Source organism: Phyllobacterium sp. 22229 (assembly GCF_052056495.1).
In the GTDB taxonomy this organism is placed as follows: Bacteria; Pseudomonadota; Alphaproteobacteria; order Rhizobiales; family Rhizobiaceae; genus Phyllobacterium; species Phyllobacterium myrsinacearum.
In genome coordinates this window covers 55,391-102,735 of sequence record NZ_JBQEPA010000021.1, presented here as the reverse complement: position 1 = coordinate 102,735, position 47,345 = coordinate 55,391, and the positions used below count along the sequence as shown (strand labels likewise).

The 47,345-nt window shown below is 58.5% G+C and carries 51 protein-coding genes, 3 tRNA genes, 1 pseudogene and 1 riboswitch (1 of these 56 cut by a window edge); of the genes and pseudogenes, 37 read left to right on the top strand and 18 right to left on the bottom strand.

Going from position 1 to position 47,345, the window contains the following annotated elements:
• Both lysK and ACTJJ7_RS22460 read right to left on the bottom strand, forming a co-directional pair.
• Positions 1–431 (bottom strand): annotated as a pseudogene (lysK, locus tag ACTJJ7_RS22465) (lysine--tRNA ligase); the annotation flags it as partial.
• Between the two features lie 108 nt (positions 432–539).
• Positions 540–1,379 (bottom strand): transporter substrate-binding domain-containing protein, encoded by an 840-nt coding sequence (locus ACTJJ7_RS22460; protein WP_440968868.1) that lies wholly within the window; start codon positions 1,377–1,379, stop codon positions 540–542.
• 314 nt (positions 1,380–1,693) lie between these two features.
• Between ACTJJ7_RS22460 and ACTJJ7_RS22455 the strand changes: the two genes are divergently transcribed.
• A complete protein-coding gene (locus tag ACTJJ7_RS22455) occupies positions 1,694–3,538 on the top strand; it encodes a glycosyltransferase (protein ID WP_440968867.1) in 1,845 nt (614 codons plus the stop codon).
• Here the strand turns inward: ACTJJ7_RS22455 and ppk2 are convergent.
• On the bottom strand, positions 3,507–4,415 hold the full coding sequence (ppk2, locus tag ACTJJ7_RS22450; RefSeq protein WP_440968866.1) for a polyphosphate kinase 2: 909 nt from the start codon (positions 4,413–4,415) through the stop codon (positions 3,507–3,509). The genes ACTJJ7_RS22455 and ppk2 overlap by 32 nt on opposite strands.
• Positions 4,416–4,511: 96 nt before the next feature.
• Here ppk2 and phoR point away from each other — a divergent pair, with 96 nt between their 5' ends.
• A complete protein-coding gene (phoR, locus tag ACTJJ7_RS22445; RefSeq protein WP_130268662.1) occupies positions 4,512–5,789 on the top strand; it encodes a phosphate regulon sensor histidine kinase PhoR in 1,278 nt (425 codons plus the stop codon).
• Positions 5,790–5,844: 55 nt separating this feature from the next.
• On the opposite strand, the gene ACTJJ7_RS22440 is transcribed toward phoR, so the two are convergent.
• On the bottom strand, positions 5,845–6,372 hold the full coding sequence (locus ACTJJ7_RS22440; protein WP_105736498.1) for a GcrA family cell cycle regulator: 528 nt from the start codon (positions 6,370–6,372) through the stop codon (positions 5,845–5,847).
• A 483-nt stretch (positions 6,373–6,855) separates the two neighbouring features.
• On the opposite strand from ACTJJ7_RS22440, the gene ACTJJ7_RS22435 reads away from it, so the two are divergent.
• The 4 genes from ACTJJ7_RS22435 to ACTJJ7_RS22420 are packed head-to-tail and all read left to right on the top strand — an operon-like array spanning position 6,856 to position 10,247.
• Complete coding sequence (locus tag ACTJJ7_RS22435) at positions 6,856–8,061, top strand: aspartate aminotransferase family protein (protein ID WP_130268663.1); 1,206 nt, start codon at positions 6,856–6,858, stop codon at positions 8,059–8,061.
• A gap of 9 nt (positions 8,062–8,070) precedes the next feature.
• On the top strand, positions 8,071–9,009 hold the full coding sequence (gene argF / locus ACTJJ7_RS22430; RefSeq protein WP_105736494.1) for an ornithine carbamoyltransferase: 939 nt from the start codon (positions 8,071–8,073) through the stop codon (positions 9,007–9,009).
• Position 9,010: 1 nt separating this feature from the next.
• A complete protein-coding gene (locus ACTJJ7_RS22425) occupies positions 9,011–10,012 on the top strand; it encodes an Hsp33 family molecular chaperone (RefSeq protein WP_440968870.1) in 1,002 nt (333 codons plus the stop codon).
• Between the two features lie 22 nt (positions 10,013–10,034).
• Positions 10,035–10,247 (top strand): alkylphosphonate utilization protein, encoded by a 213-nt coding sequence (locus ACTJJ7_RS22420; RefSeq protein WP_162800123.1) that lies wholly within the window; start codon positions 10,035–10,037, stop codon positions 10,245–10,247.
• Between the two features lie 30 nt (positions 10,248–10,277).
• Here ACTJJ7_RS22420 and ACTJJ7_RS22415 read toward each other — a convergent pair whose 3' ends face one another.
• From ACTJJ7_RS22415 to ACTJJ7_RS22405, 3 genes are all read right to left on the bottom strand, one after another.
• Positions 10,278–10,586, bottom strand: coding sequence for a hypothetical protein (locus ACTJJ7_RS22415; RefSeq protein WP_440968865.1), 309 nt, complete (start codon positions 10,584–10,586; stop codon positions 10,278–10,280).
• 79 nt (positions 10,587–10,665) lie between these two features.
• Positions 10,666–11,058: a Co2+/Mg2+ efflux protein ApaG gene (gene apaG, locus ACTJJ7_RS22410; protein ID WP_105736766.1), complete on the bottom strand. Its 393-nt coding sequence runs from the start codon at positions 11,056–11,058 to the stop codon at positions 10,666–10,668.
• A 169-nt stretch (positions 11,059–11,227) separates the two neighbouring features.
• Positions 11,228–12,415 (bottom strand): O-succinylhomoserine sulfhydrylase, encoded by a 1,188-nt coding sequence (locus ACTJJ7_RS22405; RefSeq protein ID WP_440968864.1) that lies wholly within the window; start codon positions 12,413–12,415, stop codon positions 11,228–11,230.
• 62 nt (positions 12,416–12,477) lie between these two features.
• A riboswitch (SAM riboswitch) is annotated at positions 12,478–12,557 on the bottom strand.
• 83 nt (positions 12,558–12,640) lie between these two features.
• On the opposite strand from ACTJJ7_RS22405, the gene ACTJJ7_RS22400 reads away from it, so the two are divergent.
• The 3 genes from ACTJJ7_RS22400 to ACTJJ7_RS22390 all read left to right on the top strand — a co-directional run bounded on the left by ACTJJ7_RS22400 (position 12,641) and on the right by ACTJJ7_RS22390 (position 14,298).
• Positions 12,641–13,735: a 2'-deoxycytidine 5'-triphosphate deaminase gene (locus ACTJJ7_RS22400; RefSeq protein WP_440968863.1), complete on the top strand. Its 1,095-nt coding sequence runs from the start codon at positions 12,641–12,643 to the stop codon at positions 13,733–13,735.
• A gap of 79 nt (positions 13,736–13,814) precedes the next feature.
• Positions 13,815–14,123 (top strand): hypothetical protein, encoded by a 309-nt coding sequence (locus tag ACTJJ7_RS22395; RefSeq protein WP_440968862.1) that lies wholly within the window; start codon positions 13,815–13,817, stop codon positions 14,121–14,123.
• Positions 14,124–14,224: 101 nt separating this feature from the next.
• Positions 14,225–14,298, top strand: a tRNA-Gly gene (locus ACTJJ7_RS22390).
• 61 nt (positions 14,299–14,359) lie between these two features.
• On the opposite strand, the gene ACTJJ7_RS22385 is transcribed toward ACTJJ7_RS22390, so the two are convergent.
• Positions 14,360–15,217 (bottom strand): haloalkane dehalogenase, encoded by an 858-nt coding sequence (locus tag ACTJJ7_RS22385; protein WP_440968861.1) that lies wholly within the window; start codon positions 15,215–15,217, stop codon positions 14,360–14,362.
• 107 nt (positions 15,218–15,324) lie between these two features.
• Between ACTJJ7_RS22385 and ACTJJ7_RS22380 the strand changes: the two genes are divergently transcribed.
• On the top strand, positions 15,325–15,762 hold the full coding sequence (locus tag ACTJJ7_RS22380) for a MarR family winged helix-turn-helix transcriptional regulator (protein WP_440968860.1): 438 nt from the start codon (positions 15,325–15,327) through the stop codon (positions 15,760–15,762).
• Between the two features lie 52 nt (positions 15,763–15,814).
• Here the strand turns inward: ACTJJ7_RS22380 and ACTJJ7_RS22375 are convergent, their stop codons facing one another.
• Positions 15,815–16,384, bottom strand: a complete 570-nt coding sequence (locus ACTJJ7_RS22375; RefSeq protein ID WP_105736762.1) for a manganese efflux pump MntP — start codon at positions 16,382–16,384, stop codon at positions 15,815–15,817.
• A 526-nt stretch (positions 16,385–16,910) separates the two neighbouring features.
• Between ACTJJ7_RS22375 and ACTJJ7_RS22370 the strand changes: the two genes are divergently transcribed.
• The 7 genes from ACTJJ7_RS22370 to ACTJJ7_RS22340 all read left to right on the top strand — a co-directional run bounded on the left by ACTJJ7_RS22370 (position 16,911) and on the right by ACTJJ7_RS22340 (position 21,178).
• Entirely contained in the window at positions 16,911–17,201 is a 291-nt protein-coding gene (locus tag ACTJJ7_RS22370) for a hypothetical protein (protein ID WP_130268668.1), read from the top strand.
• Positions 17,202–17,278: 77 nt separating this feature from the next.
• On the top strand, positions 17,279–17,779 hold the full coding sequence (locus ACTJJ7_RS22365; protein WP_440968859.1) for a Holotricin-3 precursor: 501 nt from the start codon (positions 17,279–17,281) through the stop codon (positions 17,777–17,779).
• A gap of 189 nt (positions 17,780–17,968) precedes the next feature.
• A complete protein-coding gene (locus ACTJJ7_RS22360) occupies positions 17,969–18,388 on the top strand; it encodes a hypothetical protein (RefSeq protein WP_440968858.1) in 420 nt (139 codons plus the stop codon).
• Between the two features lie 13 nt (positions 18,389–18,401).
• Positions 18,402–18,728: a DUF982 domain-containing protein gene (locus ACTJJ7_RS22355; RefSeq protein WP_105736473.1), complete on the top strand. Its 327-nt coding sequence runs from the start codon at positions 18,402–18,404 to the stop codon at positions 18,726–18,728.
• A gap of 159 nt (positions 18,729–18,887) precedes the next feature.
• Complete coding sequence (locus ACTJJ7_RS22350) at positions 18,888–19,154, top strand: DUF6460 domain-containing protein (RefSeq protein WP_105736471.1); 267 nt, start codon at positions 18,888–18,890, stop codon at positions 19,152–19,154.
• A gap of 76 nt (positions 19,155–19,230) precedes the next feature.
• A complete protein-coding gene (locus ACTJJ7_RS22345) occupies positions 19,231–19,728 on the top strand; it encodes a CAP domain-containing protein (RefSeq protein WP_105736760.1) in 498 nt (165 codons plus the stop codon).
• 94 nt (positions 19,729–19,822) lie between these two features.
• On the top strand, positions 19,823–21,178 hold the full coding sequence (locus ACTJJ7_RS22340; RefSeq protein ID WP_440968856.1) for an MATE family efflux transporter: 1,356 nt from the start codon (positions 19,823–19,825) through the stop codon (positions 21,176–21,178).
• On the opposite strand, the gene ACTJJ7_RS22335 is transcribed toward ACTJJ7_RS22340, so the two are convergent.
• The 3 genes from ACTJJ7_RS22335 to ACTJJ7_RS22325 all read right to left on the bottom strand — a co-directional run bounded on the left by ACTJJ7_RS22335 (position 21,175) and on the right by ACTJJ7_RS22325 (position 23,780).
• Entirely contained in the window at positions 21,175–22,260 is a 1,086-nt protein-coding gene (locus ACTJJ7_RS22335; RefSeq protein ID WP_440968855.1) for a D-alanine--D-alanine ligase family protein, read from the bottom strand. The two genes, ACTJJ7_RS22340 and ACTJJ7_RS22335, sit on opposite strands and share 4 nt — an antisense overlap.
• 78 nt (positions 22,261–22,338) lie before the next feature.
• Entirely contained in the window at positions 22,339–23,436 is a 1,098-nt protein-coding gene (locus ACTJJ7_RS22330; protein WP_440968854.1) for a quinone-dependent dihydroorotate dehydrogenase, read from the bottom strand.
• Complete coding sequence (locus tag ACTJJ7_RS22325) at positions 23,433–23,780, bottom strand: DUF952 domain-containing protein (RefSeq protein ID WP_440968853.1); 348 nt, start codon at positions 23,778–23,780, stop codon at positions 23,433–23,435. Before ACTJJ7_RS22325 ends, ACTJJ7_RS22330 begins: the two co-directional genes overlap by 4 nt.
• Before the next feature lie 132 nt (positions 23,781–23,912).
• On the opposite strand from ACTJJ7_RS22325, the gene ACTJJ7_RS22320 reads away from it, so the two are divergent.
• The gene (locus ACTJJ7_RS22320) at positions 23,913–24,365 is read left to right on the top strand and encodes a hypothetical protein (RefSeq protein WP_245421192.1); all 453 of its coding nucleotides are present in this window, start codon (positions 23,913–23,915) and stop codon (positions 24,363–24,365) included.
• A gap of 144 nt (positions 24,366–24,509) precedes the next feature.
• Positions 24,510–24,953 carry a VOC family protein gene (locus ACTJJ7_RS22315; protein ID WP_105736461.1) on the top strand — a complete coding sequence of 148 codons (444 nt, stop codon included), beginning with the start codon at positions 24,510–24,512 and terminating at the stop codon, positions 24,951–24,953.
• Between the two features lie 42 nt (positions 24,954–24,995).
• On the opposite strand, the gene pip is transcribed toward ACTJJ7_RS22315, so the two are convergent.
• Complete coding sequence (gene pip, locus ACTJJ7_RS22310) at positions 24,996–25,946, bottom strand: prolyl aminopeptidase (RefSeq protein ID WP_105736459.1); 951 nt, start codon at positions 25,944–25,946, stop codon at positions 24,996–24,998.
• Between the two features lie 228 nt (positions 25,947–26,174).
• Between pip and ACTJJ7_RS22305 the strand changes: the two genes are divergently transcribed.
• Positions 26,175–26,846 (top strand): response regulator, encoded by a 672-nt coding sequence (locus ACTJJ7_RS22305; protein ID WP_105736457.1) that lies wholly within the window; start codon positions 26,175–26,177, stop codon positions 26,844–26,846.
• Between the two features lie 27 nt (positions 26,847–26,873).
• Here the strand turns inward: ACTJJ7_RS22305 and ACTJJ7_RS22300 are convergent, their stop codons facing one another.
• A complete protein-coding gene (locus ACTJJ7_RS22300; protein ID WP_440968852.1) occupies positions 26,874–30,344 on the bottom strand; it encodes a hybrid sensor histidine kinase/response regulator in 3,471 nt (1,156 codons plus the stop codon).
• Between the two features lie 229 nt (positions 30,345–30,573).
• Here ACTJJ7_RS22300 and mscL point away from each other — a divergent pair, with 229 nt between their 5' ends.
• From mscL to ACTJJ7_RS22285, 3 genes are all read left to right on the top strand, one after another.
• Complete coding sequence (gene mscL / locus ACTJJ7_RS22295) at positions 30,574–30,987, top strand: large conductance mechanosensitive channel protein MscL (RefSeq protein ID WP_105736454.1); 414 nt, start codon at positions 30,574–30,576, stop codon at positions 30,985–30,987.
• Between the two features lie 185 nt (positions 30,988–31,172).
• Positions 31,173–32,339: a pyridoxal phosphate-dependent aminotransferase gene (locus ACTJJ7_RS22290; protein WP_440968851.1), complete on the top strand. Its 1,167-nt coding sequence runs from the start codon at positions 31,173–31,175 to the stop codon at positions 32,337–32,339.
• A complete protein-coding gene (locus tag ACTJJ7_RS22285; RefSeq protein WP_440968850.1) occupies positions 32,336–33,388 on the top strand; it encodes an AbrB family transcriptional regulator in 1,053 nt (350 codons plus the stop codon). Before ACTJJ7_RS22290 ends, ACTJJ7_RS22285 begins: the two co-directional genes overlap by 4 nt.
• Before the next feature lie 52 nt (positions 33,389–33,440).
• Here the strand turns inward: ACTJJ7_RS22285 and hemA are convergent, their stop codons facing one another.
• Positions 33,441–34,718: a 5-aminolevulinate synthase gene (gene hemA / locus ACTJJ7_RS22280; protein WP_440968849.1), complete on the bottom strand. Its 1,278-nt coding sequence runs from the start codon at positions 34,716–34,718 to the stop codon at positions 33,441–33,443.
• A 305-nt stretch (positions 34,719–35,023) separates the two neighbouring features.
• Here hemA and galE point away from each other — a divergent pair, with 305 nt between their 5' ends.
• Together galE and ACTJJ7_RS22270 are read left to right on the top strand one after the other, a co-directional pair.
• Complete coding sequence (gene galE, locus ACTJJ7_RS22275) at positions 35,024–36,016, top strand: UDP-glucose 4-epimerase GalE (protein WP_105736446.1); 993 nt, start codon at positions 35,024–35,026, stop codon at positions 36,014–36,016.
• Positions 36,017–36,185: 169 nt separating this feature from the next.
• Entirely contained in the window at positions 36,186–36,371 is a 186-nt protein-coding gene (locus ACTJJ7_RS22270) for a hypothetical protein (protein WP_105736444.1), read from the top strand.
• Positions 36,372–36,476: 105 nt separating this feature from the next.
• Here the strand turns inward: ACTJJ7_RS22270 and ACTJJ7_RS22265 are convergent, their stop codons facing one another.
• Entirely contained in the window at positions 36,477–37,094 is a 618-nt protein-coding gene (locus ACTJJ7_RS22265) for an FMN-dependent NADH-azoreductase (RefSeq protein ID WP_105736442.1), read from the bottom strand.
• 113 nt (positions 37,095–37,207) lie between these two features.
• Here ACTJJ7_RS22265 and ACTJJ7_RS22260 point away from each other — a divergent pair, with 113 nt between their 5' ends.
• The 3 genes from ACTJJ7_RS22260 to ACTJJ7_RS22250 all read left to right on the top strand — a co-directional run bounded on the left by ACTJJ7_RS22260 (position 37,208) and on the right by ACTJJ7_RS22250 (position 40,008).
• The gene (locus tag ACTJJ7_RS22260; protein WP_130268677.1) at positions 37,208–38,113 is read left to right on the top strand and encodes a LysR family transcriptional regulator; all 906 of its coding nucleotides are present in this window, start codon (positions 37,208–37,210) and stop codon (positions 38,111–38,113) included.
• A 192-nt stretch (positions 38,114–38,305) separates the two neighbouring features.
• Positions 38,306–39,007: a polysaccharide deacetylase family protein gene (locus ACTJJ7_RS22255; RefSeq protein WP_440968848.1), complete on the top strand. Its 702-nt coding sequence runs from the start codon at positions 38,306–38,308 to the stop codon at positions 39,005–39,007.
• 14 nt (positions 39,008–39,021) lie between these two features.
• The gene (locus tag ACTJJ7_RS22250) at positions 39,022–40,008 is read left to right on the top strand and encodes a glycosyltransferase (RefSeq protein ID WP_440968847.1); all 987 of its coding nucleotides are present in this window, start codon (positions 39,022–39,024) and stop codon (positions 40,006–40,008) included.
• Positions 40,009–40,094: 86 nt separating this feature from the next.
• Here ACTJJ7_RS22250 and ACTJJ7_RS22245 read toward each other — a convergent pair.
• Positions 40,095–40,169: transfer RNA gene (locus ACTJJ7_RS22245), tRNA-Thr, on the bottom strand.
• A gap of 469 nt (positions 40,170–40,638) precedes the next feature.
• Between ACTJJ7_RS22245 and murA the strand changes: the two genes are divergently transcribed.
• From murA to yacG, 8 genes are all read left to right on the top strand, one after another.
• Positions 40,639–41,928 (top strand): UDP-N-acetylglucosamine 1-carboxyvinyltransferase, encoded by a 1,290-nt coding sequence (gene murA, locus ACTJJ7_RS22240; RefSeq protein ID WP_105736432.1) that lies wholly within the window; start codon positions 40,639–40,641, stop codon positions 41,926–41,928.
• A gap of 135 nt (positions 41,929–42,063) precedes the next feature.
• On the top strand, positions 42,064–42,501 hold the full coding sequence (locus tag ACTJJ7_RS22235; RefSeq protein WP_440968846.1) for a DUF2948 family protein: 438 nt from the start codon (positions 42,064–42,066) through the stop codon (positions 42,499–42,501).
• A gap of 21 nt (positions 42,502–42,522) precedes the next feature.
• Positions 42,523–43,815, top strand: a complete 1,293-nt coding sequence (hisD, locus tag ACTJJ7_RS22230; protein ID WP_105736428.1) for a histidinol dehydrogenase — start codon at positions 42,523–42,525, stop codon at positions 43,813–43,815.
• A gap of 7 nt (positions 43,816–43,822) precedes the next feature.
• Positions 43,823–44,308, top strand: a complete 486-nt coding sequence (locus ACTJJ7_RS22225) for a UPF0262 family protein (RefSeq protein ID WP_105736426.1) — start codon at positions 43,823–43,825, stop codon at positions 44,306–44,308.
• A gap of 62 nt (positions 44,309–44,370) precedes the next feature.
• Entirely contained in the window at positions 44,371–44,784 is a 414-nt protein-coding gene (locus ACTJJ7_RS22220; protein WP_425350504.1) for a low molecular weight phosphatase family protein, read from the top strand.
• Positions 44,785–44,920: 136 nt separating this feature from the next.
• On the top strand, positions 44,921–45,139 hold the full coding sequence (gene infA / locus ACTJJ7_RS22215) for a translation initiation factor IF-1 (protein WP_008122731.1): 219 nt from the start codon (positions 44,921–44,923) through the stop codon (positions 45,137–45,139).
• A gap of 59 nt (positions 45,140–45,198) precedes the next feature.
• Positions 45,199–45,825 (top strand): Maf-like protein, encoded by a 627-nt coding sequence (locus ACTJJ7_RS22210; protein ID WP_105736422.1) that lies wholly within the window; start codon positions 45,199–45,201, stop codon positions 45,823–45,825.
• 10 nt (positions 45,826–45,835) lie between these two features.
• A complete protein-coding gene (yacG, locus tag ACTJJ7_RS22205; RefSeq protein ID WP_105736420.1) occupies positions 45,836–46,042 on the top strand; it encodes a DNA gyrase inhibitor YacG in 207 nt (68 codons plus the stop codon).
• A 20-nt stretch (positions 46,043–46,062) separates the two neighbouring features.
• Here the strand turns inward: yacG and ACTJJ7_RS22200 are convergent, their stop codons facing one another.
• Complete coding sequence (locus tag ACTJJ7_RS22200; protein ID WP_440968845.1) at positions 46,063–47,148, bottom strand: Gfo/Idh/MocA family protein; 1,086 nt, start codon at positions 47,146–47,148, stop codon at positions 46,063–46,065.
• A 191-nt stretch (positions 47,149–47,339) separates the two neighbouring features.
• Here ACTJJ7_RS22200 and ACTJJ7_RS22195 point away from each other — a divergent pair.
• Positions 47,340–47,345 (top strand) — tRNA-Phe (locus ACTJJ7_RS22195) (it continues 70 nt past the right edge of the window).

The following is a 47,345-nucleotide window of genomic DNA, read 5'->3' as shown; positions in this document are numbered from 1 at the left end:
AACGCCCGCAGCCGCGCATTGTTGGCCGCGCCAAACGATGGATATTCGTTGGAGAACGGGTCGGGAATGCGGCTGAGCGGCTTGCCCAGATGCGAAGCCATCATCTCCCGGTTCGGCACATTGTCCGGAACCTTGCGCAATCCGTCCATATCGTCCGAGAAACAAAGGATCTTTGTCTTGACGCTGTCCTTCGTGAGGACGCGAAAGGCATGGCGGACCATTGAGGTCCGCGCGACTTCGCCGAAGGTGCCGATATGCGGCAGGCCGGACGGACCATATCCTGTCTCGAACAGGATCGTGTCGGGATAGCCGGACTTTTCATAGCGTTTGATGATCTTCTGCGCCTCCTCGAAGGGCCATGCTTTGGCCTCGGCTGCCGCCGCGATCAGCTCGGGGGTCAGTTCGATTGGGGTATTGGGGCGCGAAGTCATTCTTGGTTTCCTGTTTTCCTGTCATGGAGGTGAAGCGCGCGGACACTATGGCGGCAGCTTCGCCGCGTCAATTGCCACGGCGTCACACGAGGCTTGTGCCATGCGGTTTCAGTAGAAATCGACGGGGAAATACCGCAGATAGAGTTCGGAGGTCGTGCCCTTTTCCTCCATGGATTTCAATGCAAAGTTGAAAGCATCGACGAGATCGGTGTTTTTTGCGGTCGTGGCGATCATCATGCCGTCACCGAGAAACTGCGGCGCGATATAGGGCCCGCCGGAAAATGCGCAGCAATTCTGCGCTTCCGGGCTGCCGATCCAGAATGACAGGTCTGACCCGTCGCCGAAGACCGCATCGATTTTCTTGTCGCGCAAATCCTTCAGCATCAATGCGCGCGTGGGATAGCCGACCCATCGGCCTTTCGGAAAGTAGTCGGTGAAAATCGCCTGATGCACCGACCCGTCCACGACGCCGACCACCTTCTTGTCGAGCTTGTCCGCCAGGGGTTCCTCCAGCGTCGTTTCCTTCAGGGTGACGAAACGGGCCGGCAGCCGCATGTAGGGGGCGGTGAATGCAAACTTTTCACGCAATTGCGCCGTGGGCTTCAAACCGGCGATGATGGCCTCAGCCTCGCCATTTTCCACGGTCTGCTGGAGTTCATTCCACGGGCGCGCTTCGATCTGGCAAATCGCTGTCACGTTCAATTCGGCGCAGATGGCTCGTACGAGATCAATGTTGAAGCCGGAAATCCGTCCGCTCGCGTCAATGAAATTGAACGGAGGATAATCCACCGTGGTCACAAACCGGATGCGCTCGACCGTCGAAAGGTTCGGCTTGGCAACGTGCTCCCGGCCATCCCAATAATGTGGAAAATCCGATGCTGCACTGATGGAAGACAGTTCTGCCAGAAGGAAACCTGCAGTGCAAAAAGCGATTGTCCGGATATGCATTCGATTTGAGAAACCCATGTGATTTGCCCGAAGAGTAGCATGGGCGCTCCCGACATGACAGGTCGATGGTTGTCCTGCGCCCCGTCACGTCATGCGCAGGCTGAAAAGCACGCCTTCTGCGACTTATGAAGAATTGCCATTCATCTGAATGGGCCTAACAATATCGGTCTTCACGTATCACACTGCGAATTGTTCCAAATTTCATTTTCAATTTTGAATTGTGGGTTGAGTTCATGTTGCTTGTGCCGCCTCCGCCGGGAATATTCACGTTAACTGTCGATACACTCAAAGATCCGGCGCGCAGCAGAGGATAAATGCGCGACCGCGACATTGAAGTGGCGCTGGCGGCGCGTCTTTACCGCGCCGGACTGGCAAAAATCCTGATCCTGCGTGCTTTCAGCGATTCAATCGCCGGCAAGACGTCCTTCATTGACGAGCTCTATGCCAGTGCGCGGGGTGAAGATGCGGTGATCGGGCAGTGTATTGCCGATGTGGCCGGTGTGGTTTTTGAATACGCACCGCAAACGACGGGCATTTTTCTGCGATCGGGGCCTGACATCACTGTTCTCCCGCATGCGCGCATTGCGACGACACTCACCACCGACAGCAACGCGCTGATTTATATTGCGCCGACAATTGAGGATATCGCCTTTGTCAAATGCCGTCTGTCGGGCCGCAAGGATGTGGCTGCCCGATTGAGAGTGACCACGCCTTCAGGGGTGCGTGACCTTCTAAGAACCGGGCACCAGGAGCTGCTCGCCGACAAGGCTGCGCGGATGATCGAAGATTTCCGCTGCGAATACTCGGCGAAAACGGTCCTGACGGGTCAGCAGGGCATTCTGATCGGCATGCTGATAACCTGTCTTCTTTTGGATGCCCTTGAAAAGCAGCAGCTCGGCTGGAGGGGGCTGCATGTCTTTTTCTCGCTGTTTTTTCTTGCCTGCGTCCTGCTGCGCCTGGTGGCATGCAAACGTGCGAGCGGTGACGATCCGCCGCCTTTGCCGGCAATAAGTCCTGCAGAACTGCCCGTCTACACGGTCATGATTGCGCTGTATCAGGAAGCAGACGTTGTTCCGCAGCTTGTCAAAGCCATGCTGGCGCTCAACTGGCCGCGATCAAAGCTCCAGGTCCTCTTCCTTTGCGAAGCGGATGACGCGGCGACACTCACCGCATTAAGGTGTCAGGTTCTGCCTCAGGCTTTCGACATCATTCCCATCGCCGGATATGGCCCGCGGACGAAGCCAAAGGCTCTCAATTATGGGCTGCTGCTGTCGAAGGGGGCGTTTGTCGTGGTGTACGATGCCGAGGATCGCCCGCATCCAGACCAGTTGCTGGAAGCCTTTCAACACTTCCAGCGAGCCGATGAAAAGCTCGGCTGTCTCCAGGCCCCGTTGAAGATCGCCAATGCCCATGAAAGTCTCGTTGCCCGTATGTTTGCCTTCGAATATGCGGCACATTTCCAGAGCTTCCTGCCCTGGCTTGCGCATCGCGGGCTGGTATTGCCCCTTGGCGGCAGTTCCAACCATTTTCGTTACGATTGCCTGATTGCCATCGGAGGCTGGGATCCGCACAACGTAACGGAGGATGCGGAGCTTGGGACCCGTCTGGCCCGCCTGGGATATCGGGCCGACATGATTGCCCGGGCGACCCTCGAAGATGCGCCGGCTGAAGCCGGTGTCTGGTTTCGCCAGAGAACACGCTGGTTCAAGGGCTGGATACAGACGTGGCTGGTGCAGATGCGTAAGCCGTTCACCGTTCTCGCGCAGTTGGGTTTCCGGCGCTTCATCGTCTATCAGCTTCTCGCCGCAGGGATGATCGTTTCATCCCTGCTTTATCCGCTCACGCTGCTGTTTATGCTCTCGGTCAGCTTCTGCTGGCTATCCGGCAGCGATGTCTTTGCCCGGCATCAGGATATTCTCTGCATCGACCTCATCAACATTGTGATGGGATATCTGTCGTTCCACAGGCTGGGGCAGCGCGCGCTGGCGGGCGCAATGATGCCCGGCAGAATCCTGCCGTGGATACCGCTCTACTGGCTGCTCATGTCCCTGGCGGCATGGCGCGCTTTGGGACAATTGAACACGCGGCCTTTCCTATGGGAAAAGACGCCGCACCGGCCAGCGCGATCTACTCAAGAAACCCCGGACCGGAACCAATGATCAGAGCGTCTTCATTGCCGATCACCCCGACATCCCGGTCCTTGTAGGGCAAGCTCAACAAAACCCGGCGGATAACGGCGATGCGGGCACGGCGCTTGTCATTGGAGCGCACCACCGTCCACGGGGCGTGGGCCGTATGGGTTCGGGCCATCATCTCGTTCCGGGCGTCGGTATAGTCGTCCCACTTTTCGGCACCGGCAATATCCATCGGCGAGAACTTCCAGTTCTTCAACGGGCTATGGCGACGGTCGTGAAAACGTTTCAACTGCATGATCTGGCCGATATTGAGCCAGAATTTGAAGAAGAAAATGCCATCGGCGACGATCATGCGTTCGAAGCCGGGCGTCTCCTCCAGGAAGGATTCGTGCTGTTCCGGCGAACAGAAACCCATGACGGGCTCCACACCGCCGCGATTGTACCAGGAACGGTCAAACGTGACGAATTCGCCCTTTGTCGGAAAGTGCGAGACGTAGCGCTGAAAATACCATTGCCCGCTTTCGGTTTCCGTGGGTTTGGGCAGGGCAACGTTGCGCGCATTGCGCGGGTTCATGTACTGACGCAGTGTGAAGATGGTGCCGCCCTTGCCGGCCGCATCGCGCCCTTCGAAAACCGATATCACGCGGCCGCCCGTTTCCTGCAGCCAGCTCTGCATTTTGACCAGTTCGATCTGCAACTGCTCGAGTGTTTTTTCGTATTCGTCCCTGTTCATTTTGTCTGTGTAGGGAAAATCGCCTGACGCAAGGGCGCCGTCGTCAATCCAGTCCGGCAGTTTCGCATCGTCGATGTTGAAACTCCGCTTCTTCCCATCGATCTTGAGTTTAAGCGTTGTCTTACCGACAGACGGCTGGTCGGATTTCTCTTTCGATTTTTTGGCCAAGACAGTCTCCCTCAATTGACATGAAGCCATGTTATTGGGACAGCGTTGTGGCGTCCAGTGTCGATGACAAGCATGGCAGGGCAGGGAGTTGAACGCATGAGCATATTCGGTTCGGGGCGGGAGAGCCGCGGGTTGCGGCAAAGGGCGATGCAGCGGATCATCCGTGCACGCTATATTCTCGGTGCCGCTGCCTTTCTCACCGCGCTCGTTCTGAATTCAGGCGCATCCTGGTGGCTGAGTTTTGCCATTCTGATGCTGCTGCTTCTGGGGGTGGTCGCCCTGTCGGCAAGCATTCCGCGCACCGATGACACCAATCCTGCGCTGCCGGTCAGCGATCCGGCGATCTTCCGCCTGTCCGGCCAGCAGCTTGCGGCGCAATTGCCCGATCCCCTGATCATCTTTGATCATGAAGGGACAATTCTTTACGTCAATCCGGCCGCCAACGGCGCATTCGGGCCTCTGGCGCGGGGCGGCACCCTGCTTCTGCATTTTCGCGCACCTGAGATGCAGACGCTGGTCCAGTCGGTCATGTCGGATGCACAGGCGGGATCGATCGATTATTCCGAACGCGTTCCGGTTGAACGCTGGTATCGCGCCACCGTGCTGCGCCTGGATCAGGGCGGTTCCGACCGCCAGTACCTCCTGTCGTTCCGCGATCTGACCGAGGCGCACCGCCTGGAGCGCATGCGCTCGGACTTCATCGCCAATGCCAGCCATGAACTGCGCACGCCGCTGGCGTCACTCAGCGGTTTCATTGAAACGTTGCGCGGCCCTGCGCGCAACGACGCCGTTGCCCGCGACAATTTTCTGGAGATCATGCAGAAGCAGGCTGAGCGCATGGCGCGGCTCATCGATGATCTTCTCTCCCTGTCGCGCATCGAAATGAAAGCCCATATTGCGGTGAAGGATCAGGTGGACCTGACAACCGTTCTCAATCATGTGGTGGATACTCTCCGCCCGCTCGCCACCCATCTCGACATTGAAATTGAACGTCATATCGATCCGGGACCGGTCATGGTCCTCGGCGACCGGGATGAACTGACGCAGGTCTTCCAGAATCTTCTGGAAAATGCCTGCAAATACGGCCAGTCCGGCAAGAAGGTGGTTGTCGAGCTCAAGAACAATGGCGAGGGGATCAAGGCCACCGTTCAGGATTTCGGTCCGGGCATACCGGAGGAACATATCCCGAGGCTGACCGAGCGCTTTTACCGCGTCAATATCGAGACCAGCCGGGCTCAGAAGGGCACGGGTCTGGGTCTGGCAATCGTCAAACACATCCTGACGCGGCACCGGGCCCGGCTCGTGGTGCGCTCGCGCGTCGGCGAAGGCTCATCGTTCACGGTGGCCTTCGGTCCGCAGAAGGCCAAGGCTTGATGCCAATAAAAAAGGCGCCTGAGGGCGCCTTTCCTTGCATTCCGTGTCTTGCCGATTACCGAACGCGGCGGCGATCGGATGCCGGCTGATAGGCCAGGCGGGCATGATAGGTGCAGTATGGACCGCCTTCGCCGACATCATTTCCGCAGAAGTGAAAATCAGGCTGCAGCGGGTCGCCCATCGGCCATTTGCAGGTGCGCTCGCTGAGCTGCACGAGTTCGAGACGCCGCGAGATCGGCACCACGACATCCGTCGAGGGCTTCATCACGGTCTGCGTCACCGTGTCAACGAAATATTCCTGCTGCAACGCCGTTGCGCCGACGCTCTTGGTCACAACGCGGCTCGTCATCTGCGCCGACGTGCTGACGCTGCTGCGATGTCCGGCTGAAGCGGTCGTGTTGACTTTCTTGCTGCGCGTCTGGGTCGATGTGGTCTTGCCGCGGCCTGACAGTTTCAGGCGGTGCACCTTCCCGATGACGGCATTGCGGCTGACGCCGCCCAGCTGTGCTGCGATCTGGCTTGCGCTCAGACCTTCGGCCCAAAGCTTCTTCAGCTGTTCTACGCGCTCATCTGTCCAGTTCATCTTCCTTGGCTCCGTATTGTGCGGACTCTAGGCTGAATCCTTCCCTCACATCTGGATTGCTCCAGATCGCAGATACTATATCTATCCAGGTGACGAGGTCCGCCGCACGAAATCTAGCTATTCCGTTTCTCAAGCTACAATATGCGATGACTCTGTGACAAGAGTCGGGCATGGCAAGCGGCTTGCTTTTTTGGGTTTTCCCCAACTTGCGCATGAAAACGTGACAGAAATGACATTTCCTGCAAATCCCGTCGCTTTTCGTATGGCCGCGTGGCTACAGATTTGAAAACCTTAGGGAAAGGCCGCTTGGCGCTGGCGCAAGACGGCGCATATGTTTTTGAAGTGTTCATTTGACAATTGCGGATTGAATGATGATATTACCAGCGTCAGGCCGCCCTTGTGGGCGGCTTTTTGATTTCATCGCTGCCGGTTTCTTCTTAGCAAACAGCAGAACAAAACAGGGTATTGGAGGCCCGAAACGACATGACGGACGCAAACGCGCAACCGCTATACGACACTTTTGCTCGTGCGGATCTGCGCTTTGAGCGAGGAGAAGGTGTTTGGCTGACGACCGAGAGCGGTGAACGCTATCTCGATTTCGCTGCCGGCATTGCCGTCAATTCGCTGGGTTATTCGCATCCGCATCTCGTCGAGACCCTGAAGACCCAGGCCGAGAAGCTCTGGCATCTGTCCAATATTTATGAAATTCCGGGACAGAAGCGCCTTGGCCAGCGTCTTGTGGACAATACCTTTGCCGACAAGGTATTTTTCACCAATTCCGGCGCGGAAGCGCTGGAATGCGCGATCAAGACCGCGCGGCGCTATCACTATGTCAACGGTCAACCGGAACGGTTTCACATCATCACATTCGAAGGTGCCTTCCATGGCCGGACGCTGGCAACGATCGCCGCCGGTGGCCAGGAAAAGTATCTCGAAGGCTTCGGCCCCAAAGTCTCGGGCTTTGACCAGGTACCCTTCGGTGACGAAAAGGCATTGAAGGCAGCCATTGGCCCGCAGACCGCCGCCATCCTGATCGAACCGATCCAGGGCGAGGGCGGTGTGCGTCCCGTTCCGGATGAGGATCTGCGCCGTCTGCGCAAGATTTGCGACGAGAACGGCCTGCTGCTGATCCTTGATGAAGTTCAGTCGGGTGTCGGACGTACGGGCAAGTTCTTTGCATATGAATGGTCGGGCATTACACCCGATATCATGGCTGTTGCCAAAGGCATCGGCGGCGGTTTCCCGCTGGGTGCTTGTCTTGCAACGGCCGAAGCAGCCAAGGGCATGACCGCCGGCGTGCATGGCACGACCTATGGCGGCAATCCGCTTGCCATGGCCGTCGGCAACGCTGTGCTCGATGTCATTCTCGCCGATGGCTTTTTCGAGCATGTGCAGCAGGTCGCCCTCTTCATGAAGCAGGGCCTTGCCTCGATCTCCGATCGCTATCCCGACGTGATTGCGGAGGTACGCGGCCGCGGGCTGTTGATGGGCATCAAGAGCGTTGTTCCCAATACGGCGCTCGTCCAGGCCCTGCGTGACGAACATCTGCTGACCGTTGGCGCTGGTGACAATGTCATCCGGTTGCTGCCGCCTTTGGTTGTGACCGAAGAAGAGGCACGCGAGGCCCTTTCACGCATTGAAGCCGCCGCCGAACGGCTGTCGGTCTCGGCCCGGCAGAAGAGTGCGTAGGGAACTGTCATGACAATCAAGCAGGACCTCCGTCACTTCACGGATATCTCGGCGCTTTCTCCCGGTGTGTTGCGTTCCATCCTCGATGACGCGCGCGCGCGCAAGAACCGGCTCAAGGCTGGCAACATCGAAAAGCCGTTTGCAGGCAAGGTGCTTGCGATGATTTTCGACAAACCTTCGACGCGGACCCGCGTGTCCTTCGACGTCGGCATGCGCCAGCTGGGCGGCGAAACCATCATGCTCACGGGCTCCGAAATGCAGCTCGGCCGCAGCGAGACCATCGCCGATACGGCAAAGGTGCTTTCGCGTTACGTCGATATCATCATGATGCGCACGACGACGCACGACCGGCTGATCGAAATGGCCGAGAATGCCACGGTTCCCGTCATCAATGCCCTGACGGACGATACGCATCCATGCCAGATCATGGCTGACATCATGACCTTCGAAGAGCATCGCGGTCCGGTCAAGGGCAAGACATTCGCCTGGACGGGCGATGGCAACAATGTGCTGCATTCGCTTGTCGAGGCGGCGGCGCGCTTTGATTTCAACCTGAATATTGCCACGCCGGAAGGCAGCGAGCCCGAGAGCAAATATCTTGCCTGGGCCAGGAGCGCGGGCGGCAATGTCAAGCTGACGACCGATCCGATCGCCGCTGTCGAGGGTGTTGACTGCATCGTCACCGATACCTGGGTATCGATGGGGCAGGAAGGCCGGGCCCGCGGTCACAATGTGTTCATGCCCTATCAGGTCAATGACGCCCTGATCAGGCACGCACATCCCGATGCCCTGTTCATGCACTGCCTGCCTGCCCACCGGGGCGAGGAGGTCACGGATTCGGTTATTGACGGGCCGCATTCCGTTGTCTTCGATGAAGCCGAAAACCGGTTGCACGCGCAAAAAGCCATTCTAGCCTGGTGTCTCGAAGGAGGTCGCCCGAGTGTCTGATATGCCTGACATCACCAAGCGCTCCGACGAATATGTCTTCGCCGGAGATGATGCGGTTGTGCCTTTCCAAGTCGAGGCGCTCGATGCACGCGGGCGCGCCGTGCAATTGGGGGCGACACTGGACGATATTCTCAGCCGGCACGATTATCCGGAGCCGGTTGCAAAGCTCCTGGCCGAAGCGATTGTCCTGACTGTGCTCCTGGGGACGTCACTGAAATTCGATGGCAAGTTCATTTTCCAGTCGCAGTCCGACGGGCCGGTCGACATGCTGGTGGTTGATTTCCGCACGCCGAATTCGGTGCGCGCCTATGCCCGTTATGACGAAGACCGGCTGGCTGAGGCGATCGCCGCACACCAGCTCTCGCCGGAGCAATTGATGGGGACGGGAACGCTGGCCCTGACGGTTGATCAGGGCGAATACACCCAGCGTTATCAGGGCATCGTTGCACTTGACGGTTCCAATCTGGAGGAAATCGCCAAGACCTATTTCCGTCAGTCGGAGCAAATCCCAACCGACATCCGCCTGTCCGTCGCCAAGCTAATAGAGCGCGGCGAGGATGGCAAACCGGTCGAGCAGTGGCGTGCCGGAGGGCTGATCGTGCAGTTCCTGCCGGAATCCGAGCTGCGTATCCGCCAGCGTGACCTGCCGGCGGGTGATGCGCCGGATGCCGACGAGGATGAGGACGATGTTGAAGAGGACGATGACTGGGCTGAAGTGAAAGCCCTGGTTGCGACCATCGAGAGTTCGGAACTGACCGACCCGCAGGTGGGCGCCGAAAGGCTGCTGTACCGCTTGTTCCATGAGCGCGGCGTCCGTGTGTTCGATGCCGTGCCGGTGAATGACGATTGCTCCTGCTCGCGCGACAAGATTGCAGGTGTCCTTTCCGGATTTACCGCCGAAGAGATCACGGACAGTATCGAAGATGGCAAGATCAGCGTGACCTGCGAGTTCTGCTCGACGCATTACGAATTTGACCCGGCGGAATTCCTGCCAAAGAACTGATTATCCAAACGAGGATTGCCCTGTGGACGTACGCGACAGCAATGGAAATGAGCTTCAGGATGGCGATTCCGTCACTTTGATCAAGGACCTGAAAGTCAAGGGAACATCAGAGACGATCAAGCGGGGTACGCTCGTCAAGAATATCCGCCTGAATGGCCGCGAGGGTGAAGTCGAGTGCAACACCAAACAGGTCAAAGGCCTGGTTCTGAAAACGGAATTCGTCAAGAAGGCGTAATGCGAGGCCACAAACGCCGCACGTGAATTGCTATTTCAGCAGTCCGTTGGCGATCCGCCAGGATACCAGCGCCTCGTGGGCCGCGGTAACGGCAACCAGGACAATCAGGAACGCGCCGATGATCAGCCACAACGGCCATGGTTTGGCCGATCGTTTGGCGAAGAGGCCGACGACAAGGCCCGGTACAAGCGCCAGCGCCAGAAGTTCGGGCAGTCCAGCCTTGCCGGCCTGGATGCTTGGCAGGACATAGCCCATAAAAAGCGCGCCAACACCCAGGGCAAAGGTAACAACGGAGCAGGCAAGCGCCTTCAGGTACGGCATCTCAGTTTGGGTGGTCATCAGGGCGTGTACTCATGCATGTGATCAAAACGGCGCCCGAAACGGTTGCGCATCGCAAAGGCGGCAGGCCGGTCGGAACTTAGTTCAATGTCCGCAATTGATCCGGCAAATCAAGTGAAAAAGCCGGAATTTCGATATCGAACAAGTTTCCGGTTTCGCTTTCCATGGAATAGCGGCCAACCATGACACCGGATGTCGTTGTCAGCGGGCAGCCTGAAGAATACTGGAACGAGTCGCCGGGATTGAGCACCGGCTGTTCGCCGATGACGCCGGGGCCGCGAATCTCTTCAATCTGGCCGTTCCCATCGGTGATTTTCCAATAGCGTGCCCGAAGCCGGACGGTGCCGTCGGATTCATTGGCGATCGTAATCCTGTATCCCCAGACGTATCTGTTTTCTTCCGGATTGGACTGCTCCTCCAGATAGAATGGTTCTACGATTACTTCAATATTCTGAGTGACTGCGCGATACATGATAAACCTTGTCTTATCAATGATATTGCGGGTCGAGGCCGTCTCGTCAACCATTACAATACATAAAGATGATTAATTTTAATGCGAATAGGCGATATTTTAGAAAATTTTATACTTAAATATACCAAAACCGCACTGAAACCAATTTCAGTGCGGCATCGCTTCCGTCTTACTTGGCCGCCTTGAGGGCAGCATCAAAATCCTCGATCAGATCGTCGGCATCTTCCAGGCCGACGGACAGGCGCAACAGCCCGTCCGAAATGCCAAGTTCAGCACGCGCTTCATCTGTAAGGTTTTTGTGCGTGGTTGTCGCGGGGTGAGTGATGAGACTCTTCGAATCCCCAAGATTGTTGGAAATCCGCACCACTTCCAGTCCGTTCTCGCAATCAAAGGCCGCCTTCTTGCCCTCCTTGAGTTCAAAGGCCACGAGCGTGGAGCCGCCGGTCATCTGCCTGGCGATGATATCGGCCTGCGGGTGATCCGCACGGCCGGGGTAAATAACCTTGGAAACTGCGGGATGATCCGCGAGGAAGCCGGCGATCTTTGCCGCACTTTCCGTTTGCTGGCGGACGCGGACGGGCAGGGTTTCAAGCCCCTTCAGCATGATCCAGGAATTGAACGGGCTGAGGCCGGGGCCGGTGTGGCGGAAATATTCATGGAGGTTTTCATCGATCCACTTCTTGTCGGAAAGGATGACGCCGCCAAGACAGCGTCCCTGGCCTTCAATGTGCTTGGTGGCTGAATAGACGACGATGTGGGCGCCAAGTTCCAGAGGCTTCTGGAACAGCGGGGTCGCAAACACATTGTCGACGATGAGCTTGGCGCCGACGGAATTGGCAACCTTCGCCACGGCGGCAATATCGACGATCTCGAGGGTTGGATTGGTCGGGCTTTCCAGAAACAGCGCCTTGGTGTTCGGGCGGATGGCCTTTTCCCAGTTCTCGGCCTTTGAGCCGTCGATCAGGGTAAAATCAACGCCGTATTTCGGCAGGAGTGTCTCGATGATGTAACGGCACGAGCCGAACAGGGCGCGCGCTGCCAGAACATGGTCTCCGGCCTTGACCTGGCACAGGATCGCCGCTGCAACCGCGGCCATGCCTGAAGCCGTTGCGCGTGCGTCTTCCGCGCCCTCAAGTGCGCACATGCGCTTTTCAAACATATCGGTGGTCGGATTGGCGTAACGCGAATAGATGAAGCCGGGTTCTTCGCCCTTGAAGCGGGATTCAGCAGCTTCGGCCGTGTCATAGACAAAGCCCTGGGTGAGGAAGAGGGCTTCCGAAGTTTCACCGAAACCGGAGCGCAAGGTTCCGGCATGAACGAGTTGTGTCGCGGGGCGCAGCTTACGGGTTGTGGTCATCGTCTTCTCAATCTGCCAGAATCTGGCCAATAAAAAACCGGCCTTGCGGGAATCGCAAAAAGGCCGGACGAGACCGGGCCTCTTTTAGCAAATTGTTTAACGTGGCTGCAAGCCGGCCGGCCAAATCACCACGGGATAAAATTGCTTTAATCCTCTTGGCGGCTTGCGTCAATCGGGTGAGACGCTAAAGCTTTTGGGAAATTATATGAGGTTTCGGCGGTCGATATGAGTATACGTGAAGCGGGCATTCTGGCGGATAGTGGCATCAGGGCATTGCATGAGGCCGGTGCGCTGAAAACCGAGCGTGATTTCGACGCCGATCAGATCCAGCCGGCCAGTCTGGACCTGCGTCTGGGCACAAAAGCCTATCGGGTGCGCGCCAGTTTCATGCCAGGTCCAGGAACGCCTGTTATCGACAAGCTGGAAAAGCTCAAGCTGCATGAGATCGACCTCAGTCACGGTGCCGTGCTGGAAACCGGCTGTGTCTATATCGTCCCGCTGCTGGAAAGCCTGGCGCTGCCTGCCGGCGTTTCCGCATCGGCCAATCCCAAGAGTTCGACCGGCCGTCTTGATATTTTCACCCGCGTCATCGTTGACGGGGCGCAGGAATTCGACAAGGTGCCGGCAGGATACCAAGGTCCCATCTATCTCGAAGTCAGCCCGCGTACCTTCCCGATTGTCGCGCGGGCAGGATCGCGTCTCTCCCAGATACGCTTCCGCACCGGACGGGCGCAGCTCGACGAGACGGAACTGACCGCATTGCATGCAAGCGAGACGCTTGTGGCGTCGGACACCCCCAACATATCGGGCGGCGGCATTGCCCTGTCGATCGACCTGACGGGCGACAAGAACGGCCTCGTCGGTTATCGCGGCAAGCATCACACCGGGGTAGTGGATGTCGACAAACGCGGCGCGCATGACCTCTTTGATTTCTGGGAGCCGATCCATGACCGCGGCGCGCGCGAACTGGTGCTCGATCCCGATGAATTCTACATTCTCGTGTCGCGCGAAGCCGTGCATGTTCCTCCGCTCTATGCGGCGGAGATGACGCCATTCGACCCCCTGGTCGGCGAGTTCCGCGTCCACTATGCCGGGTTCTTCGATCCGGGCTTCGGCCATACGGCTGCTGGCGGCACCGGCAGCCGCGCCGTGCTCGAGGTGCGCAGTCACGAGGTGCCGTTCATTCTCGAGCACGGCCAGATTGTCGGCCGCCTGATCTATGAACACATGCTGGAGCGGCCCAAGGCGCTCTACGGCACCGACCTCGGCTCGAACTATCAGGCGCAAGGCCTGAAACTCTCCAAACATTTCCGCTCGTGAGCGGCCGCTGATTGACAAAACGCCGGTTTGACGGCCTGGATGTGCGCTCGGATTGGTCAGGCAGGACGGGAGGTTGGCAATGCCTCAGAAAACCGGGTGGAAACGGCGGGCAGCAGCTGTGGTGCTCGCCATTCTGACGCTCATTGCGCTGTTGCCGCTGTTGTCGGTCGTGCTGACCTATGCGATCGCCAATACGCTTGGCTGTACGGTGGATGAGAACAGCGTTCACCCATGCCTTTTGGGCGGGCTCGACATTGGCGATACGCTTTACACCATGGGCGTGCTGGGCTGGCTGATGATTCCAGCTGCGCCGCTTCTGTTGATTGCGGTGCTGGGCTGGATCGGCCTGGGCATTGTCGCTATCGCCGGCCGCATGCGCCGCGGCTGATATACACGCTGTTTGCGGGGTGATGTGCGAATCCGGTTGACTATCGATCCCGGCTGCTTTTCATTCCGGTTATCTGCCCCGACGCAAGTCTGCGGGCATAGGCGGGTGTAGTTCAATGGTAGAACGGCAGCTTCCCAAGCTGCATACGAGGGTTCGATTCCCTTCACCCGCTCCATCCCTTGTTTGCAAGGCGCGCAAGGCGGCTGCAATGATACCGCCTCGCGCTGCCCCGTTTGTCAAATGCCGATCTGTTCCAGCCACTTGCCAAGCGATTGCGCGATGTCCTCCGGTTGATCTTCCGGTGCATTGTGTTTGGCAGCGCCGCAATTGACAACGCTGAGGTTGGCATAGTTGGCCCTGCACCAGGCAATCATGTCGGCCCCGATCGCCAGGCTTTTTCCCGGTCCGTCGAACGCCATCAACAGTTTCGGTATATCGACACTGTCGGCAAGCCAGGTGTTGAAATGCTGCATTCTTTCAATCACAGCCGCCGGTTCCCCGTCGACAGGCATGGAGCGTGTCCATTCAAGAACGGCCCGGCGGCTTTCAGGGGTAGTATAGGACTGCGTGTAGGCATGGAGATCCTCACCTGAAAGACCGGAAAGCACCGTGGCCTGCAGGGTTTGTTCGATGAAAGTGTTGCCCTGGAGCACGATGTTCTCGCCGAGCCCCTCTGTCTTCAACGCACGAAACCGTTCTGCAACCTCCGGCGGAAAATCGGCCCAATGCATCGGCCGCAGCATTGTTTCCATGAAGGCGACGCCCCGCACCCGCTCCGGATGACGCGCCGCCCAATCCAGGGCAAGCGTACCGCCCCAGTCGTGACCGGCAAGGATGACGCCGGTCAGTTCCAGCGCATCGAACCAGGCATCGAGATAGCGGGCTTGATCGGCAAAACTATATTCAAGCGGCGGCCTGCCCGAACGCCCCATGCCGATCAGATCAGGAGCCAGACGGCGATAGCCCGGCAGGGCGGGGGTAATGTTTCTCCACAAATAGGACGTGGTCGGATTTCCATGCAGGAACACAATGGGCGTGCCCACGCCCGTTTCTTCGTAGTATATGGTTGAATCAAGAATTGAGATGGATGGCATGAGATTGGCCTCTTCAAATATAGTAAGGTGCCTGTCTAATACCAAATGGGCAGGTACCTGTCAATATCTGGAGGCTGCCTGCCTCGCGAATGGGAAACAGCACGCTGATGGGGTCACCAACGCCTAATCTTGGAATTCTTTTGCGGCTCCTGCATCAGCAATGGACGCAGGCTATCGACACCGCGCTCGATGAGGCGGGGTTCGTCGATATCCGTCCATCGCACTCGAACGTCCTGGCTTTCACGCCGTCATCCGGAATTCAGGTCAGCGAACTTTCGAAACTGTCGAAAACCCGCAAACAATCGATCACCCAGGCGGTGGAAGAGCTTGAAAAGCTTGGATATGTGGAGCGCCGGCCCGATCCGCGGGACAAGCGGGGACGCTTGGTCTTCCTGACGGTCCGGGGGCAGGCGGTGCAGCCCACGGCGATGGCGGCAGGCAAACGCATTCAGCAGAATTGGGAAAGTGTTGCCGGCAAGGAGACCATCGACGGTTTGACATCGACGCTGCAGCTCATACTCGAAAAATTGCCTCGCGGCGAATAGCGGCCCTGCGTACCATTTGGCCCGGGGTCTATGTCCGTGGGCCGCAGGCGGACTAGGCAGCTGCCGCCGTCAAATGCTCGACCAGTATCGATGCGCCGAGGATGATCAGCGCTGCACCGGCGACGGCTTCCGCCACACGTCCAAACCGCTCACCGATCAGCCGGCCGACAAGCATGCCGCCGGACGACATCAAAAAGGTGGCGACGCCGATCGCAAGGGCGATAACGAGTATATTGACGTTGAGGAATGCCAGCGAAATGCCGACGGCCATGGCGTCCAGGCTCGTCCCGATGGCGGTCGCCAGCAGCATATAGGCCGAATTTCCAACGCGCTCTTCCGTTTGCTGCCTTTGGCAACAAGCGGCGTACAGCATGCGGAAACCAACGGCTCCGAGAAGCCCGAAGGCAATCCAGTGATCGACCGCCTGGACAAAGCCGCTTGCGGCAACACCTGCAGCCCAGCCGATCAGTGGGGTGATGGCTTCCACTATCCCGAACACGGCGCCGGTACGAATGGATTCCGAAAATCGCGGGCGTCCCAATGCCGCTCCGCGGCCGACCGAAACGGCAAATGCGTCGACAGACATGCTGATAGCCAGAACAAGGATCGCTATGGGGGACATGGTAAGCGCCAGGCGGAACAATTCAGTTCGGTGGTGCCGTACGACCGCTCCGTCCGACAACACCACGGGTTCATCAGGCTTTTCGCAACTGACGGTCGGGATGTAGGGGGTGATGTGAAAAAAGTCAAGCAAAATCAAATAGTTAAATGCATATAGTAGTCATTTGCATCTGGGCGCTCGCGGTCCCTTAATATGGAGCGGGCGCAGTGCGATAGTCCGGAGAGCACCGGCGAGGGATATCCTGCCAAAACTGAGAACTGGTGGGAATGAGGCCCGGCACGGGGCATCGGGGGAAGAATATCGCCGGGCCTCATGTTGCCCTGGAGAGTAGCAACCTGAAAAATCTGATCTGCGGATATGGCTTTTTCAAGAAGAGAACCCGTCGGGCAGCCTTCATCGGTATCGGCAAGCCTGCCACGCCACGCCACGCCGGGAAATGGCATCAGCCACACGCCATGGGTGCGTTCAATTGAACGTTGATCAAGAAGGGCGTAATGTGGCGAGGGATAAATTGGAGGGAGCTGCCATGAAGAATATTCTTTCCCTGGTCGCCGCAGGTCTCATCGCGCTTGTGATGGGCCTGACGTCAATCGTATCCGCGCAAGCCTCGCCGATCTCCGTGCAACGTGCACCGGTCGCGTCGAATGTGGAGCTGGTGAAGTACAAGCACAATCGCGGCAAGCATTGGGGCCACCGCCATCATCATCGCCACGGCTGGAGAGGTCATCACCACCGCCGCCATCACTGGAACAATCGGCATTATCGTCCTGGCTATTGGAAGCACCATCGTGGTCACCGGTACTATTACCGGTACTAACGCCTCATAATGGCCCCAAACGGATTCTTAACCTTCAGACAGGGGAACGGTCACGGGGACATATTGAGGAGATGGGTATGACTCTAGTGAAGCGCAGTTTTGCTGCCGTCGCGTGCCTTGGCTTGCTGGTTGCCGGCACGGCACTCTCGACGACGGGCAATTACAGCCTTGTCGGTTCCGCACTGGCCAAGAATGGCAATGGTAATGGTGGCGGTGAGGGCGGCGGAAAGGGCAATGGCGGCGAAGGCCATGGCAATGCCAAGGCAGACCATGCGGATGACAAATCCAAGACCAAAGAAGCCGACCTGAGCGAAAATAATCTGGACAAGAACACGCTTGGTCCTCTCAACGCCGCGCATGCATCCGCACGGGCACGGGAACGGGCCTCCCCCAATTCCTCCGTCGGCAAGATCGCCGCTTATGAGCGCAGCCGCGAGGCAGCCCTTGCCATTAAAGACCCTACATTGAGGGAGCAGGCTCTTGCTGCCGCTGAAGCCAAACTGAGTATCGATTTTCATCGCACGCTCACCACGGCGCAAATTGACGAGGTGAACGACCTGCTGGACGCTCGCCGCTGAGGCTGGCGTGGCCCGTCGATAGGCCTGTCTGAAATTCCAGAAGGCTCCCGTGTCGCCGGACGCGGGCGCCTTTTGCGTTTCCGGTGCACTTGTCCCGTGCCGCCAGCCGCGCGTTTTGTCATGCTGGCGCAATGACGGGCGAATAATCGCCTTTCCGATGGACGTGATCCTTGCACCGGAGGCCTTGAAATGCCGTTTGTCGAGATACGATACAGTAGAGACAGCCTGAACGAAGCGGAAAGGCAGCGCATTGCAGATCGCATTGCCGTCATCGCCATGAACGCCGAGGGCCTGCCGGACAATCCTATGTCACGCTCAATTTCGATCGTCACCTATCAGGCCCTGGACGACGTGTATGTTGGCGGAGCAAAGGTTGCTGTGCCACGCTTTTTTGTGGTTTTTCATGCATTTGCCGAGGTCTTGACAAAGGCCGGTACTGCGATGGCCGTGATGGAAATGACGCAGGTCTTCGCCGAGGAAAGCGACTATTGCAGGGGCGCGGGAACGCGGACGGTCTGGTGCATCTTCAATGGCCTGACACCGCACAGCTTTGCGGGCGGCGGCCAGCTCGTGTCCTATGAACAAGTCCTGAAAATGACGTCCCAATGAGAGCTTGGCCGGAATGGTTGTACTCATGATGGAATGCCAATATAATATGGTCACGCGGGGGCTTGGCTGTTTTTGGGCGTCTCACATCATGCGTAAACTGACATTCGAATCCGTTACCGTAGAAACCAGGCAGATCGGCACATACCGCAGCATTGCCTCGGTGAAAGAAGCCGCTGAATTTCTGTCGGACGATTGGCCGGCCCGGCACGGGCCGAGTTATCTGGCTGCGCAACAAATATGCCTTGATGCCTTGAATGGCGAAAGAACGGTGGGCGAAGCCCGAAAAGCCTTCATTGCGGCGGCAAAAACAGTCGATATATTCGTACAGGACCGGCGTTGAAAACACGCTGATCGCCCTGCCTGCCTCGCCGTCATATCCAGACCATATTGGGATTGAAACGCTTGGCGAACAGGCTGTTGCCGTGCAATTGCTTGAACCGGGCCGCATATGGCCATATGTGAACACCATCGCTGCAACGCCGCCGCTATCGGAGTATCAATGTCGGACAAGATGAACCGTTTTCTGGGAGACACGCCGGGCCGTGTCCTGCTCAAGCTCATTCTCGTATCGCTTTTTGTCGGCGTGATCATGAATGCGTTCAACTGGTCGCCGCTCGATATTCTGTACGGCTTCGAGAATTTTGCCCGCCGCATCTGGAATCTCGGTTTTGGCGCGGTCGAGCGTTTTGCCGGTTATTTCCTCTTGGGCGCGGTCGTGGTTGTCCCGTGCTTCATCATTTTGCGGCTGCTGAGCTACAAGCGTTAAGCGCAAAAATATCGCCTTGGCCTGAATGAGCCACAATTGCTGGATATCGGCAGTGCGTCTCATTCAGGAATTGCTTATGCCCGATCATAGATTTCATTTGTCACGCCGCGGCTTTCTTGGGCTTGCCACCGTCTCGGCACTGTTGCCGCTGGCCGCCTGCCAGACGGTGACGCGCACGCCGGGGAAAAGCGCGGGTGTGTCTACGTCAGCCGCTTCGCTTGTGCAGAATATACGTTCTTCCAATGGATTGGCCGGCCTGACCGCCGATTCTTCTCTGGAAAGCGCGGCGCTGCAGCAGGCGGGTTACATGGCCAGCGCCGGCCGCATGTCCCATACGACCGGCTGGGGGCGGGATTTTGCCACCCGTGTGCGCAACAACGAGATCCACGGTATTGCTGCGGAGAATATCGCCGTTGGCCGCATGGAACTCGACCGGCTCTTTGCCATGTGGATGGCCTCGCCGCCGCATCGCCGCAATATGCTGGATCAGAAGTTCACCCGGTTCGGCCTGGCCTATTCGGAAGCTGCCAGCGGCAGCAGCCAGCGGTATTGGGCGCTGGTCCTTGCCAGCTGAACTATCGGCCAGGATTGGCCGATAGTTCTGGAAAAGCGCCGCGCGCAATGGCATAGGATACTGATAGCCCCTCTGGCGTCTTTCCCGGTGTCCCATGTCAACGCAAGTGTCCCATCCTGATGGATCAAAAATCGTTCGCCCATTCGAGGTGACGAACCGCCTGATGCTGTCGATCACGATTCCCGTGATGCTGGCATCGTTGACGACGCCCTTGCTCGGTCTCGTCGATACGGCTGTCATTGGCCAGCTCGGCGATCCGCATCTGCTCGGCGGCTTGGCAATCGGGGCCCTGGTTTTCGATTTTCTGTTCTCGACCATGAATTTCCTGCGCGCCGGAACAACCGGACTGGTGGCGCAGGCGATGGGCCGCCATGACAATGTGGAACAGCAAGCGGTGTTCTGGCGGGCAATCGGCATAGCCGTGCTTGTGGGCTTTGTTTTCATTGCGGTAACGCCGCTGGTGCTGACGGCAACGGTCCGCTTCATGAACCCGGATCAGGCGGTCGCCGATGCCATGTCCACCTATGTGTCGATCCGGCTCTTTTCCTCGCCGATGGCGCTGGGAAACTTTGTGGTGCTCGGTCTGCTGCTGGGGCAGGGCAAGGCGATGCAGGGCCTCTACCTGCAATTTCTGCTCAACGGCGTCAATGTGGTCATGACCTGCTGGCTCGGCCTGGTCATGGGCTGGGGCGTGGCGGGCATCGCCTGGGGAACCGTGCTTGGCGAAAGCGTCGCGCTGGTTGTCGGCCTGACCATGGTCTACTGGCAGTTTCGGGCCGTACCCAATCCATCGCTTGCGCGCATCCTTGACATGCCGGCCATCCGGCGGATGTTTGCGGTCAACCGCGATATCATGCTGCGCTCATTCTTCCTGCTGATCGCCTATGCCTATTTCACCCGTGCTGGAACGGAAGCCGGTGCCGTAACCTTGGCAACCAACGCCGTGCTGATGAACTTTCTGCTGATCTCAGGCTATCTCATTGATGGGGTGACGACGGCAGCCGAGCAGATTTCCGGCCGTGCCGTCGGTGCGCATTATCGCCCGGCCTTTGATCGCGGCATCAAGCTTTCATTCCTGTGGGGGCTGGTCCTGGCTTCGCTGATGGCGCTGTTCTTCCTCATCTACGGCAATGCCATCGTGGCGGTTCTGATCAAATCCGCCGATGTTCAGGCCTTGGCCGCGCTCTACATGCCATGGGCCGCCTTTGCGCCCGTTACGGGGCTCTTGGCCTTCCATATGGACGGCGTATTCATCGGCGCCACCTGGTCACGCGACATGCGCAACATGATGATGCTGTCACTGGCCGGGTACTTCGCCGCCTATTTCATTCTGCCGCAATTCATGGGCAATCACGGGCTCTGGCTGGCGCTTCACCTTTTCCTCGGGCTGCGCGGTCTGTCATTGCTGGCAATCCTGCCGCGGCGGGCGCGGCTGCAGTTCGCCAGCTAGATCGTTCCGGAGCGCTGGCGGTCGGCGCGATCCAGCGCATGCTGGATCAGCCGGTCCACCAGATCAGGGTAGGGAATGCCGCTTGCTCCCAGTGTCTTCGGATACATGCTGATATTGGTGAAACCCGGTATGGTGTTGACCTCGTTCACGACGGCGCTCATGTCCGGCCGCAGGAAGAAATCGACCCGTGCCATGCCTTCACAGCCGAGGGCCCGAAAGGCCAGGCCCGCCATGTCCTGCAGCTGTTCCCGGACAGATGCCGGAAGATTGGCAGGAATGGACAAGGCCGCGCCGTCGGCATCGATATATTTGGCGTCATAGGTATAAAAGCCATGGCTGGCGGCTGGGGCGATCTCGCCGGGAACCGAAACCGTCAATGAACCGTCGCTCCCTTCGAGAACGCCAAATTCGATCTCGCGGGCCTGGACAAACTCCTCGACGATGACCTTGCGGTCGTGCCGGAATGCCTCCTTGACGGCGGCCTCGAAAGCCTCGGCCGTGGCAGCCTTGCCAACGCCGACCGAAGAGCCCTGCCGGGCAGGCTTGACGAAGACCGGCGTGCCGAGCTCGCGTGCGATATCGTCAAACCCGGCGGTTTCGCCAAACTGGAGTGTCACGCCCCTGGCGACGGGCAGGCCGGCCTGCTTGAGCAGGCGTTTGGCGACGTCCTTGTCCATCGCCGTTGCGGAGCCGAGAATGCCGCAGCCGACATAGGCAATGTCGGCAACTTCCGCCAAGCCTTGTACCGAACCATCTTCGCCGCAAAGGCCGTGCAGCACGGGGAAGACCACATCGACCGGCGGTATTTCATGCGGCGCGCCGCTTGCCGGAATAACGAGAAGCCGGCCTTTACCGCCGGGCAGCAGGCTGATTTCAGGTCCGGTGGCCGGAACAGCCTTTGGCAGGCCACCATCGTCAAGCGCCGCAAGCAGCCACTGCCCGGTGCGGGTGATGGCGATAGGCACCACCTCATATTTTGACGTATCGATTGCCTTGACGACATTGCTGGCCGAAAGCAGGGAAACCTCATGTTCGGCCGAACGGCCGCCATATAGAACTGCCACCCGTCTCTTGCGTGTCATCACTCTGTTTCCATTTTGCTGGAGTTTATCCCTGCCATCCGTTGGATTGCGGAACAGTGGCAAAATTACGCTCTGCCGTCAGGCGGGAATGTCTTTCGCCGCCCAATCTGCAAGGTCGCGATCCCGCAATGCGCTGATATTGCTGACGCCATCGCGCTTGAGTGTGGCGGACATCTCCCTGAGGATTTCAGCAGCGAGCCCAGGGCCATGGTAGATCATGCTGGTATAGAGCTGGACGAGATCGGCACCCGCGCGGATCTTGGCGATTGCCGTCTTGGCGCTGTCGATGCCGCCGACACCGATGATCGGTAGCGCGGGGCCAACGCGCTGGCGCATCTTTGCCAGCACAATCGTGGAGCGATTGAAGATCGGCGCACCCGAAAGACCGCCGGTCTCGGCCGTGTGTTGCGGGCTGCGCAAACCGGTGCGCGACAGGGTGGTGTTGGAGATGATCAGGCCGTCCAGCGGATGCAGCGCGATTTCGGCAGCGATGTCATCGAGGCTGGCTTCAGGCAGATCCGGCGCGATCTTCAGAAAGACCGGGCGCCGGGTTCCGGATGGCGCTGCAACCGCATCGCGGGCCTCCAGCACCTTGCCGAGCAATTCCTTGAGGCTGTCGCGGGCTTGCAAATCCCGCAGGCCCGGTGTGTTGGGCGACGAGATGTTGGCGGTGAAGTAGGCGGCAAGCGCATGGAACTTCCGGATGCCGGCGACGTAGTCGGCCACGCGATCGGTTGAATCCTTGTTGGCCCCGATATTGACCCCGACAATTCCCGGGCGCTGCTTGCGCGATGACAGCCGCTGGAAAGCCGCTTCGTGGCCTTCATTGTTGAAGCCGAGGCGATTGATCACCGCATTGTCGTCCACAAGACGGAAAATGCGCGGCTTTGGATTGCCGGGTTGCGCCAGCGGCGTGAGGGTCCCGATCTCGGCAAAGCCGAAACCGAGCTTCAACAGCGCATCGGGCACTTCCGCGTTCTTGTCATAGCCGGCCGCCATGCCGAGAGGATTGGGAAATTTCAGCCCGGCAACGGTAAGCTGCAGGGCAGGGTCATCGCGCAGCGCGCATCCGGGAACAAGACCGGTCTTCAATGCCTTGATCGACATGCCGTGAGCGTCTTCCGGGTCAAAGGAAAACAGAACCTTGCGGCCCAACGACTGAAACAGCCCGCTCATGCGTTCATCTCCGGAAACTGGTGCTTGCCATCGGTGCCGAGCGGCAGCGGTTTGACCCACCGCACGGCCGCCATTGGCAACGAGGCGTAGAGGTGGGGGAAGAGATCGCCGCCGCGGGAAACCTCGTATTTCAGGGCTTCGCCCAACCGGTCGGTTTCAACGGCGACGAGCAGCAGGTCGTCCTGTCCGGCAAAGTGCTTGCTCGCCGTCTCCACCGCCTGTGCAGCGGTGGAGAAGTGGATATAGCCGTCGGCATGGTCGATCGGCGCCCCGTCGAACACACCTGCGGCTTCGGCCGCTTGCCACAGTGCCCGTGGGGCAATCTTGTAAATCAGTTTGCTCATGCGGATTTACTAGACGCAAAACCGCAATACGCAAAGGGTAGACTGATGCCGGTAACAGAAATCTCGGCGCGCATTCCCATTTTCGGCGTATTATCCTCTCAAGCTTCAGGTTCAGCATTTCGGAGGTCTGTCATGTCACGTACACGAACACTGCTTGTCGCCGTTGCGACGGTCCCGTTCCTCGCAATCGCAGCCTCGAGCGGCTCGGCGGCCGAGGAGACCACGCGTTATTCCCTGGAGAAAACCGACACCGGTTATGTCCGGATGAACAACAGCACCGGGGAGATGTCCATCTGCCAGGAAAAGTCCGGGCAGCTGATCTGCAAACTGGCTGCCGAAGAGCGCAAGGCCTACGAGGAGGATCTGGCTGATCTGAAGACCCGTGTTGCCAAGCTGGAAGACACGGTCGCCAGCATGGGCAAGATTCCCCCGGTTGTCCGTGAAGCGCTGCCTTCCGATGAAGAGTTCGAGAAAGGCATGAATTACATGGAGAAATTCATGCGCCGTTTCATGGGGATAGCCAAGGAATTCCAGAATGACGACAGCGGCTCCAAGCCGCAGCAGGCCCAGCCGCAGAAAACCTGAAACGGGTAAAATATGAGGCGCGCGGTCAAAGCACGTTTTCCCCGGAAAACACCGGAACCTTTGTTCGAAATGTCATTTTGTTCTTGATTTGTTCGCGTTTTTATACGACTTTAGTCCCTCGATATTGGACGCTGGAGGGACAGGATGAACGAGGGGCCAAGACTGATCGGTGAAATTTCCATCCGGCTTTTTGTGCGCCACGGCGACCAGCAAATGGCCATGGATTTTTATGAAAATGTATTCGGCGCGCGGGTGGTCGGGCGCCCTTACCTGCACAATGGCGCGTTGATTGCCGCGGAAATGCGGATGGGCGCGTCGGTGATCATGATTGTCGGCGCCAACCCCAAACGGGATGCGGATGCCTCGCTGGGCGGGCCGCGTTCGGTCCACGCGATTGGCGCGACACCTGTCATGCTCGACATCCACGTCGACGATGTTGATCGCGTCATGCACCACGCCACGTCGGAAGGCGGCCATGTGCGCAATGCCGTCGAGGAACTGGACAATGGTGACCGCGTCGGCGTGCTGACGGATCCCTTCGGTCACTTGTGGGTGGTCAAATCACGCCGCAAACATCTGGCGGCGTAATCAGGCAACCGGCTGCCCAACAACCGGTTGCCTGGGCTGCTATCAGGCTGCGAACCGTTTGGTTGCAGCAATCAATTCATGCACAATGCCCGGTTCGGTGACGGAATGCCCGGCATCTTCGACAATGCGAAGATCCGCTTCCGGCCAGACCTTTTTCAGATGCCAGGCGTTCAGGAGCGGCGTGCACATATCATAGCGGCCGTGCACGAGAACGCCGGGAATTTGGCGGATCAGATGGGCATTGCGCAGGAGGTGGTCATCCGTTTCAAAAAAGCCCCTGTTCTGGAAATAGTGGCATTCGATGCGCGCAAACGCGATGGCGAAATGGTCGCCGGCAAATGCCTCTTCGCGTGCAGGGTCCGGCAGGAGGGAAAGCGCCGAACCCTCCCAGCGCGCCCACAATTTGGCGGCTGCCAGCTGCACGGCTGGGTCGTCGTCGGTAAGGCGCTTGTAATAGGCGGCGATCATGTCGCCGCGTTCCGCCTCTGGAATATGCTCCTGGTAGGCTTCGAAACGGTCCGGATAGATGATGCTCGCACCGTTGGAATAGAACCATTCGATCTCGAAACGGCGGATCATGAAGATGCCGCGCAAGATCAGTTCGCTGACATGGGCGGGATGGGTTTGCGCATAGGCAAGAGCCAGCGTCGAACCCCACGAGCCGCCGAAAACCTGCCATTTATCGATGCCGAAATGGTTGCGGATACGCTCCATATCCGCCACGAGATCCCAGGTGGTATTCTCGCGCAGTTCAGCATAAGGCGTTGATTTTCCACAGCCTCTCTGGTCGAAAAGAATAATGCGGTAGAGTTCCGGATCGTGCAGCCGGCGCATGGCGGGGTTGATACCGCCGCCAGGGCCGCCATGGATCATGATGACCGGTTTACCCTGTGGATTGCCGCATTCCTCCACGTGGATGCTGTGCAGATCAGACACGGCGAGCATCTGCTCGGCATAGGGCTGGGTCTCGGGATAAAGTGTATTCGTTATCATACATCTTTCTTTCGAAAAGTGGCGAAATGGGTATATGATTGCGCGGGATTAAGGTTTTGCCAAGTCAATTCATGTGTTTAGCAGACATCTACGAACAGTCCGCATTGGTTCTGAACTTTCCCGCGCAATAGATTTGTCTTGATATATCAGGAGAATGCGCTTTAGTCGCTAATATTAAAACGATTAGATTTTTAGATGTTGTAATTTCAAAATGGAGACTTTTCAGGCATGAGATTTAAGTTTGTGATTGTGGACGATCATCCGCTTTTCCGGGGGGCGTTGAAAGCTGCACTTGTGTTGCAGACAGGCGATGCTGATATTATCGAAGTCAGCGATCTGGAGAGTGCGAAAAAGCATATCCTCGACGCAGCCGACGTTGACCTTGTGTTGCTCGATCTCGCCCTGGGCGGCGTCAGCGGCCTGACTGGTTTGATTGCTTTGCGTTCGCTGCATCCGAGTGTGCCGATAGCGATTGTTTCGGCAACCGATGATGCCGTTACCATCCGTACCGCGCTGGCGCTCGGCGCTTCGGGCTTTATTTCCAAATCCTCCACGCTTGATGAGATTGCCGACGCCATTGGCAGAATACTCGATGGCGAGATATGGTCGCCGCTGACCGGTCAGGGCGGGGGACAGCTGGATCAGGAACTGTTCGAGCTGGTTGGCCGCCTGCGCCGTCTGACACCGCAGCAGGGACGGGTTCTCGGCATGATGGCCGACGGCATGCTTAACAAGCAGATTGCGCATGAACTCAATGTGTCCGAGGCCACCATCAAGGCGCACGTCTCTGCGGTTCTTTACAAGCTTGGTGTTGAAAGCCGGACACAAGCGGTCATTTGCCTGTCCCGTTTCAACAGTACACCCGCACCTCTGAACGCCAGAGCGGTGGAGTTTCACTAGGGTAAGGCCCGCAGTGCCGGCGATCATTCAGGCATCCGCACGGGTGCCTTGAAGATGGGAAAGCAGCGATCGCAGGACAGCGGGCCGCACGGGCTTGTTGATCAACGGGATATCCTCAGCGGCGGCACGGTCGCGCAATTGGCTCGACCGGTCGGCGGTCACAAGGGCGGCCTGTATGCGACACCCATATTGGCTGCGCAGTTCCGCTATGAGATCCATGCCGTTCTCATCTCCGAGATTGTAATCGGCAAGGATAACGTCTGGCGGCTCCCCAAGACTGTCACGCAAGGCCAGCAGGGTTTTGCCATGGGTCAAGACATTGACCGTGCAGCCCCAGGTCTGGAGCAGCTCTTTCATGCCCGCAAGGGAACGCTCGTCATCATCGATGCACAGCACGCTCAGACCATCCAGTGTGCCATGCCGCTCCAAAGCCGGCGGGTTGCTGACGGCAGTGGAGCACACCGGCATTCTGATGGAAAACACCGAGCCCTTTCCGATGCTGGAGGACACGCGGATAGTCATCCCCAGCAGCGTGGCAATGCGCTCGACAATCGATAAGCCGAGCCCAAGTCCATCCGATTCGCGCATGCCGCGGGAAAGGCGGGAGAATTCGCGGAAAATGATGTTCAATTCGGTTTTGGCTATGCCTATACCCGTGTCAAGCACCTGGACCTCGACCGTATCGCCGCGACGGCGGACGCCCATCAGTATCTTGCCCGACTTGCAATATTTGATGGCGTTTGAAACAAGGTTTTGGAGAAGCCGCCGGAGAAGGTGGGGATCGGTCGCAACGGCAACGGAGCTTTCAACGAGTTTGAACTCCAGCGCTCTTTCCTGCGCCACCGGCAGAAAATCGTGAAAGACCTGCAGCAGCACGGTGTTCAACGGGATGGTCGATATCTCAGGCCTGAGGGCCCCGGCATCAAGCCGTGAAATATCGAGCAGCGCATTGAAGATCGATTCAACGGCCTCAAGCGATGAATTGAGGTTGGCCGCAAGCTCCTTCAACTGCGGCTTGGCAAGCTGTTCCGTCAGTGCCGAGGCATAGAGACGGGCAGCGTTGAGGGGTTGCAGAATATCATGCCCCGCATCCGCGAGAAAACGCGTCTTGCTGATATTCGCGTCCTCGGCGCGACGCCGCGCCTTGGCCAGTTCCTGATTGGCAAGGGTGAGCGCCTTTGTGCGTTCGCGCACCCGCGCGTCAAGGCGCTCATTGCCTTGCCGCAACATTCTGTCTGTTTCGACTGCCTGGGTGACGTCGGTAAAGGTTGCCACCATGCCACCGTCCGGTATGGCATTGGCCAGAATGTCGACGGTCCGGCCCGAATGACCGAGCATGATCCGCCAGCGCGCGGGCAGCGTCTCCAGTTCTTTCAGCACGACATGATCACTGTTTGCCGCGGCGTCTCTCGCCGCAAGAAGAAAAGAAACGATCGCATGGAATGGTGTGCCCATGCGCTGCAGGGGGTCGGGAAGATCGAGCATGAGCGGAAACGGCCGGTTCCAGCACATGAGCCGGAATTGCCGGTCGAAAACGCCGATGCCCTGATCCACGCGATCCAGCGCCGTTTGCAGCAGATCGCGGTTTTGCACCAGGGCTTCCGTGGCGTGTTCGAGCAGTATCTGCGTCTGTCTCTGGGCGGTTCCAGAGGGGCCCATGGCAAGGGACAGGATCAGTCTGGCGGATGGCGATCCGACAATACTGGAAAGCAGCTGTTCGGAGAAATGCACCGTTTTGAAATCGGCCGCGCCGTCGGGGATAATTCCTTGCTGGCCCTGGAAGGCATCGAATGCAAGCCGGGTTTGTTCAGCACCTATGTACCGGGATATGGTGTCCTTCAGCTGATCGACCGTCACGTTGGCATGGTGATTCCTGCTGGAAAGGGCGGCTTCCCCGGTTTCGGGGATGAAAATATTCGCTTGGATACGTTCAAGCGGCGCTGCACTTTTCGACAGGGAGCCAAGGATGAAGAAAACCAGGTTGGCGGTCAGGCTCCACAACAACCCGTTTACCACGGGACTTGCGTCCAGCCCCCAGAGATGATGCGGCCGCAAGAGACCGATACCATAGGGGCCGCCCGTAACAAGAGAGCATGACTTATCAAGCCAGGTGGGGAGAAGCATGGTGTAGAACCACACGGCCGTGCCTGCCGCCATGCCCCACCACGCGCCGCGTGCTGTGGCCCTGCGCCAGACAAACCCACCGAGAAACGGCGGCAGCATCTGCATCATGCTGACGGCGGAAATGAGCGAGAGTTCTGAAAAGTCGACATAATCCCTGATCGTGAACTGGTAGGCATAGGCGGCAAGCAGGATGGCCACGATGGAGTAACGCCGGATTTTTGGAATGATTGCCGTGTAGTCGTCCTTACCGGGCGGTGTCATCCGCCAGGACCAGTTCCACAGGATCGGCAGGATGAGATCATTGGAAATCATGATGGACAGCACAATGGTCGGTAAAACCAGCATGGTGGCTGCCGCCGAAAGACCTCCGGCAAAAGCGAGAATGGCCAGCCAGCCTTGATGCGCCTGGAGCGGGAGTGAAAGGAAGTAAAAGTCGGGGGAGGCATTGTGCGGGAGCTTCCAGGTTCCAATTGCCGCCAGCGGCAGCACAAGAAAACCGGCAATGGACAGGCATGCGGGAACCAGCCACCGCGCGGCCGACAATTCCCGTCTGCTCCTGTTTTCCACCACCGTAAGATAGAACTGGCTGGGAAAAAGCAATGTTGTCGCAGCGCCGATCAGCGCAAGCGCGACGATGTTCGCCAAAGAGACGGGCGCGTGCAGCGCCGGGATGGCAATCCCGCTGCCGGTGAGATGGTCGAACAACACATCCGGCGTGCCGAAAAGAAATGTCGTTGCGGCTATGCCCACGGCAATGAAGACAATCATCTTGAACGCGGAATCGCTGGCCAGCGTGCGCACGATGCTTTCATCGCGATCCATGGTTTGCGGCGATTTTTCGCTGTTGTGGATGATGAACAAGGCAATGACGCACAGAAGCCCCCACACCAGCCAATGGGGTTCATATGCTCTGTCCGCACTGTGCGGGGCCGGCGAGCCGGCAAAGACCTCGAAGAGGTAGTGGACGGCTGTGAGCTGCAGGGCGAGATAGGGAACGCCGCCGATCGTCGTGATGATCGTCACAAAAGCGGTCACCGAGAAACTCTTGCCGTAGCGCGCACCGATCAGGTCGGCGATGGAGGCAATACCCTGCGATTGTGCAAGCTTGATAACGCGATGAAAGAACGGAAAACCCAGGGTAAAGGCCAGCGCGATCCCGATGAACAATCCGATAAATTCAACACCGTTTTCGGCGGCATATCCGAGGGCGCCGTAGAACAGCCAGCTGCTGCCGCCCGATGCGAGACTAAGCGCATAGATAAGCGGCCGGTCCCCTCTGCGATCAAGGCGATTGCGCCGGCCGATGGTTTTGACCCGCACATACTGGGCAATGAGGTATAAAATCGCGACAAGCGCTACAGTCCAGCCCGTCATGGGCTTCAACCTTCCATCAATTTGCGATGAACGTGTTCATCAAAATGAATTAAATTTAAAAACTACCCGTCGAAAACACTTGAATAACCAGAGTTGCCGGCGCGGCGTGGAATATAAAACTTTTTATTAATAAATTGGGAACATCTGTTACTGTCAATCCGTGTTGCAACCTGCACCACTGGGGACTGACAGCTTCCAATTAACACGGAATACTGGAGAGTGGTATATCATGCTAAAGGAATTCAAAGAATTTGCCTTGAAGGGAAACATGGTCGATCTCGCCATCGGTGTGATCATCGGCGGTGCTTTCGGCAAACTGGTTGATTCGATTGTGAACGACATCTTGATGCCGATCATCGGGCTTATCACTGGTGGCGTCGACTTCTCCAATATGTTTATCCAATTGGCTGGTGCGCCCGCTGCCACGTTGGCTGCCGCACGCACCGCCGGTGCGACCCTTGCTTACGGCAACTTCATCACCCTGCTGATCAACTTCCTGATCATTGCCTGGGTTCTTTTCATGGTGGTCAAAGCCATGAACAGGCTCAAGAAGAAGGAAGCTGCAGCGCCGGAAGCTCCGGCTGCACCGACCAAGGAAGAAGTTCTGCTGACCGATATCCGCGATCTTCTGGCCAAGCGCTAGGACATTTCGCATTGGTTCAGAGACCCCGGCTTCGCGCCGGGGTTTTTGTTTCCATGATTGTCAGGAAGACGTCAGCAGACCATCAGCATCGGTGATGGGAACATCACAAATATCCGCGTGATTGTTGCGTTTCATTGCGTTACGTCTGCCTTTGAACGGGATGTGCATTTGGCACTGGAGATATTATGGGTCTGATTGAACATTTGCGCCATGAAGCTGCGGTGGCGCCGGAAAGCGGCATCGTAGCGGTGATGAACCATGGCAGGCGCCAGGACGGCGTCATTCCCCTCTGGGCGGGTGAAGGCGATCTTCCCACGCCGGATTTCATCAGGGATGCCGCAAATGCAGGTCTGGCCAATGGCGAGACCTTCTATACCTGGCAGGCTGGCATTCCGGAACTGCGGCAGGCATTGGCCGGCTATCACAAACGCCATTTCAACGTGGATCTGCCCGTCGAGCATTTTTATGTCACGGGTTCCGGGATGCATTCGATACAGCTCGCCATCCAGGCCACGGCCGGGACGGGGGACGAGGTTGTCTATGTGTCGCCGGCATGGCCGAATTTTGCCGCTGCTGCCGGCATAGCGGGCGCAAAGCCGGTGCCGGTGACGCAGGATTTCACCGGCAATGGCTGGACGCTCGATCCCCAAAAAATCCGCGACGCGATCACCCCCAGGACAAAGGCTCTGTTCATCAATTCGCCGTCCAATCCATCCGGGTGGACCGCCGATATCGAGACATTGAACGAAATATTGCAGATCGCCCGCCAGCACGGTCTGTGGATCGTCGCCGACGAGATCTACACGCATTTTTATTACGGTGCGCGCCGATCCCCTTCGTTTTTCGATGTCATGGATCCCGATGACCGGATTATTTTCGTCAATAGTTTTTCCAAGAACTGGGCAATGACCGGCTGGCGTGTCGGCTGGATGACCCTGCATCCCGCCCTCGGCAAAACCGTGGAGAACCTGATCCAGTATTCCAATTCAGGCGTTGCGCAGTTCATGCAGCGCGGTGCCGTCGCTGCCCTTGATCACGGGGACGAATTCATCCGGATGCAGGTGGAACGCGCGCGCAAGGCGCGCGACATTCTCTGCGCCAAACTCGCAGCCACGGGCAGGGTGCGCATGTCGCCGCCGGCAGGTGCATTCTACCTGCTGTTTGGCATCGAGGGCGTTACCGATTCCTACCGTGCAGCCTTCGACATCGTCGATGAAGCAAAGGTTGGCCTTGCGCCGGGCACGGCTTTTGGCGATGGTGGCGAAGCCTTCCTGCGACTGTGTTTTGCCCGGCGTATAGATCAGGTCGAGGAGGCTGCCGATCGCCTCGCAGACTGGATCAGGAAACGTTGAATCGCATACATCTGAATAACACTCAGGCCACCATTCTTTCGCTTCTCATCGCTTCGGCCGGCGCTTTCAGCGCCGGTTTTGCCGGTCTGCCCATCCCGTTTCTGCTCGGATCGACGCTTGCGGTCACGGCTGCCTCGCTTTCGGGCATCCGTATTCATCTGCCGGACTGGCTGCGTGCCTTCGTCTTCTTCATGCTGGGTATCCAAGCCGGGTCCGGTGTTTCCGCTGATACCGTCAACCAGATGGTGCTGTGGCCCGTCAGTTTCCTCATGCTCCTTGCAGCGCTCATCGCCGTGACCGGACTGACTTATATCATGCTGCGCAAGGGTTTTGGCTGGGATGGGCCTACCGCATTGTTCTCATCGTTGCCGGGAGCGCTTTCCTTCGTGCTGGTGGCCGCCATGGGAACGCAGGCCAACATGGTCAAGATCACCGTCGTTCAGTGCATCCGCCTGTTGCTTCTCATCGGCTTTCTCGCACCGCTCCTCGCCGTCATCGCCAGGAATGCGCCACATGTCGTGGTGGAGCTGAACGATCACTGGACGGTTCAGGAAGCGCTCATCCTGTTTGTCTGCGGTCTTGCCGGCGCGCTCCTCGGCCAGTACACGCGCGTGCCCGGCGGCATGATGCTCGGTGCCCTGCTGGCAAGCGCGGCACTGCACGCCTCCTCCATCGTGACAGCGGTGGTTCCGCGCTCGATTGCGGATATCGGATTGATTATTCTGGGCGTGCTGATCGGGTCAAGGGTGGGTGCGGAACATCGTACCCAGCTTGTTCGCTATCTGCCGGCTGCCCTTTGCGCCTTTGTTATCGGAACGGCCGCCTCTTTTCTGGCAGCCGTCGCGGTTTGGTATATCCTGGATATACACCCTGCGCAGATCGCCCTGGCCTTTGCGCCGGGGGCGCTGGAAGCGCTGACGGTGATTGCATTTTCCCTGGGCGTCGATCCGTCCTACGTGGCCTCTCACCACGTGGCACGATTTCTGATGATTGCCTTTGCCGTGCCGTTTCTGGCGCGCTGGCTGAACGATACGGACGCCAACAAATAAGCCCGCCATTTCATTGAAACAGCGGGCTTTTGCGAATTCAGGAAGCGTGGTTTCAGCCGCCGGCCTTGGAAACGGCGAGTGTCACCACGCGCTCGCCCGTCTTGACGGACGGGGCGTTGTCCTTGGCGAAGGGAATGCCGAGTGCCGTCCAGACCTCAACCAGTGCGTCCTTCAGTTCGAGCACCAGTTCATCGGAGTGGAAGGGCGTCGGCGTGACGCGCAGCCGCTCCGTGCCGCGCGGGACGGTGGGATAATTGATCGGCTGGATATAGATGCCGTGCACCTGAAGCAGCCGGTCACTTGCCATCTTGCACAGCTCGGGATCGCCGACATGGATCGGGACGATATGGGTCTGCGATTGCATGACTGGCAGGTTGGCGGCGGCCAGAACATCCTTGGTCAGCTGCGATTGCTGCTGATGCAGTCTGCGTTCTTCCTGCGAGACTTTCAGGTGCCGGATCGACTGGGTAGCCGCAGCCGCGATCACGGGGGGAAGGGCGGTGGTGAAGATGAAGCCGGGCGCATAGGAACGAACGGCATCAATCACGGTCTTGGGACCGGTTATGTAACCGCCCAGGGTGCCGAAAGCCTTGGCCAGGGTTCCTTCGATGATATCGATGCGGTCGGAGAGACCTTCCTGATCGGTGATGCCGCCGCCGCGATTGCCATACATGCCCACCGCATGAACCTCGTCGATATAGGTCATGGCATTGTATTCCTCGGCCAGATCGGCAATGGCCGCGATCGGAGCGATATCGCCGTCCATGGAGTAAACCGATTCGAACACGATCAGCTTGGCGCGTTCCTTGCCGGCAGCCTTCAGCAGATCTTCGAGATGTGCCACATCGTTGTGACGGAAAATCTTCTTCTCGGCGCCAGAACGGCGCACGCCTTCGATCATCGAGGCATGGTTCAATTCGTCTGAAAGGATCAGGCAATTGGGCAGAAGCCGCGCAATCGTCGATATCGATGCCTCATTCGACACGAAGCCAGAGGTAAAGACCAGGCCGGCTTCCTTGTTGTGAAGGTCGGCCAGCTCGTTTTCCAGCTCGACGAGAGGATGGTTGTTGCCGGAAATGTTGCGCGTGCCGCCCGCACCGGAGCCCATGCGGCTCGACGCATCATGCATGGCTGCGATAACCGAGGGATGCTGACCCATTCCCAGATAATCGTTCGAGCACCATACGGTGATTTCACGTGTGGAATCGGCAGTGCGCCAAAGCGCGCGTGGAAATCTCCCCACGATCCGTTCCAGATTGGCAAAGACCCGATAGCGCTTTTCAGCGTGCAATTGGTCGATCGCGTCTTCGAAAAACCGACGATAGTCCATGAACTGCTCCTGTATTCTGGACTTAGTAGCGTTTTTGCGGGCTAAAATCCATGACGAGAAGGTGGGCAATTTGCCACGCTTGGCAAATCGCGGGTCTGCCGGCGCAGCCGGTGGCATTATACCGTTGAAAGAGCGCCGGTGATATGGGAAGCGCCGGAAATCGGTTCCGCCCATTCCTGCGGCGGGATCATGCGAAATTCTTTCGCCACATTATTTTTATGATGCATCTTCAAAGCTTTGCAGACCTGCCAAAATGCGGCAAGATATCGCAATGAAACTGTTGGCGTGGTTCAGGGGGTTGGCTGATGACAGTACTCATAACCGGGGGCGCCGGCTATATCGGCAGTCACATGGTCTGGGAATTGCTCGATTCCGGTGAATCCGTCGTGGTCATCGATCGCCTTTCCACCGGGTTTGAATGGGCGGTCCCGGCGGAAGCCAAGCTGATTGTTGGCGATATCGCCGATCAGCACCTCGTGCGCGATACGATCGAACGCAATTATGTCGATGCGGTCATCCACTTCGCCGGTTCCGTTGTCGTGCCCGATTCTGTCCGGGATCCGCTGGCCTATTATGAAAACAACACCTCGAAATCCCGCACATTGATCGAAGCGGTGGTCAAGTCCAACGTCAAGAACTTCATCTTTTCATCGACGGCCGCCGTCTATGGCGACGGGGGGCTGGAGCCCGTTACGGAAGAGACGGTTCTGTTGCCGCAGTCGCCCTACGGTGTCTCCAAGCTGATGACGGAATGGATGCTGCGCGACACGGCCGCGGCCCATGATTTTCGTTACACGGCGCTGCGCTATTTCAATGTGGCCGGGGCCGATCCGAAGGGCCGTTCCGGCCAGTCGACGCGCGGGGCGACGCACCTGATCAAGGTTGCCTGTGAAACGGCACTGGGAAAACGGCCCTATATGGAAATCTACGGTCACGACTTCCCCACGCCGGATGGCACCTGCGTGCGGGACTATATTCACGTCAGCGACCTCGTGGCCGCCCATCGTCTCGCATTGGACCGGCTCCGCACCGGCGCCAGCAGCATTGTCGCCAATTGCGGCTATGGCCGGGGATATTCGGTGCGCGACGTGATTGAAAGTGTCGAGCGCGTTCATGGGAGATCGATTGACGCGCGCCTGACGGACCGGCGGGCGGGTGATGCCGCATCGGTTGTGGCCAATAGCGCGCGGGCGCGAAAAGACCTGGGCTGGGAACCCCGTTTTGATAATCTCGATGTGATCGTCGAAACGGCGCTCGCCTGGGAAAAGGGTCTTGCAAGCCGCAATTCAGGGCGCTGATTGTTGTCCCGGTTGCGCAACACCGCCGCGTGGCGCGGTGTGCTTCTGGTTGGTAAACCGGTCATGCGGCGGAGAGACACATTGCTTTAACCTGTGTCATCCTAGAAAAGGGGAACCTTCTTCGCTGGGAAGGTGTTTAAAGACCACGAAGTAGAGTTGGAGTAATACGATGGGCGGTGCCAACCGGGCCAACGAAAAACAGTTATCCAGGATTATGCGACGACAAATTTCCCAGTCGTCCTACCGGACCGCTATACGGGCTGCCGGTATCTACAAGGTTGAGGATACAGTGCCGGAAAGCCTGCTCGACCAGCTCCGCCGCCTGGACGAAGCCGAATACAAGCAGGCGAAATAAACGGATAGCCCTGACGGGCCCATCGGCATCCCCCGATCCAGATCAGCATCACCGCCAGAATGCGTAGAAGAGGTGGACGAAGTCCACCCCCTGAAGTCCGCTGTGTCAGGCAGCCAGAGCCAGGTGACTGGTCTGTTCCTGTGCGGTCGCAATTGCCTTGGCTTCGGCTTCCGGTCCCATGCCAACACCTTCGATGCGAACCACTTCAACATCGGTCATGCCGAGGAAGCCGAGCACGGATTTAAGATAGGGCGTGGCGTGATCGAGAGCGGACGCCGGGCCGGCAGAGTAAATTCCGCCCGATGCGATCACCAGATAGACCTTCTTGCCCGTAACGAGACCCTTGGGACCATCTTCGCCGTAGCTGAAGGTTTTGCCGGCGCGGGCGATGTGGTCGATCCACGATTTCAGCGTCGACGAAATGCTGAAATTGATGAACCCGGTCGAGATGACGATGCTGTCGGCGGCAAAGAGTTCATCGACGGCCTGGTCCGAAACCGACACGACCCGCTGCTGTTCGGCGGTGCGTGCCTCCACGGGCGTGTATATGCCGGCCGTGTAATCGGCGCCGATGTGCGGCAGCGGGCGGCTGGCAAGGTCGCGTGTGACGATCGTGCTGCCCGGCGTTGCCTGCTGCAGTTTGCGTGCGAACTCCGTGGCGACCTGAGTCGAGTGGGAAGCTGCACCGCGCGGGCTCGATGTGATGAGAAGTATGGATGACATGGTTTTCGTACCTTCCAAAAGGACAATGAATTGATGCCCGTAATTTGGTGCTCGACATCCATTTAGAAAACTGGGAAAATATCTATCAAACCCATCTATGGATTAGATAGATCATGCAGCCCAATCCGACACTCGATCAGCTCCAGGTCTTCCTTGCCGTTGCAGACACGGGCAGCTTTTCCGCCGCGGCGCGCCATCTCAACCGGTCTCAGTCGGTCATCAGCTATACGATCGCCAATCTGGAAGCGCAGCTGGAGCTGCAGCTGTTTACCCGTGGCGGAACCCGGGAACCGCGCCTGACGGAGGCGGGGGTCGCCATGCTGGAGGACGCCCGGCGGATGGCATCGGCGCTGCAGGGGTTGCGCGCGCGTGCCGAGGGTCTCAAGGCGGGACTGGAAGCGGAAATAGCGATTGTTGTCGACGTGTCCGTGCCATCGCCGGTGCTGATATCCGTGCTGAAAGCCTTCCAGGAGCAATTCCCGACCGTGAGCCTGCGGCTGCATGTCGGGGCGCTCGGCATGGTATGGGATCTCGTCCAGAAGCGGCAGGCGGATATCGGCATTGGCGGGCCGCCGGTTCAGACCAGCGATGACCTGACCACGATCCGGGTTGGCGAGATGACCATGACACCCGCTGCCGCGCCGGATCATCCCCTGGCCCTCTACAAGGGACCGGTGCCGCTCTCGTTCATCCGCGATCATGTCCAGCTGGTGGTGACGGATCTGTCCGAGCAGACCAAGGGCCGGAACTTTGGTGTTTTCGCCTACCGGACATGGCGGTTGACCGATGTGGGGATCAAGCATGACCTGATGGTCGCCGGGCTGGGCTGGGGCGGCCTGCCCAAATGGATGATAAAGGACGACGTTGCCGAGGGCCGGCTGGTGGAACTGGACCTTGAGCCCTATCCGGAAAGTCATTACTCGCTCTTTGCCCTCCACATGGCCGACAACCCCCTTGGTCCGGCTGCAAAATGGTGGGTTGAGCGATTCGCGCGGGAAATGGCCGCTTGTGCCTACTGAGCGGTCTTTAGACCGAATCTTGCCTGCGGCAACCCAGGCGTCATGTTGAAAATGTTATGTACAGATTCGCAGACAAGCATGCTCGCCGGCGCTAGAATTGGCGCTGCAGCTGTTTCTCATATATTTGATGGATACCGTTATATGTCATATCTGCAGTTTCGGCCCGGCCCACTTTCATCTGAGTTCGCATAAATGCCCATACCCATCCTGATGTACCATCAGATCGACAAACCGGCAGGGCGCGGCAGTCCGTTCCGCTATCTGACCGTCGATCCGGCCAATTTCCATCGCCAGATGAAATGGCTCAAGCGCATGGGATATGCCGGATTGTCGATGCGGGATCTGCAGCCCTATCTGGCGGGCCAAAAGACCGGCAAAGTGGTGGGCATCACCTTTGACGACGGATTTCGCAACGTCATGACGCATGCACTGCCGGTGCTTGATGCGCTTGGCTTTACCGCCACGAATTATTTTGTCAGCCGGCAGATCGGCGGCTCCAACATATGGGATGCCGATGTCGGCGTTCCCCATTCGCCCTGCATGTCCCGTGCGGAAATGCTGGAATGGGCGGCATCGGGGCATGAAGTCGGTGCGCACACGCTCGATCATGTGCACTTGACCGAGGTCGGTCCTGACGAGGCCCGGCGGCAGATCGCCGACGTGCGCCGCGAACTCGAGGATATGCTGGGCAGTGCGGTGGACGCATTTTGCTACCCCTATGGCGATTTTTCCCGAGAGATCCGGCAAATGGTCGAGGAGGCGGGATATACCACGGCGACCACCACGCAGCGCGGGCGGGCGACGCCGCAGCATGATATGCTGCTCTTGCCCCGCAAGATCGTTCGCCGGACCGATGGCTGGCTGAACGTCCTGCGCAAATCCGTCACCGGTTGACGATGGGAAATCTCGTGCCCGGAGAACCAGCGAAGACGCGCAGCATCTGCGTCGGGACCATCACCCGCAACCGGCCGGTGATGCTGAAAAGTCTCTTCGAATCCTATGCACGGATGCAGGTTCCGGCGGGTACCAGCATCCGTTTTGTCGTGGTCGAGAACAATGACCAGCCAACCCTTTCCGACGTGGTGGAAACGTTTCGGGCGCTGTTGCCGCAGTCCACCGTTCAGTACGAAGTTGAACCGCGTCTCGGCATTGCCTTTGCCCGCAATCGGGTTCTGGATTGTGCGCTCGATGCGGGCGATGACCTGTTGACCTTTGCCGATGATGACGAAACCGTCGAACCGGACTGGCTCGTTCAGCTGCTTGCCGAGCGTGATGTCTTTGATTTTGATATTGTCGGGTCTCCGGTTCGGCTCGCGCCGCATGGTCCGGATGTGACGGTGTGGCAGAAAATGATCTGGTCCGGCATGGACCGGGCCAACCGCAACAGCGAAGCAAAATATCTGCGCAGGCGCAATGCCGGGCAGGGTGACCGGATACGCATTGCCACCGGCAGCTGGATGGGAAATCTGGCATTCTTTCGCAGAACCGGCGTGCGCTTCGACAATGCGCTTGCACTGGCTGGCGGCGAGGATTGGCGCCTGTGGGCGGACGCGCGCAGGCTTGGTGCCAAGACAGGCTGGACTCCGGCCGCTGTCGCTTATGAAACCGTACCGCAGGACCGCCTCACCTTCGCCTACCAATACCGGCGCAGCCGGGACATCAGCATCATTGAAATGCGCACCAAGCTGAACAAGCACAGGACTGCAACGCTTCTGCGTCTGCCGGGCTCGCTCATGGGCCGCCTGCTGTCGCTTTGTCTTTATCTGATGGCCGTACCGTTCACGCGGGGACGAACGCTGGTCAAGGCGGCATCGCGCCTGGGCAGTATCGTCGGCGTCCTGCGGGCATGCATGGGCAGCGAATCAGCCCACTACAAGCGCGTCAGCGGAACATGACACCTGATCGTCGATCAGGCGGTTTCGTCAAAATGATCTGTGGATAACGTCCGTCTGACGGATGATCGTCCGATCATCGAAAAGACTGGTGCTGCGAGAGAGGATTGAACTCTCGACCTCTCCATTACCAATGGAGTGCTCTACCACTGAGCTACCGCAGCTGATTTGCGAACGCGGCGGACTTCTGCCATATCATTGCTCAAATCGCAAGCAAGCAATTGTAATCTCTTGGGCAAAATATCAGTATTTGCCAAAAGCCCAGTATTTACGTGGAAAAAAGCCACGCTGGAGCACACGGATTTTGAAAGACCACTTATGACATCGCCGTCTTCGAAAAACCCGAATTCCGAGCAAATAAGCCGTGAGAAGCGGCGTTCAGAGCAATTACGGGCGAATCTGGCGCGTCGCAAACAGCAATTGCGTTCCCGGCGCTCCGGGGCTGCAGATGACCGGGACGAGGGAATCACCGCTGCAGAACAGACATCCCCCGATACCCCGACTTCGGACTCTTGACCGGTCGCGCCGCGATCGAAGCATTTCTTGAACCATTCTGTGCAATGGTTTAGATCAACCGGCTCTGCAAAGGGTCTCAACGACAGGACGGGTCTATCCCCGCGAAAGTGACACATTATGGATCGTATCAAGATTGTTGGCGGTAACAAGCTCAATGGCATCATCCCGATTTCCGGTGCCAAGAATGCGGCCCTGCCATTGATGATCGCGTCGCTGCTGACGGATGATACGCTGACGCTGGAAAATGTGCCGCACCTGGCTGACGTTGAACAGCTGATCCGCATTCTCGGCAATCACGGCGTCGACTATTCGGTCAATGGCCGGCGCGAACGCCAGGATGGCGCCTATTCCCGCACGATCCATTTCACTGCCCGCAATATTGTCGATACAACCGCCCCTTATGAACTCGTTTCCAAGATGCGTGCCAGTTTCTGGGTCATCGGACCGCTTCTGGCGCGCATGGGTGTTGCAACCGTGTCGCTGCCGGGCGGCTGCGCCATCGGCACGCGTCCGGTGGACCTGTTCATCGACGGTCTTCGCGCGCTCGGCGCCGACATCGAGATCGAGAACGGCTATGTCAAGGCCAGCGCCAAGGGCGGCCTCGTCGGCACGCGCTTCACCTTCCCGAAAGTATCGGTCGGCGCCACCCATGTGCTGATGATGGCCGCGACCCTGGCCAAGGGTGAAACCGTCATCGAGAATGCCGCGCAGGAACCCGAAGTCGTCAACCTCGCCGATTGCCTCAATGCCATGGGTGCCCGCGTTAGCGGAGCAGGCACGCCCACCATCACCATCGAGGGCGTGACCAGCCTCTCCGGTGCGCGCGTTCGCGTCATTCCGGACCGCATTGAAACCGGCACCTACGCCATGGCCGTTGCCATGACCGGCGGTGACGTGATCCTCGAAGGCGCCGATGCCAGCCTTCTCAGTGCGGCACTGGAGACACTCGGACAGGCCGGCGCGGAAATTTCCGAAACAAATTCCGGCCTGCGCGTTGTGCGCAACGGCCATGGCATCATGCCGGTCGATGTGACAACCCAGCCGTTCCCGGGTTTCCCGACCGATCTGCAGGCGCAGTTCATGGGCCTGATGACCAAGGCCAAGGGCACATCCCACATCACCGAAACCATTTTCGAGAACCGCTTCATGCACGTGCAGGAGCTGGCGCGCCTTGGTGCGAAAATTTCCCTGTCGGGGCAAACCGCCAGGATCGAAGGCGTGGAGCGCTTGAAGGGCGCGCCGGTCATGGCGACGGATCTGCGTGCATCGGTTTCGCTGGTTATCGCCGGTCTGGCCGCCGAAGGCGAAACGACGGTCAACCGCGTTTATCATCTGGATCGCGGCTTCGAGCGTCTGGAAGAAAAACTGTCCCGTTGCGGCGCGGTTGTCGAGCGCATCAGTGACTGATTGAGCGCTGTTCCTTCTGCTGGCGCACTTTCTCCCCACGCCAGAATTCCATTTGTCTGAACTTTCCTCTAACAGGGAAGGGAGCATGGCGCATTTTGCGCGCCATGGTCCTGAAAAGTTATGCAAAGGGTAGACATGGACACTCTCAAACTCATCGCGCTTGATGAGGAAGATCTGCAAATCCTTTCTGCGCATCTGCAGGATTCGGTGCTGAAAATAGCCGATATCGATTATCTGCCGGGCGAAAGCCGTCTGGTCCTGGCCGTCAACCGGTTTGTCTGGGAATTGGCCGCCGATGGCAAACGCCACCGCAGCTTTGAACGCCGGCGCACGGCGCTGCATTTCGCGCGGGTGAAGAGCCTCAAGGCAACCGGCATCGATCGCCGTTTCAAGGACGATGTGCTTTCCCTGCTGGTGATCCGTTTCATCGTTGGCGATGCGCCGTCAGGCGTGATCGAGCTGACATTTGCCGCCAATAGGGCGTTGCGGCTCGAGGTGGAAGCCATCGAGGCGCAGCTGACCGATCTCGGGCCCGCGTGGGAAACCGATTTCAAGCCGGAACACGAAGCCTGACAGGCAAGAGGAGCAGTTATTGTGGTTTTGGTGTTGAGGCAGTCCGATCCTGATTTTGAATCCCGGTTTTCCGCGTTTCTTCTGACCAAGCGCGAAGTGTCTGAGGATGTGGATCGCGTGGTGGCCGATATTATTCATCGCGTGCGCGCCGAAGGCGATGCGGCGCTTATCGACTATTCGCAGCGTTTTGACCGTATCGACCTTGTCGAGCACGGTATTGCCGTCACCTCGGCCGAAATCGATGCAGCGATGGCGGCAGCTCCGCTGGAAACCGTCGAGGCGCTCAAGCTTGCCCGCAACCGCATTCATTCGCACCACCAGCGGCAGATGCCGCAGGACGACCGCTATACCGACGCGCTGGGTGTGGAACTCGGGTCGCGCTGGACGGCGGTGGAATCGGTCGGGCTTTACGTGCCGGGCGGCACGGCCAGCTATCCGAGCTCGGTCCTCATGAATGCTGTCCCGGCCCAGGTTGCCGGTGTCGAGCGCATCGTCATGGTGGTGCCGTCCCCGGACGGAAAGCTCAATCCCCTGGTTCTGGTGGCTGCACGTCTTGCCGGTGTTTCCGAGATTTACCGGGTGGGCGGCGCCCAGGCGATCGCCGCGCTGGCCTACGGCACCCAAACCATAGCACCGGTGTCGAAGATCGTCGGTCCGGGCAATGCCTATGTGGCCGCTGCCAAGCGCCGCGTCTTCGGTACGGTCGGCATCGATATGATCGCAGGTCCGTCGGAAGTCCTCGTTCTGGCCGATAGCGACAATGATCCGGACTGGATTGCATCGGACCTCCTGGCCCAGGCCGAGCATGACACGGCCTCGCAGTCGATCCTGATCACCGATGACGAGGCGTTCGGCAATGCCGTGGTGGCTGCGGTGGAACGTCAGCTGGCAAGACTGCCGCGCACGGAAACGGCAAGCGCCAGCTGGCGCGACTATGGGGCGGTCATCCTGGTCGAGGATTTGCCCTCTGCACTGCCGCTGGTCAACCGCATCGCGGCTGAGCATCTGGAGATCGCAACCGCTGACCCGGAAGCCCTGCTGGCGGGCGTGCGCAATGCGGGAGCCATTTTCCTTGGCCGCTATACGCCCGAGGTGATCGGCGATTATGTCGGCGGCTCCAACCATGTTCTGCCGACAGCGCGGTCAGCCCGCTTTTCCTCCGGCCTATCGGTGCTTGACTATGTCAAGCGAACGTCCATCCTGAAGCTGGGTGTGGAACAGTTGCGCGCTCTGGGGCCGGCGGCGATAGAACTCGCGCGCGCCGAAGGTCTCGATGCGCATGGCAATTCCGTCGCGATCCGGTTGAACCTGTAGGGTGACAATGACAGCAACGGGCAATACCGATGCGCGATTGATCGATGTGGAGCTGGACGAGACCATCGGCCGCTCCACGCCCGACGTCGAGCACGAGCGTGCCGTTGCCATTTTTGATCTCATCGAGGAAAACAGCTTCCGTCCCGTCAATGACGAGGGAATAGGCCCCTATCGCCTGAAGCTTTCACTGATCGAGTCGCGTCTTGTCTTTGCCATTTCGCGTGAGGCCGGCGACGATGTGGTTACCCACATTCTGTCCCTCACGCCGCTGCGCAAGGTGGTGAAGGACTATTTCATGATCTGCGAGAGCTATTACGAGGCGATCCGCTCCTCCAGTCCAAGCAAGATCGAGGCCATCGACATGGGGAGGCGGGGGCTGCACAATGAAGGATCGCAAGCGCTGATGGATCGCCTGAACGGCAAGATCGAGGTGGATTTCGATACCGCGCGCCGCCTCTTTACCCTGGTATGTGTGCTGCATTGGCGGGGGTGAGCGAACCGGTGGGCGCCGAACCCGACAAACTCCCGGACGGGCAGGAGCCTGCCAAACGGAGCATGCCCGGTGCCGTGCTGTTCATCTGTGGCATGAATTCTATCCGCTCGCCCATTGCCGAAACCCTGGCCCGCAGTCTGCTGCCGCCGCGGGTCTATGTGGCCTCGGCCGGTGTCGAAAAAGGCGATCCCGACCCGTTTGTCGACGCCGTGCTGGAAGAACTCGGGTTGAAGCGCATTTCCCTGCACCCGCGGACCTTCGAAGAGCTTGAAGACGACTATTTCGATCTGATCATCACCCTGTCGCCCAAGGCCCATCACATGGCGCTGGAGCTGACGCGAACGACATCGGTCAATGTGGAATACTGGCCGACGCCCGATCCGACGCTGGTGCGCGGACGCCGTGACCAGATCATGGAGGCCTATCGCGACGTGCGCGACAACCTCAAACACCATATTCAGGCGCGTTTCGGCTAGGCAATTCGAACCTTTGTCAGCCCGTACACAATTGCGTTGAACTCCCTTGTTCACAAATGCCGCGCAATACTATAGGTTCCGCCCAAAATTGCGGTCGAGTGTGACCGCAAATTCCTTTCTGGAGATAGAACTACGCATGGCGAAAGAAGAAGTACTAGAGTTTCCCGGTCTCGTGACGGAGCTGCTGCCCAACGCGATGTTCCGGGTCAAGCTTGAAAACGATCATGAAATCATTGCTCACACGGCCGGCCGTATGCGCAAGAACCGCATCCGCGTTCTGGCGGGTGACAAGGTTCTTGTCGAAATGACCCCATACGATCTGACCAAGGGTCGCATTACCTACCGCTTCAAATAACAGTCCTCCCGGCTTCGGCCTGACTTGTCCGCAGGACACGATTTTCCAGGAATGCGTTCATGAGCGATCAACACAAACTGGTTCTGGCATCCGGCTCGCCGCGTCGTCTGGCGCTGCTGGGCCAGATCGGCCTGGAGCCTGATCGCCTGTTGCCCGCCGACGTGGACGAAACGCCTCTGCGTGCCGAGCATCCGCGTTCGCTCGCGCGCCGTCTGTCACGCCTCAAGGCTGAAAAGGTGGCTGGCGAATTGAAGGGCGATGCGGACCTTGGCCAGTCCTATATCATCGCGGCCGATACGGTTGTCGCGGTTGGCCGCCGCATTCTGCCCAAGGCTGAAATTCTCGACGATGCAACCAGCTGCCTGCGCCTTTTGTCCGGCCGTTCGCATCGTGTTTTCACCGGTCTTTGCCTGGTTACGCCGAAGGGCAAGATCCGCCAGGATCTGATCGAAACCCGGGTGCGCTTCAAGCGTCTTTCGCGCGAGGAGCTGGAGAGCTATCTTGCATCGGGTGAATGGCGCGGAAAAGCCGGTGGCTACGCCATTCAGGGACTTGCGGGCGGTTTTGTGGTCAAGCTGGTGGGCTCCTACAGCAACGTGGTTGGCCTGCCGCTTTACGAGACAGCTGGTCTCCTGCATGGCGAGGGTTATCCCGTCTATGCCAACTGGCAAGCATCGGCGCACTAGGTTTAGACGAATGGACGAAAACAAAAGCGCGGCGAAGGTAACGCCATTGCGGCCGACACGGCCATGCCCGGAATGCAAGCGGCCATCGCAGCGGGAGCACTATCCCTTCTGCTCAAGCCGTTGCCGCAACGTCGATCTCAATCGCTGGCTGACGGGTGCCTATGTTCTTCCGGCGGTTGAAAGCGCCGATGACAGCGAAGACGACACCGAACGCTGAACGCAGCGCCGTGAAACGTTTCACAGCTTGATCACACGCGGTGTGGCGGGCTGTGCCAGCACGATATTGATCGCACGCAGCACATGGATACTGTCGCTCAGGGGCATGGTCTTCGCACTTGTTTCACCCCTGCGCGTGGCTTCCATCACCGCCATGGCTTCAAACTGCAGGCCATTGCCTTCAAACGGATAATCTTCGCTTCTGCGCCCGGGGACCGGCAAGCGGTCGAGCAGCCTGCCAAAAAGGCCTCCTGGCCGTTTCAGCGGGCCGAAGGGCGTTGCGGCCAGGAAGGGCCGGTAAGCCGTCAGCCGCTGTGCCTTGAGGAAGGGTGCATCGAGCCGCAGCGTGCCCAGGGTTCCCTCGATCACGCAATGATTGGCACCGTTGCGGTCAAAACCGCAGGAAAGAATCGCGTCGGCCCCATCATAGTGCAGTGCTATCTCCGAGCTCATATCCACGCCATTGGGCGCGGCGTGCCACAGGCCGGATACTTTTTGCGGCTGACCGAGAAAATGCATTGCCAGGGAGACGCCGTGAATGCCGAGATCCAGCGTGGCGCCGCCGCCGAGGGAGCGGTTGAACAGGCGGTTTTCCGGCGCGTAATCCTCGGCATAAGCGAGTTCGGCGGTGATTCGGCGAATCGTTCCGATCTCGCCCGCATCGATTTTCGCCTTGGCTGCCACGACCGCCGGCAGGAAGCGGGTCTCCATGGCTTCCATGGCAAAAACCTTGATCCGGGCTGCCTCGCGCTGGATGACGGAGGCTTCCGTGTGGGATGGCGCAATCGGCTTTTCCGTGAGGATGGCCTTGCCGGAGCGGACGGTCTTCAGCGCCTGCGCCAGATGGATGGAACTGGGCGTCGCGATATAGACGGCATCGACGGCCGGGTCCGCCAAGAGAGAATCAAGGTCGCCATAGGCGTGCTTGCTGCCGAATGCATCGCGAAACTGTTCGGCATCAGCGAGCGAGCGGGAATGATTGGCGGCGATGAAAGCCTGCGGAACAAACGCAAGATCGGCGGCAAACCGCTGGGCGATCTCGCCGCTGCCGATGATTCCCCAGCCAAAAGCACTGCTCCCGGCGGCTTTGTCCCCCGTTTCATCCATGAAATGCGAATCCTGTCTGTTTGGGTAATAAACAACGCATCAATGCATGCTGTTTGCAAGAGGCAGAAAAACGGCAAAAAATTCGTCAGTTGATGCTGGACAGGGGGATTTTTAGTGTTATAACCCACCCGCTTCTGACGGAAAGCCAACGCTGTCAGAAAGGCTTGCCGGATAACGGAAATGCCTGAAGTGCCCAG

Bases quoted from the DNA above. Each gene is read 5' to 3' on its own strand.
- ACTJJ7_RS22460 (WP_440968868.1), bottom strand. From the start codon at position 1,379: ATGCATATCCGGACAATCGCTTTTTGCACTGCAGGTTTCCTTCTGGCA.
- ACTJJ7_RS22455 (WP_440968867.1), top strand. From the start codon at position 1,694: ATGCGCGACCGCGACATTGAAGTGGCGCTGGCGGCGCGTCTTTACCGC.
- phoR (WP_130268662.1), top strand. From the start codon at position 4,512: ATGAGCATATTCGGTTCGGGGCGGGAGAGCCGCGGGTTGCGGCAAAGG.
- ACTJJ7_RS22440 (WP_105736498.1), bottom strand. From the start codon at position 6,372: ATGAACTGGACAGATGAGCGCGTAGAACAGCTGAAGAAGCTTTGGGCC.
- ACTJJ7_RS22435 (WP_130268663.1), top strand. From the start codon at position 6,856: ATGACGGACGCAAACGCGCAACCGCTATACGACACTTTTGCTCGTGCG.
- argF (WP_105736494.1), top strand. From the start codon at position 8,071: ATGACAATCAAGCAGGACCTCCGTCACTTCACGGATATCTCGGCGCTT.
- ACTJJ7_RS22425 (WP_440968870.1), top strand. From the start codon at position 9,011: ATGCCTGACATCACCAAGCGCTCCGACGAATATGTCTTCGCCGGAGAT.
- ACTJJ7_RS22415 (WP_440968865.1), bottom strand. From the start codon at position 10,586: ATGACCACCCAAACTGAGATGCCGTACCTGAAGGCGCTTGCCTGCTCC.
- apaG (WP_105736766.1), bottom strand. From the start codon at position 11,058: ATGTATCGCGCAGTCACTCAGAATATTGAAGTAATCGTAGAACCATTC.
- ACTJJ7_RS22405 (WP_440968864.1), bottom strand. From the start codon at position 12,415: ATGACCACAACCCGTAAGCTGCGCCCCGCGACACAACTCGTTCATGCC.
- ACTJJ7_RS22400 (WP_440968863.1), top strand. From the start codon at position 12,641: ATGAGTATACGTGAAGCGGGCATTCTGGCGGATAGTGGCATCAGGGCA.
- ACTJJ7_RS22395 (WP_440968862.1), top strand. From the start codon at position 13,815: ATGCCTCAGAAAACCGGGTGGAAACGGCGGGCAGCAGCTGTGGTGCTC.
- ACTJJ7_RS22385 (WP_440968861.1), bottom strand. From the start codon at position 15,217: ATGCCATCCATCTCAATTCTTGATTCAACCATATACTACGAAGAAACG.
- ACTJJ7_RS22380 (WP_440968860.1), top strand. From the start codon at position 15,325: ATGGGGTCACCAACGCCTAATCTTGGAATTCTTTTGCGGCTCCTGCAT.
- ACTJJ7_RS22375 (WP_105736762.1), bottom strand. From the start codon at position 16,384: ATGTCCCCCATAGCGATCCTTGTTCTGGCTATCAGCATGTCTGTCGAC.
- ACTJJ7_RS22370 (WP_130268668.1), top strand. From the start codon at position 16,911: ATGAAGAATATTCTTTCCCTGGTCGCCGCAGGTCTCATCGCGCTTGTG.
- ACTJJ7_RS22365 (WP_440968859.1), top strand. From the start codon at position 17,279: ATGACTCTAGTGAAGCGCAGTTTTGCTGCCGTCGCGTGCCTTGGCTTG.
- ACTJJ7_RS22360 (WP_440968858.1), top strand. From the start codon at position 17,969: ATGCCGTTTGTCGAGATACGATACAGTAGAGACAGCCTGAACGAAGCG.
- ACTJJ7_RS22355 (WP_105736473.1), top strand. From the start codon at position 18,402: ATGGTTGTACTCATGATGGAATGCCAATATAATATGGTCACGCGGGGG.
- ACTJJ7_RS22350 (WP_105736471.1), top strand. From the start codon at position 18,888: ATGTCGGACAAGATGAACCGTTTTCTGGGAGACACGCCGGGCCGTGTC.
- ACTJJ7_RS22345 (WP_105736760.1), top strand. From the start codon at position 19,231: ATGCCCGATCATAGATTTCATTTGTCACGCCGCGGCTTTCTTGGGCTT.
- ACTJJ7_RS22340 (WP_440968856.1), top strand. From the start codon at position 19,823: ATGTCAACGCAAGTGTCCCATCCTGATGGATCAAAAATCGTTCGCCCA.
- ACTJJ7_RS22335 (WP_440968855.1), bottom strand. From the start codon at position 22,260: ATGACACGCAAGAGACGGGTGGCAGTTCTATATGGCGGCCGTTCGGCC.
- ACTJJ7_RS22330 (WP_440968854.1), bottom strand. From the start codon at position 23,436: ATGAGCGGGCTGTTTCAGTCGTTGGGCCGCAAGGTTCTGTTTTCCTTT.
- ACTJJ7_RS22325 (WP_440968853.1), bottom strand. From the start codon at position 23,780: ATGAGCAAACTGATTTACAAGATTGCCCCACGGGCACTGTGGCAAGCG.
- ACTJJ7_RS22320 (WP_245421192.1), top strand. From the start codon at position 23,913: ATGTCACGTACACGAACACTGCTTGTCGCCGTTGCGACGGTCCCGTTC.
- ACTJJ7_RS22315 (WP_105736461.1), top strand. From the start codon at position 24,510: ATGAACGAGGGGCCAAGACTGATCGGTGAAATTTCCATCCGGCTTTTT.
- pip (WP_105736459.1), bottom strand. From the start codon at position 25,946: ATGATAACGAATACACTTTATCCCGAGACCCAGCCCTATGCCGAGCAG.
- ACTJJ7_RS22305 (WP_105736457.1), top strand. From the start codon at position 26,175: ATGAGATTTAAGTTTGTGATTGTGGACGATCATCCGCTTTTCCGGGGG.
- ACTJJ7_RS22300 (WP_440968852.1), bottom strand. From the start codon at position 30,344: ATGACGGGCTGGACTGTAGCGCTTGTCGCGATTTTATACCTCATTGCC.
- mscL (WP_105736454.1), top strand. From the start codon at position 30,574: ATGCTAAAGGAATTCAAAGAATTTGCCTTGAAGGGAAACATGGTCGAT.
- ACTJJ7_RS22290 (WP_440968851.1), top strand. From the start codon at position 31,173: ATGGGTCTGATTGAACATTTGCGCCATGAAGCTGCGGTGGCGCCGGAA.
- hemA (WP_440968849.1), bottom strand. From the start codon at position 34,718: ATGGACTATCGTCGGTTTTTCGAAGACGCGATCGACCAATTGCACGCT.
- galE (WP_105736446.1), top strand. From the start codon at position 35,024: ATGACAGTACTCATAACCGGGGGCGCCGGCTATATCGGCAGTCACATG.
- ACTJJ7_RS22270 (WP_105736444.1), top strand. From the start codon at position 36,186: ATGGGCGGTGCCAACCGGGCCAACGAAAAACAGTTATCCAGGATTATG.
- ACTJJ7_RS22265 (WP_105736442.1), bottom strand. From the start codon at position 37,094: ATGTCATCCATACTTCTCATCACATCGAGCCCGCGCGGTGCAGCTTCC.
- ACTJJ7_RS22260 (WP_130268677.1), top strand. From the start codon at position 37,208: ATGCAGCCCAATCCGACACTCGATCAGCTCCAGGTCTTCCTTGCCGTT.
- ACTJJ7_RS22255 (WP_440968848.1), top strand. From the start codon at position 38,306: ATGCCCATACCCATCCTGATGTACCATCAGATCGACAAACCGGCAGGG.
- murA (WP_105736432.1), top strand. From the start codon at position 40,639: ATGGATCGTATCAAGATTGTTGGCGGTAACAAGCTCAATGGCATCATC.
- ACTJJ7_RS22235 (WP_440968846.1), top strand. From the start codon at position 42,064: ATGGACACTCTCAAACTCATCGCGCTTGATGAGGAAGATCTGCAAATC.
- ACTJJ7_RS22225 (WP_105736426.1), top strand. From the start codon at position 43,823: ATGACAGCAACGGGCAATACCGATGCGCGATTGATCGATGTGGAGCTG.
- ACTJJ7_RS22220 (WP_425350504.1), top strand. From the start codon at position 44,371: ATGCCCGGTGCCGTGCTGTTCATCTGTGGCATGAATTCTATCCGCTCG.
- infA (WP_008122731.1), top strand. From the start codon at position 44,921: ATGGCGAAAGAAGAAGTACTAGAGTTTCCCGGTCTCGTGACGGAGCTG.
- ACTJJ7_RS22210 (WP_105736422.1), top strand. From the start codon at position 45,199: ATGAGCGATCAACACAAACTGGTTCTGGCATCCGGCTCGCCGCGTCGT.
- yacG (WP_105736420.1), top strand. From the start codon at position 45,836: ATGGACGAAAACAAAAGCGCGGCGAAGGTAACGCCATTGCGGCCGACA.
- ACTJJ7_RS22200 (WP_440968845.1), bottom strand. From the start codon at position 47,148: ATGGATGAAACGGGGGACAAAGCCGCCGGGAGCAGTGCTTTTGGCTGG.